Here is a 55,453-nt window from a genome sequence, read left to right as displayed (position 1 = left end):
CGATCTGAATTCTCGTGGGTGGTGGAACCGGCGTCCCCGGGGAAATCCCCGGTTCGTGAGTCGATTTTTTTGCGAAGGCTTTTCGCCGCGTTGTCCCGGATGTGAACAGTGCGGCGTCGACCAGGTAGTTCACCCCACCCGGCGGGAGGCAATCCTTCATCGGCGTCGCCTATCAAGTAAAAGGAACGGCCTCTTTGACGGGCCGGACGAGCGGGCTTAGCTTTTCTGCGGATCGGTATTCGCGGCGGTTTCCGCGGAGTCGGAAGCAGGGAAGGCGGGGCAGGCATGGGCGCTCTGGAGGACCCGACGGACGAGCACCTGGAGATCACCTCTCCCAAGACGTGGGCGACCGGTCTCCCCGCGGTCACGCACGCACTGCAGTACTCCCTGAGCCAGACCTCGCCCCGCCGGACCATGCTGACCCTGCTGAACATCAACCAGGCCAAGGGCATCGACTGCCCCGGCTGTGCCTGGCCGGAGGCGGCGCCGGGCAAGCGGCACATGAACGAGTACTGCGAGAACGGCGCCAAGCACATCACCGACGAGGCGACGTCGCACCGCGTACGGCGCGAGCTCTTCGAGCGGTACACCGTCGACGAACTGGGCCGCAAGTCCGACTACTGGCTCAACCAGCAGGGCAGACTGACCGAACCGATGGTCAAGCGGCCGGGCGCGGAGCACTACGAGCCCATATCCTGGGACGACGCCATCGCCCTGATGGCCGGGGAACTGCGGGCCCTGGACTCCCCGGACGAGGCCCTGTTCTACACCTCCGGACGGGTGGGCAACGAGGCCGCCTTCCTCCTCCAGCTCTTCGCCCGCGCCTACGGCACCAACAACCTGCCGGACTGCAGCAACATGTGCCACGAGTCCAGTGGCGCCGCCATGAACGAGACCCTCGGCGTCGGCAAGGGCACCGTCAGCCTGGACGACATCCACGAGGCCGACCTGATCTTCGTCGTCGGCCAGAACCCCGGCACCAACCACCCGCGCATGCTGTCCGCCCTGGAGGAGACCAAGCGGCGCGGCGGAAGCGTCGTCGCCGTCAACACCCTCCCCGAGGCCGGGCTGATGCGGTTCAAGCACCCGCAGAAGGCGCGCGGTGTCATCGGGCGCGGCACGGTCATCGCCGACCAGTTCCTGCACATCCGTGCGGGCGGCGACCTCGCCCTCTTCCAGGCGCTGAACCTGCTGCTCCTGGAGGCCGAGGACGCCGCTCCCGGTACGGTCCTGGACCACGACTTCATCCGTGAGCACAGCACGGGCTTCCAGGAGTTCGCGGAGCACGCGCGCAAGACGTCGTGGGACGACGTGCTGACGGCCACCGGCCTGACGCGCGAGGAGGTGGAGCAGGTCCACGAGCGCGTCCTGGCCGCCAAGAGCGTCATCGTCTGCTGGGCCATGGGCGTCACGCAGCAGAAGCACGGTGTGCCGACCATCCGGGAGATCGTCAACTTCCTGATGCTGCGCGGCAACCTGGGCCGGGCCGGCGCGGGGGCGTGCCCGGTGCGCGGCCACAGCAACGTCCAGGGCGACCGCACCATGGGCATCTGGGAGAAGATGCCGCAGAGCTTCCTCGACTCCCTGGGACGGGAGTTCGGCTTCACACCCCCCGCCAAGCACGGCCGCGACTCCGTCGACGCCATCCGCGCCATGCGCGACGGCGAGGCGAAGTTCTTCCTCGGGGTGGCGGGGAACTTCATCCGGGCGACCCCGGACAGCGACGTCACCGAGCGGGCGATGCGCCGGTGCCGGCTGACGGCGCACATCTCCACCAAGCTCAACCGCTCGCACACCGTGTGCGGTGACACCGCACTGATCCTGCCCACCCTGGGCCGCAGCGACCGGGACGTCCAGGCCGGCGGCGAGCAGTTCGTCACCGTCGAGGACTCCATGAGCATGGTGCACGCCTCCCGCGGCAAGCTGGCGCCCGCCTCCCCCGACCTGCTGAGCGAGGTGGCGATCATCAGCCGGCTGGCCCGGGCCACCCTCGGCGGGACCCCGGAGATCGGCTGGGAGGAGTTCGAGGCCGACTACGGCACCGTCCGGGACCGGATCTCCCGGGTCGTCCCGGGGTTCGAGGACTTCAACCGGCGGGTCGCCGAACCGGGCGGATTCCAGCTGCCGAACCCGGTGAACGCGATGACCTTCCGGACGCCGAGCGGCAAGGCCGTCTTCACCCGCAACGACTTCGAGATGCCGCGGGCACCGAAGGGCCACCTCATCCTGCAGTCCCTGCGGTCGCACGACCAGTGGAACACCGTCCCGTACGCCATGGACGACCGCTACCGCGGCATCCGCGGCGGCCGCCGGGTCGTCATGGTCAACCCCGAGGACATCGAGGACCTGGGGCTCACCGAGATGCAGATGGTGGACCTGGTGAGCGTCTGGACCGACGGCAGCGAGCGCCGGGCCGAGTCCTTCCGCCTGGTGCCCTACCCCACCTCCCGGGGGTCGGCCGCCGCCTACTACCCGGAGACCAACGTCCTGGTCCCGCTGGACAGCGTCGCCGACGTCAGCAACTGCCCGACGTCCAAGGCCGTCGTCGTACGACTGGAGGCGGCGGCATGGGCCGGGTGACCGCGCGGCGGCGGGTGCTGCGGATCAGGGACGGGGTGCCCGGGCACCGCGCGGACACGCTGGCCGCCGAGGAACCGATGGAGATCCGCGTCGGCGGCCGCGCGCTGACGATCACCATGCGCACCCCGGGCAGCGACTTCGACCTGGCCGTGGGCTTCCTCGTCAGCGAAGGAGTCGTCCACGGTGCGGACGACGTGCTGGGCATCCGCTACTGCGCCGGCGCCACGGCCGACGGCGGCAACACCTACAACGTCGTCGACGTCGCCCTGGCGCCCGGTGTGCGCCTCCCCGCCCTCTCGCTGGAGCGCAACTTCTACACCACCTCCTCCTGCGGTCTGTGCGGCAAGGCGAGCCTGGACGCGGTGCGGACCACACAGCACTGGAGCGTGGCCGACGACGGCGCGGAGATCGACTCCGAGGTGCTCTTCACCCTCCCCGACCGGCTGCGGGCGGCGCAGCGGGTCTTCGACAGCACGGGCGGGCTGCACGCGGCCGGGCTGTTCACGACGGACGGCGAGATGCTGTGCCTGCGTGAGGACGTGGGCCGCCACAACGCCGTCGACAAGGTGATCGGGCACGCGCTGCAGGAGGGGCTGCTGCCGCTGCGGGGCACCGTGCTCATGGTCAGCGGGCGGGCGTCCTTCGAACTCGTGCAGAAGGCGGCCATGGCGGGCATCCCGGTGCTGGCCGCGGTGTCCGCGCCGTCCTCCCTCGCAGTGGACCTGGCCGACGAGACGGGGATGACCCTGGTGGGCTTCCTGCGCGGCCGCTCGGCGAACGTGTACACCGGGGCCGAACGGGTGCGCGCGGCCCAGCCCGTCGCCTGACGCGGGGCGGCGGCGTACGCGGCCTCCCGGGGGAGGCCGTGTCGTTCCCACCGCGCCGGTCGGCACGGGCGGCCCGGCGGGGGCGCAGGGTCGGCGGCCCGCGGTACGGCGTGCGCGCCGGCGCTCCGACCGCGCCCACGACTCGCCCCGCACGGCACCCACCGGTTCACTGGGAACCGGCGCTCCGGGCACTTCGCTCAGGCGGGCGCCGTCGGCCCGCCGGGAGCGACTTGGTATACAGCTCGGAACCGGGAACGAGTCCGACGCGTTGCCCGGCCGGCCGAAACCCGAGAGGTGCTCATCCGTGCTCTTCCGGCAGCTCGAATACCTGGTGGCCCTGGCACGTGAGGGGCATTTCGCCCGTGCCGCGCAGAGCTGCGGGGTGTCCCAGCCCTCGTTGTCGGAGGGCATCCGCAAGCTGGAGGAGGAGATGCGCGTCGCGCTGATCCAGCGGGGCCGGCGGTTCGACGGCCTCACCGCCGAGGGCGAGCGCGTCGTGGTGTGGGCGCGGCAGATCCTGGCCGACCGGGAGGCCATGGAGGGCGAGGTCACCGCCATGCGCACCGGACTGAGCGGCCGCATCCGCATCGGCGTCGTGCCCAGCGCCGCCACAGCCGTGCCACGCCTGGTCGACCCCCTGTGCACGCGCCACCCGCTGCTCACCGCGCACATCGTGAACGACCTGACGTCGAGCGACATCCTCACGATGCTCAGGGACTTCACCCTCGACGCCGCCGTCACCTACCTGGACGACGAAGTGCGCGCCGCCTTTCGTACCGTGCCGCTGTACCGGGAGAAGTACGCGCTGCTCACCGACGCCTCGTGGGCCCCGGCCGGCGGTGCCACGGCGTCCTGGGCGGAGGCTGCGGCCCTGCCGCTGTGCCTGCTCACATCGACCATGCGGGGCCGGCGCACCATGGACGCCCTCTTCGCCGCTGCCGGGGCCGAACCGGTGGCGAGGGTGGAGACCGACTCGTTCGCCTCGCTGATCGCGCACGTCGTGGCCGGGCGGTGGGCCGGGATCGTGCCTCTGGCGTGGATCCATGCCCTGGGAGTGCCGCCCGGCGTGCGGGCCGTCCCGATGGTGGAGCCCGCCCGGGCCGCCGAGATAGGGCTGGTCGCGTTCCGCCGGGATCCCGAGTCCGTGATGGTGCAGGCACTGGTCGCCACCGCGCAGCACGCCGACCTCAAGCCGCTGGAGTCGCTTCCCCGCATGCAGTGGGACCGGTGATCGCGGCCGACGGGGCCCGGGCGTCCTGGCCCGGGCCCCGGGCGGCCGGGATCGGGCCGCGGGCCGTAGCGGTCGGGACGCGGGGCCCCGCCCGGTCGACCGGTACGACCCGCTGTGCGGGCTCGCGTACGCGCGACATCGCCGCGGAACCGCCGGGTCAGGACGTGTGCGCGGCAGCGCTCCCGGCGGTGCGGAGCCAGACGGTCGTGTCCGCGGGCACCGAGCGGCCGTCGAGCGGGGCGCTGGCCAGCAGCACCTCGTCGCCGTCCGCGAGGGGCAGCGGATCCGGGCCGAAGTTGGTCAGGCACCGCAGCCCGGGCGCGCGGTCGAAGGCGAACCAGGACCCGTCCGCGGGCCCTTCGGGGACCGGCACCGCGTCCGCCGGGACCGGCGCGGTGCGCCGCAGGCGCAGCGCGGAGCGGTACAGGGCGAGCATCGACGCGGGGTCGTCCTCCTGGGCGCGGACGGTGAGGCCGGCCCAGTCGCCGGGCTGCGGGAACCAGCAGGCGTCCGGGGCGGCGGTGCTGAACCCGTACGGTGCCGCCGTGCCCTCCCAGGGCAGCGGCACCCGGCAGCCGTCACGTCCGCGTTCGCGGTGGCCGGAACGTTCCCAGAGCGGGTCGCGCAGCCGGTCGTCCGGCACGTGGACCTGCGGCAGCCCCAGCTCCTCGCCCTGGTAGACGTAGGCGGCGCCGGGCAGCGCGAGCATGAGCAGCGCGGCGGCCCGGGCGCGGCGGCGGCCGCCGGGGCCGCCGCCGTAGCGCGTGACCGGGCGGACCGCGTCGTGGCTGGAGAGGACCCACGTGACGGGCGCTCCGACGGCGCGCATCGACGACACGGACCGCTCGATGACCGCGCGCATCTCCACCCCGTCCCAAGGGGACTCCAGGAAGGCGAAGTTGAAGGCCTGCTGCATCTCGCCGGGGCTGACGTACCGGGCCAGCCGGGCCGGTACGAAGACGGCGGCCTCGGCGACCATCACCCGCTGCTCCGGAGGGACCGCGCCGGGCGGGGCCGGGTGGGTGTCCAGGAGCCGGCGCCAGGCGCGGAACAGCGGGTGCAGTTCCTCCTGGTCGTGGTACGGCATCAGGTGGTTGCGCAGGATGTCCTGGTGCTGTCCTGGCCCGGCGTCGGGGAGGCCCGGGGCCTTGAAGAGGGTGTGGGCCACGTCGATGCGGAAACCGTCGACGCCGCGGTCGAGCCAGTGCCGCAGGATCCGCTCGAAGTCGGCGACGACCTCCGGGTGCCGCCAGTCGAGGTCGGGCTGCTCGGGCGCGTGCAGGTGCAGGTACCACTCGCCCGGGCCGCCCTCCGGCGCCGGGACCACGGTCCATGCCGAGCCCCCGAACGCGGACTCCCAGTCGTTCGGCGGGAGTTCACCGTCCGCGCCGCGTCCCGGGCGGAAGAGGTAGCGGTCCCTGGCCGCACTCCCGGGGCCGGCCGCCAGGGCCTCGCGGAACCAGGGGTGCGTGTCGGAGGTGTGGTTGGGGACGAGGTCGATCAGGACCCGCAGCCCCAGGCCGTGGGCGCGCCCGACCAGGGCGTCGAAGTCCGCGTCGGTGCCGAGGTCCGGGGCGACGGCGGTGTGGTCGGCGATGTCGTAGCCGCCGTCCGCCAGCGGTGACGGGTAGAACGGGGTGATCCACACCGCGTCCGCCCCGAGCCGGGCCACGTGGTCCAGGCGGCCGGCTGCGCCCGCGAGGTCGCCTACGCCGTCCCCGTCACCGTCGGCGAACGCGCGCGGGTGGATCTCGTAGCAGACGGCGTCCCGCCACCAGGGCGCGGCCGGATCGGGACCGGTGGTGCTGCTCACGATGCTCCTCATGCTCCTGTTCGGTCCGAAGGGACGGGGAGGGTGCGGCCGGTCTCCGCGGAGCGCGTGGCCGCCTCGGCCACCGCGACCGCGGTCCGTCCGGACCGCGCGTCGGCCACCGGGGTGCCGCCCTCCGTCGCGCAGCGCAGCAGGTCGGTGAAGGCGGCGCGCACGCTCTCCGCGTACACGTGCTGCTTGCGCGCCTCGCCGCCCAGGTCGACCACGCAGGTCACCCGGTGCGGGACGCTGCGCTCGACGCCGCGGCCGCGGGCGGGCGCCGACGGGCCCGCGTCGCGTTCCACGGTGACGGTGATCCGCTCCTCGCCGTGCGGCCGGAGCCCGGGCACGGCCAGCAGGCCGGCGGCGCGCGCGGGCAGGTCCTCCCAGCGGCGGGCGCCCTGCTCGTCCGTCCAGGCCGTGACCGTCGCATGGGCCGGGATCCAGCCGGTGACCCGGGCCTCGGCGAAGCCGTAGTCCAGGCGCATCAACTGCCGTTCGGCGCGGTGGGCGTGGGTGAAGGAGTGGGTGTGGGTGGCGACGGCGCCGCCGGGGTGGGTGGCGGTGGCCACGACGATGTCGACCGGGCCGCCGTCGCGGTGGACCGCTGTGCCGTGCACCTCGACGGGCTCGCTGCCCATGAGGGCGCGGGCGGCGTCGAAGAAGTGCACGCCGTGCTCGACGTGGATGCCACCGCTGTGCGCGGGGTCCCAGAACCAGTGGCCGGGGCCCAGGTCCTCGTCGGCGGCGTCGTTCTCGAAGGCGAAGCGCACCAGCGGGTCCAGCAGCCCTTCCGCACGGAGCCGCTGCAGCATCCGCAGGACGGGGTTGTAGCGCAGGACGTGGTCGACGACGAGGACCCCGGCCGAACGCCCGGCCTCCGCCTCCACCCGCAGGGCGTCCTCCAGCGTCACGGCCAGCGGCTTCTCGCAGAAGACGTGCCGGCCCGCGCGCAGCGCGCCGACGGCGAGTTCCGCGTGCGTGGCCGGGGGAGTGGCGATCGCCACGACGTCCACACCCGGGAAGCCGGCCAGCGCGTCGGCATCGTCGGCGACGGCGGCGCCGTGCCGCCGCGCGAGGGCGGCGGCACGGTCACCGTCGGGGTCGGCGCACGCCACGACGCGCACGCCGGGCAGGTCGGCCACGGCGTCCAGCAGGTAGGCGCCGAACGCGCCGCAGCCGGCCAGGCCCAGACCGAGCGTGGTCACTCGGCACGGTCCAGGCGGGCGACGCCGATGTGCGCGTCGGCCATGCCGTAGAAGACGTAGCGGACGCCGTCGATCTCCTCGATCGCGGTCGGGAAGACGACGTTGGGCACGGTGCCGGAACGCTCCTCCTCCGTCTCGGGCTCCATCAGCGGCTCGTCGGTGCGGGCCAGGATGCGGGCCGGGTCCTGCGGGTCGAGAATCATCGCGCCCGCCGCGTAGCTGACCTTCTGCTGCTGGGCGAAGGGGTCGTCGATGGTGCCGGACACGCCGTGGTGGATGAGCAGCCAGCCCTCCTCGACGCGGATCGGGGCCGGCCCGGCACCGATCTTGAGCTCTTCCCAGGGGTGCTCGGACAGCGCGACCAGCCGGTGGTCACGGGGGCGGGCCAGGGCGCTGAGGTCCTTCTCCACTTCGGCCACCGGGACGTAGGAGATCCAGATGCCGGGGCGCTCGTCGGTCACGCCGGCCGGCAGGTGGACGCCCTCCCCGGGACGGAACCAGCCCAGGTCCCACATCGGGCGGTGCAGCATGGCGAAGGCGGGCTCGCCGTCCGGACCCGGGACGGGCTCGGGGAAGTGCACCACGTCCTTGTTCGGGAAGAGGTTGAGGTCGGTGTCGAGGTCGGCCTGGTAGGCGAACTGGATCGGGCCCAGGCGCTCCCAGGTGACCAGGTCCTTCGAGACGGCCAGCGCCGGCTTGGGGCCGAGCGGGCCGTAGGCCACGTACGACATGACGTGCAGCCCGAGCGCCTCGATCCACGTGGTGCGCGGGTCCTCCACGCCGGCGTTGTTCTTGCCGCGCTCCCAGCCGGCGTCGGGGGCGAGGACGACGCCGCGGCGCTCGACGCCGGTGGGCACGCCGTCCTCGATCACGACCTCGGCGAGGCCCACGCGGGAGACGTTGCCCTCCGCGACGAGGCGGGGCAGCAGGTGCAGGGTGCCGTCCGGGGTGCGGCCGGACGCGGGGTTGAGCACGCCCTCGGCCTCGTCGGTCTCGCCGGCGAGCGGGGACATCACGACGCCGACACGGGTCAGGCGGTAGGGCACGTTGGTGGAGCCGGTCGTACGGGTGGAGCCGGTGGTGCGGTCGTTCACAGCGAGTTCAGCCCTTCGTGGCGGAATCGAGGTCGGTGGAGGTGAAGCGGCTCTGGAAGACGAGGTACAGGGCCACTGCGGGCGCGGCCAGCACGCAGGCGCCGGCGAGGATGGCGCCGAACGGGTTGGCGGCGGCGGAGGAGACGGTGCTGATGTAGTTGGCCAGCGAGACGGCCAGGGGCTGCATGTTCTGCTCCTTGGTGACCAGGAACGGCCACAGGAACTCGTTCCACGGCCCGGTGAAGCTCAGCAGCACGACGGAGGCGAGCGCCGGCTTGCACAGCGGGATCGCGATCCGGAACAGGATCTGCAGCTCGCCCGCGCCGTCGATGCGCGCGGCCTCGAACATCGCCTGCGGCAGTTGCAGGAAGAACTGCCGGAAGATGAAGACCGCGCTGGTGTTGATGGCGAACGGGAGGATGATCCCGATGTAGGAGTCGGCCAGCCCGTAGTCGCGGACGATCAGCACGTAGAGCGGGATCATCAGCAACTGGAACGGGACGACCTGCACCAGCAGCACCAGGGCGAAGGTCGATCCCTTGCCCCGGAAGTGGAGCCGGGCCAGCGCGTACCCGGCCAGCAGCCCGAAGACCGTGGTGCAGATGATGACGCCGCCGGTGAAGATCCCGGAGTTGATCAGGGAACGGCCGAGCGAGATGGCCGAGTTGATCTCCGCGTAGTTGTGCAGGGAGAGGTTCCCCGGTCGTGGGAAGGCGCCGGCGGGGCTGCTGTCGGGCTCGCGCTGCAGCGAGCCGATGAGCATGTAGTAGAAGGGGAAGAGGAAGGCGAAGGCCCCGGCGAGCAGTGCCAGCCGCGACAGGATCCGGCGGGCGCGGGAGTGCGTGTGCGGACTGTGCCCTGCCGGGCGGCGCCTGTACGCGGGAGCGTGGACGTCGGTCATGTCAGTCCCTCTCCAGCACTCGGCGGTAGACCAGGGAGATGCCGGTGATCAGCACGACGAGGATCACGCCGATCGCCGCCGCCTCGTCCGGGTGGCCCTGCTGCAGACCGCGCTGGTACATCAGCAGCACCGGTGAGGTGGTGGCCCCGTCCGGTCCGCCGCCGCTGGTCAGCAGATACGGCTCGGTGAACAGGTTCGCCCCGGTCACCGTCGCCAGGACCAGCACGAGCAGGGTGGCGGTGCGCACCGCCGGCACCGTGATCGACCAGAACATGCGCATCTTGCCCGCGCCGTCGAGCGCGGCGGACTCGTAGAGCTCGCCGGGCACGTTCTGCAGCGCCGAGAGGTAGAGCACGATGAAGAAGCCGAGCTGCTTCCAGGCGACGAACAGTGCGATGGTCGGCATCGCCAGGTGCGAGTTGACCAGCCACGACGGGTCCGGCGCCAGCGGCCCGAGCGCCTTGTTCACCAGGCCGTTGGAGTTGAACAGGAACAGCCACACGCCGACGACCGCGACGCTGGCGGTGATGTACGGGACGTAGTAGGCCGTGCGGAAGAACGTGCGCGCCCGGATCTTGGAGTTGAGGGCGGTGGCGAGCACGAGGGACGCCGCCACCGTCAGCGGCACGTTGATGACCAGGAAGACCGCGATGTTGAGGAAGGACCGCCACACGTCCGGATCGGTGAGGACGGAGGTGTAGTTGGCGAACCCCACGAAGGGGCGGTCCACCTGGGCGCCCGGCGCGGCGAAGAAGTAGTCGTGGAAGGAGATCCACACCGCGAAGCCGAGCGGGTACAGGAAGATCGCGGCCAGGTACAGCAGGTAGGGGGAGACGAAGGCGAGACCGATCGGCTGCTTGCCCGCGAACCTCGGCCCGCGCCGCCGGGCTCGCGGCTCCTGGCCGGACCGGGTGCGGGCCCCGCCCCGGGCCGGCCCGGGGCGGAGGACGTCATGCTGCGTGGAGGACATCGACCCGACTCACTGCTTCGCCAGGCCGTCGACCTTGCCCGCCGCCTCGCGGAAGGCGCTCTCCACGTCGCCCTTCCCGAAGATCACGGACTTGGTGTAGGCGTCGCGGAACGTCTGCCAGATCTCGACGGAGTTCGGCACGTTCGGTGCCTCGACGGTGCGGTCGGCCTGCTCGGCGAAGGTCTTGTACTCCGGGTGCGAGGCGAAGTAGTCGGGGTACGCGGCCGGCAGGTCCTGCCGCATCGGCATCTGGCCGGTGGCGTCCAGCAGCTTGCCGTCCTGCTCCTTGCTGGTGGCGAACTTCAGGACGTCCCAGGCCGTGCCCTTGTTCTTGCACGCGGTGAACATGCCGATGGACTTCTCGTCGCTGAAGGTGCCCTTGGCCTCGGCGCCGGTCGCGGTCGGCACCGGCACGGCGCCCCACTTGACCTTGTCGCCGTAGACGGAGACGGCCCACGGGCCGACGATCGCCATGGCGGCCTTGCCGTCGGCGAAGGAGTCACCGTTGTACTGCTCGTTGGGGGCCAGGTGATCCGCGTACATGGTCTTCCAGAACTCGGCGGCCTTGATGCCGTCGGGCGAGGCGAACCGGGCCTTGCCGTCCTCGACGAGCTGCTTGCCGGTCTGGGCGGCGAAGAGCGGGTAGAAGTCGAACCAGGACTGGTAGAACTCCGAGGTGGGCGCCGGCCAGATGGCGGCGTGCGCCCCGCCCTTGACCAGGGCGCGCGAGGTGGTGAGGAAGTCCTGGTAGCTGGCGAGCTTGGGGTGCTCGGCGTCGAGCCCGGCCTTCTTGAACAGGTCCTTGTTGTAGAAGATCATGACGGGGTTGCTCTTCCAGGGCATCTGGTAGTACTTGCCGTCGGGCGACGCGTACTGGGAGAGCCGTTCGCCGGTCCGCTCCTCGAGGTACTTCTTGCCACCGGGGAAGTCGTCCAGGGCCACCAGGCCGCCCTGCTTCTGGAAGCCGGGCACGGCCGCGGGGGCGGTGTTGAGGATCAGGCACGGGGCGTTGCCGGCCGTGATGGCCGCGCCGATGACCTCCTCGGAGCTCTTGCCCGCCGGTATCTCCTGCGCCTTCACCTTCTCGTCGGGGTGGGCGGCGTTCCAGGACGCGACCATGCTCTTGCCCCAGGCGACCTCCTGGGCGTTGTTGGAGTACCAGACCGTGATCGGCCCGTGGGCGTCGGCGCCGGAGGCGGAGTCCGAGCCGCCGCTGCCGCACGCCGCGAGCGGCACGGTCAGGGCGACGGCGGAGAGGACGGTCAGGAGGGTTTTCTTCATTGCGGTGGCTCCGTGTTCTCAAAGGGTGGGAAGCGGCCGTTCCGGGGCGTCGTCCTGCCTCGGTGACGGCCCTCCGGGGAGCGGAGAACGTCGTGGGCGCGGCGGGCGCGCGTTCAGCGGTTCGGGGTTCGGTGGCGTTCGGGGTTCGGTGGCGCGGGGTTCAGGGGCGTGCGGCCTCGGTGGGGGCCGGTCCCGTCGAGCCGCGCACCATGAGCGCGGCCGGGTCCAGTTCCACGTGGGGGGTGGTGCCCTGCTCGATCGTCTCGATCAGGGCGCGTGCGGCGGCCCGGCCCCAGCTGGCGGCGTCGGCGCGGCAGGTGGTGAGCGAGGGCCGGGTCCAGGAGGCGAGCGGTACGTCGTCGAACCCGACCACCGACAGGTCGTCGGGCAGCCGCAGGCCGGCCTCCTGCGCCACGGCCATGCCCGCGGTGGCAGACAGGTCGTTGGCGTACACGATGGCGGTGGGCCGTTCGCCCCGCGTGATCAGCGCCTGTGTCGCGAGCGCGCCGCCCTCGGCGGTGAAGCCGCCCGGCAGGACCGGGCCCTGGGGCAGGCCCGCCTCCGCGAGCGCGTCCCGCCAGGCGCCGAGCCGCCGCTGGGCGTGCAGGTACTCCTCGGGACCGGCGACGTAGGCGATGCGGCGGTGGCCCAGCTCGACGAGGTGGCGGACGGCGCCCGCGACCACCGGACGGTCGTCCAGGTTGACCGTGGAGATCCCCTCGACGCCGTCGTCGGCGCCGACGGCCACGGCCGGCAGGCCCAGCTCCCGCAGCAGCTCCGGGCGCGGGTCGCCCACCCGCAGGTCGGTGAGGAACACCCCGTCCACGCGCTGGTCGTCCACCAGGCGGCGGTAGGTGTCCATCTCGTTGCGGGGGCTCGTCACGTGCAGCATGAGACCGTCGCCGGACTCGGATATCACCGACTCGATGCCCGCCATGAAGGCCGGGAAGAAGGGGTCGGTGCCGATCAGGTCGGGCTCGCGGGTCAGGACGAGCCCGACGGCCCGGGCCCGCCCGGTCGACAGCGCGCGGGCGCTGCGGCTCGGGGTCCAACCCAGCTTCTCGGCTGCCGCGCGTACCCGTTCCTGGGTCGCGGCGGCCACGCCGGGCCTGTCGTTGAGGACGAAGGACACCGTCGCCCGGGACACACCCGCCAGCTGGGCGACATCGGCGATCGTGGGGCGTCGGGCCATGCGGACTCTCCGTGTACGGCGGCGGAAGGGCAGGCCGCATCCGCAGCCGCGGGTCCCGTCGACCGGCGTGCCCGTGGGACACGCCGTCCGGCGGCACCTTCGGCGCCGGAGGCAGCACGTTCTGGCACTCGCATACCGGGGCAACCAACGCGAAGGGATTGCTTCACCTGGCGTTTGAACCGGTTTAAACGAGCGATGTGAGGAACCATGAACCTCCGGGGGCGGAGTGTCAAGGGGCCGCTTTCGGTTGGGGAGTTATATGAGGCAAGTGAGGTGATAAGTCCGGAATGTCGCAGCGTCGTACCGTCACCACGGACCGCGAGAATCGTGACGCTGCGTCACGAGCCCTGTGAGGGTGCCGGCGCGGCGCGGCATGCTGCTACCGTCTGCCCAACCCCCGGGCCCGCGGCGGACGGAGCCGATGAAGGAAACGAATGTGTTCCCCGACACGGTCCTGCGCACCGAGCGGCTTCTCCTGCGCCCGTTCACCCCGGACGACGCCCATGACACCCAGGTCAGCTGTGAGGACCCCCACACCCAGCGGTGGCTGCCACTGCCGCGCCCGTACACGCTCGACCACGCGAGGGCCTGGTGCGCGGCGGTCTCCCACGGCCTGCGCGAGTCGGGCGACGGCATCCACTTCGCGGTCGCGGACCGGGCCGATGGGCGGCTGCTGGGCACTGTCGGCCTGAAGCGGACCGACTGGCGGGTACTGGCGAGCGAGGTCGGTTATTGGGTGTCGCCCTGGGCGCGGGGACGCGGCGTCGCCACGGAGGCCACCCGGGCCCTCGCGGCCTGGCTGCTGGCCGAACAGGGCTTCCAGCGCCTGGAGCTGCGCGCGGCGACAGGCAACACCGCATCGCAGCGCGTGGCCGTGAAGGCCGGGCTGCGCCGCGAAGGCGTCCTGCGCAACGCGGGTTTCGTGCACGCCGGCCGCGTCGACCTCGTCGTGTTCTCCCTGGTGCCCGGAGACCTGGCGGCCGGGCCGGTGACGGCGCTCGGCTGACGGCCCGGCTCCGGTGCGGCCCCTGACCATGGGCCCGCTCCGACAAGCCGGCTGCCGGGGCGTCGATCGGCCTGGGCCGGGCGGCCGCTCGAGCGCGCCGCAGGCCCCCGCCGCGTCGTTGCGGCAGGGGCCCGACTCATGGCGATGAGGGCTCCGACGGGGAGAGTCGCAGCCCTCCAACTACACCACCGCCCAGCCTCGCCGCGGTTGCGCGTGCCCGCACGTCACGGTGGGCCGGTCAGGTGACGCCCTCCGACGGCGACCGGCCCCAGGCCATGAGCATGCCGGGGGACAGGTCGGCGCAGTCCGTGGAGTCCAGGTAGCGGAGGGCTGCGTCGACGAGGGCGTCGTCGACGAGGCCGGTGGCGACCATGGCCGACCGCGCACGGTCCCACGTCTCCGCCCAGAACCGGCTGATCGCGCTGCCCGGCAGAAGCGGCGGCACGTGGATCTCCGCCGCCACCGAGCGCAGCCCGGCCGCCCTGAGCATCCCGGGGTAGCGGGGCACCCGGGAGACGTCGGTTCCGACGGTGTCGCGCAGCCCTCGCCACATCGCCCGCATGACCAGCGTGAACGGCGTGTCGGGGGCGTCGGCGCCGGTCAGGTCCACGGCGTCGCAGACGACCAGGACGCCGCCGGGGGCGAGCAGGCGGCCGAGCCGGGCGATCATCCGCTCCGGCGACGGCAGGTGCATCAGCACGAACCGCGCGTGGACGAGGTCGAACCGCCCCGGCGGGAAGTCGTCCTCGGTGACGTCCGCCTGCCGCACCGTCAGGCCCGGCACCGGACGCGCGGTCAGGAACCGTACGTCCCGGTCGACGGCGACCACCTCGGAGACCCGGGCCTCGCGGAGCAGCCCGCGCGCCACCGTCCCCGTGCCTGCGCCCACGTCCAGGCAGCGCCAGCCGGGGCCCGCCCCGAGCAGCCGCAGGCGGGCGAGGGTGGTGTCGTCGTACGCGGCGGCGCCGAGGTCGACGCGGTCGCCCTCACCGGCGTCCTCCGGGCGGAAGAAGCGCTCCCCGTAGCGGCCGGCGCTGGTCATGCCCTCATTGTGGCAACGGGTGGACGCGGCCACATGTCGGCGGCCGGTGCCCACCGCTACACCGCGGTGTAGCCGCCGTCGACGGTGAGCGTGGCGCCGTGGATCTGGGAGGCCTCGTCACTCGCCAGGAACACGACGGCCGAGGCCACCTCCGCCGGGTCGCCGGCGCGGCGCGAGGGCATGCGCGAGATGATCGGGGTCAGCTGTGCGGCCCTCGCCGCCACCTTGTCGGTCAGGGTGGGGCCGGGGGCCACCGTGTTTACCCGGACCCCGTGCGGCCCGTACTCCGCGGCCCACGACTTCGTGAGCGAGTGCACGGCCGCCTTGGTCATGCTGTAGAGCGCCGAATGCGCCATGCCCCGCATGCCGTTGATGGATCCCAGGTTGACCACGGCGCCGTGGCCGCGCTCGGCCATCGGCGGGGCCAGCAGGCCGGTGAGCAGGAACACCGACCGCACGCTCACCGCCAGCGCCTGGTCGACGGTCTCCTGCGGCACCTCGGCGGTGGGCGTCGGCGTGAGCAGGAGCGCCGCGTTGTTGACGAGGACGTCGATCCGTCCGCCGGCCGCCGCGAGCGCGTCGGTGGCGAGGCGCCCGACGGCGTCGGCGCCGCCGGACAGGTCGGCGCCGACGAACGCGGCCGAGCCGCCGTCCTTCTCGATGCGTGCCACCACGTCGGCGCCGCGGGCCGCGTCGCGTCCGCTGACGACGACGAACGCGCCCTCCGCCGCCAGGGCGGCCGCGATGGCGGCGCCGAGGCCCGCGGTGGAACCGGTGACGAGGGCCGTCCGCCCGGTGAGTCGCTGGGTCATGTTCCGCGCCTTTCTCAGTGAACCGGCTGGGAACGGCAAAGGTGCCACCCGGAAAATGGACCTGCAAGTCCAAAAAATGGCACCATGGGTGCATGGCACCACGACTCACGGCCAAGGGCGCCGCCACCCGGCAACGCATCGTCGAGGGGGCCGCGGAGGAGATCCGCGAGCGCGGCGCGGTCGAGACCACCCTGGACGACATCCGCGCCCGCACGGCCACCAGCAAGAGCCAGCTCTTCCACTACTTCCCCGGAGGCAAGGAGGAGCTGCTGCTCGCCGTCGCCCGGCACGAGGCCGGCCGGGTCCTGTCCGACCAGCAGCCGTACCTCGGCGCGCTCACCTCCCGGCAGGCCTGGTACGACTGGCGGGACGCGGTCGTCGACCGCTACCGGCGGCAGGGGCAGCAGTGCCCGCTCGGGACGCTCGTGTCGCAGCTGAGCCCCGCCACGCCCGGCGCGCAGGCCGTCACCAGGGAACTCCTCGCGTCGTGGCAGGCCCAGATCACCAGCGGCATCCGGGCCATGCAGGAGCAGCGGGAGATCCCGCCCGGGCTGGACGCCGACCGCGCCGCGGCCGCCCTGCTCGCGGGCATCCAGGGAGGTGTCTCGATCCTGATGTCGACGGGCTCGCTCACGCACCTGGAGGTCGCCCTCGACCTGGGCATCGAAGGGCTCCTCGCCGCGCCGGCGCCCGGACCCGCGAAGGCACCGGTGAAGGCACCCGCACCCGCGCCGTCCTCCCGCTGACCGCGCACGGTGCCGCTCAGAGCACCTCCAGCGGTACGGGCCCGCGCGGCGGCGGGAACGCCGCGTCCAGCGCCGCCAGCGCGTCCGCGGGGAGCCGGAGGTCCGCCGCGGCGCGGTTCTCGGTGACGTGCCCGGGCCGCCCCGAGCGGGGGATCGCAGCCACGCCCTGCTCCAGCACCCACGCCAGCGCCACCTGGGCGGGCGTGGCGCCGAGGCCGTCCGCCACGGCCCGCAGCGGTGCCGAACGCAGCAGCCGCCCCTGTTCGACGGGGGAGTAGGCCATCACGCCGGACCGGTTGCGCCGGCACCAGGGGAGCAGGTCCCACTCGATGCCGCGCCGGGTGAGGTTGTAGAGCACCTGGTCCACCGCCACCGCCGACCCGCCGGGGAGCGCGACCAGTTGGGCCATGTCGCCGGCGTCCAGATTGCTGACGCCCCAGGTGCGGATCTTGCCGCCGGCCATCAGCTCGGTGAACCCGGCCAGGGTCTCCTCCAGCGGGTGCCGCCCCCGCCAGTGCAGCAGGTACAGGTCCAGGATGTCGGTGCGGAGCCGTCGCAAGCTCGCCTCGCAGGCCGCGACGACACCACGGCGGTCGGCGTGCTCCGGCAGTACCTTGCTGACGAGGAACACCTCGGCACGGCGTCCCGCGATGGCCTCCCCGACCAGTTCCTCCGCCGCGCCGTCGCCGTACATCTCGGCGGTGTCGACGATCGACATGCCCAGGTCGAGGCCGAGCCGCAGGGCGGCGATCTCCTCGCGGCGGCGGCCCGGGTCCTCGCCGAGGTACCAGGTGCCCTGGCCCAGTGCGGGGACGTCCCTCGAGGACAGCCGGACCGTACGCATCGACGCTGTCGTCATCCCTGCCTCCCCGGCGCGACACACCTTCAGGCCACCACCCCGCACCGGGACGTGCAACCCGGTGGAGGGCGACGGCCGCTACTCGGGCACCGGAGCACGGACGTCGCGCGTGAACGACGGGTGGAGGAGGGCGGACCCCAGGAGTTCGGCGGCCCCGCGCACCGCCGCGGTGCGCGGCGCCGGTACGACCTTGACGGGGACGTCGAGCCGGCGCGCGAGACGGTGGACGACCTCGGGGCGCAGCGCGCCGCCGCCGGCCAGGAGGACGCCGTGCGCCAGGGCGGCCGGTGCGGCGGCCGTCCGGTCCTGCTCCAGCACGGTCGCCACCATGGCCACGAGCGAGTCGACGACGAGTGCTGCGGCCCCGGCCTCCGTGTCGAGGTCGGCGGTGCCGAGCGCGGCACGGTGCGCGTCGGTCACCGCGCCGTCGACGAGCAGGACCGTCTCCGTGACGTGGGCGCCGACGTCCACCACGAGCAGGGGGCGGACCGGGTCCTCGCGGGCCGCGAGCGCCACCGCCCGCGCCGTCGGCACGGTCAGCACGGCGCCCGGCCGCAGGACCTCCACCGCGGCACGGGCCGCCGTGCGGTAGGCGACGCCGTCCAGGACGGGTGCCGTCAGCACGACCAGCGGGCGGCCGAGGCGGGGCAGCCGGTCGCGGAGCAGCCGGTCGAGCATCCGGGCGGTGCCGGGGACGTCGATGGCGCGGTGGCGGCGGACGGGGTGCGCGGTGCCCGGTTCCGAGGCAGTGTCCGGGAACGCCACCGTGGCGACGTCGAGCACCATGCCCCTGCCGAGCGCCCAGACCCGTGTACGGGTGCTGCCGATGTCGACGGCGAGACCCGTCCGCCGGCGCGCAGGCCGCCACGGCGTGCTCATGCCCCGCTCCCCCTCGCCCGCCTGCAAAGGCCGCAATAGCGGGCCTGGGGGACGACCATCAGGTGGTTCAGCGGGATGAGCCGGTGGCACTGCGGGCAGATCCCGTAGTGCCCCTCCCGTATGCGTTCCAGAGCCGCCTCGACGTCGGCCAGCACCATCCGCGCCGAGGCGGCCAGCGCGTTGCGGACCTCCTCCCGGGCGGCCGCACATCCACCCGCAGCACCTGCGCCCGCCGCACTTGCGCCCGCCGCACCTGCGCCCGGCAGCCGGTGCGCGGGGGCCGGTTCGGCCGCGGCGACCTGCCGCAACTGCTCCTGACGGAAGAGGCGTTGCTCATGGAGGCTCGCGCGCAGCGCGGCGAGGTCCTCGGCGGACAGATACGCGGCGCGGTCGCCCGCAGTCCGGTGGTTCACCACGTCACCTCTCTCCGGTCTCTCCGGCTGGTCCACGGTTCACGCGGCGCGGCGCACGCAGGCCACGCAGCAGCGCGCGTACGGGAGGATCTCCAGACGCTCGGCCGGTATGGGCTTTGCGCAGTCGGGGCAGACCCCGTAACTGCCGTCCTGGAGGCGCGCGAACGCGGCCTCGATCTCCCCCAGCACCCGCTGGACGGCCTCCTTCTGCACGACCATCACGTGGTCGTCCGCCGCCCAGCCGGCCTCGGCGACGGCCCGGAGCTGGGTGAGCCGGGTGTTGCGCTCGTGCTCGAGACGCTGACGGGCCTCGTGCGCGGTCATGCGGCCGGACCGTGCCTCGGGCCGGGGTTCGGGCGGGGCGGTGTCGGGGGACACGGAGGGCTCCTTCCTGGGACGGGATGCGTTGGCGGCCGGCGCCGAGTGCGGCGCCGGCCGGGACCACGCGGGGGGTCGCTTCCCAGCCTGGACGAGCGGGCGGCGCCCGCCCATCGGCCGTGTCACCCATCTTGTGCGGGTACCGGACCCCATCCGCGGCCCCTTGCGGCCTCACGACCACCCCAGAGATGGGGGTCGCACCCCATCGACCGGGGCACCCGGGCGCGGGCAGGCTGGACGGAGGCCGTCACGACGACGGCCGCGCCCGCCTGCCGGAACCCGCGGAGGCGGGCGCCAGGTGCGCGCGCATGGAGCGACGAGGGAAGAGCGGGAGAAGGAGGCCGACGTCAGGTGTCCCTGTTCTGGCGGATCTTCGGGCTGAACGTCGTGGTGCTCGGTACGGCCACGGCCCTGTTGTTGTGGGCCCCGGTGACTGTCTCCGTACCGGTGGTGGCGGCCGAGGCGGTGATCCTGGTCGGCGGCCTCGCCGTGATGCTGGTCGCCAACGCCGTGCTGCTGCGGGTCGGCCTGGCCCCGCTGGGCCGGCTGACCGGTCTCATGACCACCGTCGACCTGCTGCGCCCCGGGCAGCGGCTGCCGGCGACCCGCGGCCACGGCGGCGTGCCCGAGCTGATCCGCACCTTCAACGCCATGCTGGACCGCCTGGAGGAGGAACGGGCCACCAGCAGCGCCCGCGTCCTGTTCGCGCAGGAGGCCGAGCGCCGGCGCGTCGCCCAGGAACTCCACGACGAGGTGGGACAGAGCATGACCGCCGTCCTGCTCGAACTGACCCGGGCCGCCGACCAGGCGCCCGAGCCGCTCCGCGGCGAACTGCGGCAGGCTCAGGAGATCACCCGGGAGAGCCTGGACGAGGTGCGCAGGCTCGCCCGCCGGCTGCGCCCCGCGGTGCTGGAGGACCTCGGCCTGGTCAGCGCGCTGACCTCGCTCACCGGGGACTTCGCCACGCACACCGGCCTGGGGGTGCGGCGTCGCTTCGACCCGGACCTGCCCCCGCTCGACCGCGAGACGGAACTCGTCCTGTACCGCGTCGCCCAGGAGAGCCTGACGAACGTCGCCCGCCACGCCGAGGCCGAACGCGTCGAGGTCAGCCTGCGCCACAGCGGCGACAGCGTCGTGCTCGGAGTCGGTGACGACGGACGAGGCACCGGCATCGTCCACGAGGGCGCCGGCATCCGCGGCATGCGCGAACGGGCCCTGCTCCTCGGGGCCGCGCTCGACATCACCTCCACCCCACGGGCCGGCACCCAGGTCCGGCTGACCGTGCCCGCCCCGAGGGACCGCTCATGACCCCGACCGGACCGACCCCGATCCGCATCCTCCTCGCGGACGACCACGCCCTGGTGCGCCGCGGGGTGCGGCTGATCCTCGACCGCGAACCGGACCTGGAGGTCGTCGCCGAGGCCGGCGACGGCGCGGAGGCCATCGCGCAGGCCCGTGCCCAGGACGTCGACCTGGCCGTCCTGGACGTCTCGATGCCCCGCCTGACGGGCCTGCAGGCGACCCGCGACCTGGCCGCGCTCAAACCCGGGCTGCGCATCCTGATGCTGACGATGCACGACAACGAGCAGTACTTCTTCCAGGCGCTCAAGGCGGGTGCCTGCGGCTACGTGCTGAAGTCGGTCGCCGACCGCGACCTGGTCGCCGCCTGCCGGGCCGCCATGCGTGACGAGCCGTTCCTCTACCCCGGCGCGGTCACCGCCCTGATCCGCAACTACCTCGACCGCGCTCGCCAGGGCGAGGTGACCCCGGACCGCGTGCTGACGGCGCGGGAGGAGGAGGTGCTGAAACTCGTCGCCGAGGGGCACTCCTCCAAGGAGATCGCCGAGACGCTGGTCATCAGCGTCAAGACCGTCCACCGGCACCGCGCGAACCTGCTGAGCAAGCTCGGTCTGCACGACCGGCTGCAGCTCACGCGCTATGCCATAAGGGCGGGCCTCATCGAGGCGTGAGCTCCCCGGCGGCCGGTCACTGCGCCGCCGTCCCGCCCGAACCCCATCCCCCCCGACGACGACCGAGGAGGTGCCCCATGGCACGGCGCCGCGCTCCCGCCGCTCGCCCGCGCCGGCCCCGCCGGTCGGCGACGGCAGCCGCCGGGACGCTGCTCGCCGCGCTCCTCGCCCTCTTCGTCCTCCTCGTCCCGGCCGTCGCCGCGACGGGAACCGGGCACGCCCCGCCGTCCAGCGCCGCCACCGGAGACCGGGATCCCGGGCCGCCGCACGCCGCCGGGCCGGGCGCCCCATGTGCCGGGCCCGCCCGCACGTGGCGCGACGCCCCGGGCGAGCGGCACGTGCCGCGGCCCGACGCCGCGGCCGCCTCCGACCGGACCCCGCTCACCCGGCCGTCGTACGCCACCGCGCGACCGGCCCCGGGCGGCGACGCCCGCACCACCGCGCACCCGGCGCCGAGCCGCGGACGTGCCCCGCCCTCCTCCACAGGCATCTGACACCCCATCACATCCTTCTCGCGCCGCCCGTGCGGCGCCGCCATGCCTGCTGGAGGCCCCCTTGACACGCGCCACGCGCGTGCGGGCGTTGCTCGCCCTCGTTGCCGTCGCCCTGTCCCTCTACGTCGCCGCCACCGTTCCGGTCCGCCTCGGGCTCGATCTGCGCGGCGGCACCCAGATCGTCCTGGAGACCCGCTCGACACCCTCAGTGCCCGCCGACGCCGAGGCCACCGCCCGCACGGTCGAGGTGCTGCGCGGCCGCGTCGACGCCCTCGGTGTCGCGGAACCCTCCATCGTGCGCTCCGGGGACCACCGGATCATCGTCGAACTGCCCGGCGTGCAGGATCCGGCGCAGGCCGCCGCCGTCCTCGGCCGCACCGCCCAGCTCACCTTCCACGCCGTGCTCGGCGCGGCCCGCGAAGGCGACGGCGCCACCACTTCGCTGCACAAGCGGCCCGCGGACCGCGTCCTCGCCGACGAGTCCGGGCAGTCGCTCCGGCTCCGCGCCGCCTCCCTGACCGGCGGGGACGTCAAGGGCGCGCAGGCCCGGTTCGACCAGGACACCGGTGCGGGATGGACCGTCGACCTCGACTTCAAGGGGGAGGGCCGGAACATGTGGGCGCGCCTGACCGGCGAGGCGGCCTGCCGTCCCCCGGGCGATCCGTCGCGTCGCGTCGCCATCGTCCTGGACGACAAGGTGATCTCCTCCCCGCAGGTCGACCCGTCGGTGGCCTGCGGCACCGGCATCACCGGCGGCTCGACCCGGATCACGGGCACGTTCGACGACGCCGGGGCACGCGAACTGGCCCTGCTGATCAGCGGAGGCGCCCTGCCCGTACCCGTGGAGACCGTCGAACAGCGCACGGTCGGTCCCACCCTGGGCGCGGCGGCCGTCACGGCCGCCGTCTGGGCCGCGGGCATCGGCACCGTGCTGACCTCGCTGTTCGTCATCGCCGTCTACCGCCTCGTCGGCGCCCTGGCCGTCGTCGGGCTCGCCTGCTACGGCTTGGTCTCCTACGCCGCGCTGGCCGCCCTCGGCGCGACCCTCACCCTGCCCGGACTCGCGGGCTTCGTCCTGGCGATCGGCATCGCCGTGGACGCCAATGTGCTCGTCTTCGAACGGGCCCGGGAGGAGTACGCGGCACGGCGCCGCGCCAGCCTGGGGTCCGCGCTGACCGGCGGGTTCCGGAACGCCTTCAGCGCCGTCGCGGACAGCAACGTCACCACCCTCATCGCCGCCGCGCTGCTGTTCCTCCTGGGCTCGGGGCCCGTACGCGGCTTCGGCGTCACCCTCGGCATCGGCGTCATGGCGTCCATGCTCAGCGCCCTGGTGATCACCCGGGCCCTCGCGGACCTGGCGGTCGCGCGGCCCTCCGTCCGGCGGCGACCGCACCTGTCCGGCATCGCGGGCATCGGCACCGTACGGGAGTGGATCACCCGCAGCGACCCCGACCTGATGCGCCGTCCGAGGCGCTGGCTCGCCGTGTCGGCGGCGGTCCTCGTCCTGGCGGGCTCCGGCGTCCTCGTGCGCGGTGCCGACATCGGGGTGGAGTTCACCGGCGGCCGGCTCATCGAGTACGCCACGGACCGGCCGGTGGGCGCCGACCGGGCACGCGAGGTCCTGGCCGCTGCCGGATTCCCCCGGGCTGTCGTGCAGACCTCGGGCGACGACCGCCTCACCGTGCGCACCGCGGACCTGACCGAGGCGGAGGAGGACCGCGTCACCGCGGCGATCAGCGGTCTCGGCGGGCGGGCGGACAAACTCCGCGACGAGTCCGTCGGGCCCGGCATCGGCGAGGAGCTGCGCCGGGGCGCCGTCATCGCCCTCGCCGTGGCGCTGGGCGCGCAACTCGTCTACCTCGCGGCGCGGTTCCGGTGGACCTTCGGCGCGGCGGCGGTGGTCGCCATGGCGCACGACGTCGTCGTCCTCGTGGGGGTGTTCGCCTGGCTCGGCAAGCCCGTCGACGGCGTCTTCGTCGCGGCCCTGCTCACCGTCATCGGGTACTCGGTCAACGACTCCGTCGTCGTCTTCGACCGGGTCAGGGAACTGACCCGGCGCGACCGGAAACGCGCCTTCGCCCGCGTCGCCAACACGGCCGTCCTGCAGACGGTGCCCCGCACCGTGAACACCGGGATGGGCGCGGCGTTCATCCTTGCCGCGCTCGCCGTGCTGGGGGAGGGATCGCTCGCCGACTTCGCGCTGGCCCTGCTCATCGGGCTGGCGGTGGGCACCTGGTCCTCCGTCTTCACCGCCGCCCCGCTCGCCGTGGAACTGCACCTCCGCGGGCGGGCGCGGGTGACGGTGCGCCCCGCGGCGGCCGGCTGAGGGGCACCCCGCGCGATGCTCCTCCCGGGTGGTCGTGGCCGCACGGCCACCCGGGCGGGGTAGGGAGCACAACGGGGCCAGTCCCTCGCCGCCGCAACCCACGGAGCCGTCGTGAAAATCGGGATCTCGACCTTCATCACCGACCAGGGCATCCGTCCCGCCCCGCTCGGAACCGCGCTGGAGGAACGGGGGTTCGACTCGCTCTTCATCGCCGAGCACAGCCACATCCCCGTACGGCGGGAGACCCCCTACCCCGGGGGCGGCGAGCTGCCGGAGATGTACTACCGCACCCTCGACCCCTTCGTGGCCCTGTCCGTGATCGCCGCCGTCACCCGGCGCCTGCTGCTGGGCACCGGGATCGCGCTCGTCCCGCAGCGGGACCCGATCCACACGGCCAAGGAGGTGGCCTCCCTCGACCTGGTCTCCGACGGCCGCGCGGTCTTCGGCGTCGGCGCCGGCTGGAACCGCGAGGAGATGCGGAACCACGGCGCCGACCCCGCCACCCGCGGCCTGCTCACCGACGAACGCCTGCGGGCGATCCGCGAGCTGTGGACCTCGGACGAGGCCGAGTTCCACGGCCGGTTCGTCGACTTCGACCCCGTCTTCGCCTGGCCCAAGCCGGTGCAGCGACCGCACCCGCCGATCTACGTCGGCGGCGGCGAGGGCGCGTTCCGCCGGGTCGCCGAATTCGGCGACGCCTGGATCGCCAACAGCAACGCGCCGGACGACCTCGGCCCGGGCATCGAGCGGCTCCGCGAGGTCGCCGGACGCGACGTGCCCGTGACGGTGTACGCCGTCCGCGGCGGCCCGGAGCAGCTCGAGGGCTACCAGCGGCTCGGCGTCGAGCGGGTCCTGCTCTACCTGCCGACGCTGCCCGAAGCGGAGACCCTGGAGCACCTGGACCGACTGGCCGCGCTCGCCGACCGGTTCCGCTGACCCGGGCGGCCACGACGAGGGGAGGGCCCGATGCCGGCCCTGACGGGCGGCGAGGCGCGTGAGCGCTTCGCCGCGGCACGCGTCGCCCGCCTGGCCACCGCCGACGCCGCCGGGACGCCGCACCTGGTGCCGGTGGTCTTCGCCGTGGACGGCGACACGGTCGCGCTGGCCGTCGACCACAAACCCAAACGGACCACGCGCCTCAAACGCCTGGCCAACATCGGGGTCAACCCCGCGGTCTGCCTGCTCACCGACCACTACGACGAGGACTGGGACCTCCTGTGGTGGGCCCGCGCCGACGGCACGGCCCGTGTCCTCCCGCCGGCCGGTGGACCGGGCGGAGGATCCCCCGCGGCCGCCCGCTGCGTCGCCCTGCTGACCGCCAAGTACGGCCAGTACACCGGCCGTCCGCCCGCGGGGCCGGTGGTCGAGGTCTCCGTACGGCGGTGGAGCGGCTGGCGGGCCGGCCGGTGAGCGGTCAGCCCGCCAGCCGGCGCGCCAGGTAGGCCGCGGTGCGGCTCCCGTCCGCCCCGGCCACCTGCGCGGGCCGCCCGGTGGCGACGACCCGCCCGCCCGCGTCCCCGCCGCCCGGTCCCAGGTCGATCACCCAGTCGGCACCCGCCACGACGCTCATCTCGTGCTCGACCACGAAGACCGAGTGGCCGGCGTCGACCAGTCCGTGCAACTGCCGCATCAGCAGCTCCACATCGGCCGGGTGCAGCCCCGTGGTGGGTTCGTCCAGCAGGTAGACGGTGTGGCCGCGGCGGCCGCGCTGCAGCTCCGACGCGAGCTTGATGCGCTGGGCCTCGCCGCCCGACAGTTCGGTGGCCGGCTGACCCAGCCGCAGGTAGCCCAGCCCCACTTCCTGCAGGGTGCGCAGGCTCCTGGCGACCGGCGGGACGTCCGTGAAGAAGCCGGCCGCAGCGTCCACGCTCATGCCCAGCACCTCCGCGACGTTCCGCCCCCGGTAGCGGACGGCCAGCGTCTCCTCGTTGTAGCGGTCCCCGTGGCAGGTCGGACAGGGGGCGTATGTGCCGGGCAGGAACAGCAGCTCGACGGCGACGAAGCCCTCGCCCTGGCAGGTCTCGCAGCGGCCGCCCGCGACGTTGAAGGAGAACCTTCCGGCCCGGTAGCCATGGCGCCGGGCATCGTCGGTGGCCGCGAGGAGCTTGCGCACCGCGTCGAACAGGCCGGTGTAGGTGGCGAGGTTGGAGCGCGGAGTGCGGCCGATGGGCTTCTGGTCCACCCGCACCAGACGGTCCACCGCCCGCAGCCCCTCCGCCACGACGCCGAACGACGGCCCGCCTACGGGACCGTCCCACGCGTCGCCGTCCTCGCCGTCCTCGGCGGCGTCCGCCGCAGGGTCCGCGCCGCCGGCCGGCCCCAGATGCTCCGTCAGCACCGCCGCGAGCACGCCCACCAGTGTGGACTTTCCCGAACCCGACACGCCCGTGATCGCCGTGAACACCCCGAGGGGCAGCTCGACGTCCACATTGCGCAGGTTGTGCCGGGTGACGCCGCGCAGGCCCAGCCACGACGACGGCTCCCGCCCGGCGCGCCCGGCGGCCGGATCGGGTCCCGAGGCGAACAGGAAGCGACGGGTGGCGGACTCGGCGACCGCCTCCAGGCCGTCCACCGGGCCGCTGTAGAGCACCAGGCCGCCGCGCTCGCCCGCGAGCGGCCCGACGTCCACGATCCAGTCCGCCCGGCGCACCACGTCCATGTCGTGCTCGACGACGAACACCGAGTTGCCCGCCTCCCGCAGCCGCACCAGAACGGTCAGCAGCGCCTCGCTGTCCGCCGGGTGCAGCCCGGCCGAGGGCTCGTCGAGCACGTACACGACGCCGAACAGACCGGAGCGCAACTGGGTCGCCAGGCGCAGGCGCTGCAGCTCGCCGGGGGAGAGCGTGGGCGTCGTGCGGTCCAGGCTGAGGTAGCCCAGGCCGAGTTCGGTGACGACCTCGATCCGGGCGACGAGGTCGGCGCAGAGGGTCGTGGCGATCTGCCGTTCCGGACCTTCGGGGAGGTCGTCCACCGCGCCGTCCGCGGCCGGGCGCAGCACGTCGGCGAGCCGCGCGAGCTGCATCGCGTTGAGCTCCGCGATGTTCCGCCCGGCGAAGGTGACGGCCAGGGACTCCGGGCGCAGCCGGCTGCCGCCGCAGGCGGGGCAGGGCGAGCTCTCCAGGAACCGCTCCGCGCGGGCCCGCAGCGCCGGGCTCTTGGAGTCCGCGAAGGTGTGCAGCACGTACCGCCGCGCGCTCTGGAACGTGCCCTGGTACGGACGCTGGATCCGGCCCGCCTCCCGCACCGGGTGTACGGTCACCACCGGCTGCTCGTCGGTGAACAGGATCCACTCCCGGTCCCGCGGGGGCAGGTCGCGCCAGGGCCGGTCCACGTCGTAGCCGAGCGTGCTCGTGACGTCGCGCAGGTTCTTGCCGTGCCAGGCTCCCGGCCAGGCGGCGATCGCCCCGTCCCGGATGCTCAGCGAGGGATCCGGGACCATCAGCTCCTCGGTGGCCCGGTGTACCCGGCCCAGCCCCTGGCAGACCGGGCAGGCACCGGCGGCCGTGTTCGGCGAGAAGGCGTCGGAGTCCACGGGCTCGGCCCCCTGCGGGTAGCGGCCCGCGCGGGAGAAGAGCATGCGCAGCGTGTTGGACAGCGTCGTCACCGTGCCCACGTACGAGCGGGAGGTCGGCGCGCCGCGGCGCTGTTCCAGGGCGACCGCCGGGGGCAGCCCCAGGACGTCGTCGACCGCCGGCGCGCCCACCTGGTGGATGAGCCGCCGGGCGTACGGGGCGACCGACTCGAAGTAGCGGCGCTGCGCCTCCGCGTAGATCGTGCCGAACGCGAGCGAGGACTTCCCCGAGCCGGAGACCCCCGTGAACACCGCCAGCGCATCCCGGGGGACGTCCACGTCGACGTTCCGCAGATTGTGCTCGCGGGCGCCGCGCACCCGGACGTACGGGTCGTGGGCCGAGCTGTTCATGCCCCTCCGGGGAACGGTGCGGCGGTACGGGACGGGCGTGCGGCGCGGCGCCCCCGGCACCAGTGTGCGTGCCGGTGCGGGTGCCCGCAGGTCCACGGCGGGGCCGCCGGTGCGGGCGTGGCAGGTGACGTCACGGCAGGTAGGACAGCAGCTTGCGGGCGGCGGGGGAGACGCGGTCCTCCTGGGGCAGGGCGGCCGACACCTCCCAGAGGTGCTCCTCGGCGCCCGCCAGTGCCACGGTGCGCAGCCCCGCGGCGTGCTCCTTGCGGGCGATGGGCCGCGGCACGACGGCGATCCCGAGCCCGTGGTGGACCAGGTCGATCAGGCTGTGCACGTCGTTGACCTCCAGGGCGACCCGGCGCTGCACGCGGTTCGCGGCGAAGGCCCGGTCGGTGAGCCCGCGCGCGCCCCAGTCGGGGTGGAAGTCCACGAACTCCTCGCCGCCGAGGTCCGCCCAGCCCGCCGTCTCCGCGCCGGCCAGCCGGTGCGCGGGGTGGCACAGCAGGACCATCGGCGCCCGGGTGATCGGCATCAGCCGCACCCCCTCGGGCGCCTCGCCGCTCAGCGCCGTGAACGCCACGTCCAGCCGGCCGCTGGTGATGTCCTGCACGAGGGCCGCCGACCCGGCCTGCCGCAGCCGGACCTCGACGCCCGGGTGCCGGGCCCTGAAGCGGGCCAGCAGCGCCGGCACGTCGACGCCCGCGAGGCACTGCTCGGTGCCGATGGTGAGCACACCGCGCATCAGGCCCTGCACGGCCGCCACCGCCTCCTTGGCGGCCCGTACGCTCGCCAGGGTCCGGCCGGCCTCGTCGAGCAGGGCCCGGCCCGCCGCGGTCAGCTCCACGCTGCGGGTGCTCCGCACGAAAAGCGGCGTCCCGAGCTCCTGCTCCAGGGCGCGCACCGAGGCGGACAGGCCCGACTGGGAGATCATGAGCCGCTCGGCGGCGCGGGTGAAGTGATGCTCCTCCGCGACCGCGACGAAGTACTCCAGGTGGCGTAGCTCCATGATTCAGAAGCCTAGCTCCTGAATGCGTTCGCTTTCTTCTATTGGACGTGTGGGTGCAGCTCCGGCGAGGCTTGCCCCGTGCCCGCACGGCCGCGGCCCGTATCCGGTCGTGCAGGCACGCCATCAGTGCGCAAATCAGTGCGCCGTCGGTGCGCAAGAGCCGAGACGCAAGCCGAGAAAGGCCACGTACCCATGCAGACTCGCCGCATCGGCGACACCGAGGTCAGCGCGATCGGTCTGGGCGGCATGCCCATGTCGATCGAGGGCCGCCCGGACGAGGCGCGGTCCATCGACACCATCCACGCGGCGCTCGACGCCGGTGTGACGCTGATCGACACGGCGGACGCCTACCACCTGGGCGCCGACGAGGTCGGCCACAACGAGACGCTGATCGCCAAGGCGCTCGCCTCGCACGGACGCGGTTCCGACGTCCTCGTCGCCACCAAGGGCGGTCACCTGCGCCCCGGCGACGGCCGCTGGACCCTCGACGGCTCGCCCGAGCACATCAAGCGGGCCTGCGAGGACTCGCTGCGCCGGCTGGGCGTGGAGGCCATCGGCCTGTACCAGTTCCACCGCCCCGACCCCAAGGTGCCGTACGCGGAGTCCGTCGGCGCGGTGCGCGACCTGCTCGACGAGGGCAAGATCCGCATGGCCGGCGTCTCCAACGCGGACCCGGACCAGATCCGGCAGGCCGACGAGATCCTGGGCGGCCGCCTGGTCTCCGTGCAGAACCAGTTCTCCCCGGCGTTCCGCTCCAGCGAGCCGGAGCTCGAGCTGTGCGACCGGCTCGGCATCGCCTTCCTGCCGTGGAGCCCGCTCGGCGGCATCTCCCAGGCCGGCGAACTCGGCTCGTCCTACGCGCCGTTCGCCCGGGTCGCCGAGGCCCACGGGGTCAGCCCGCAGCGCGTGTGCCTGGCGTGGATGCTCGCCAAGTCCCCGTACGTGATCCCGATCCCGGGCTCCAGCCGTCCGGAGACCATCCGCGACTCGGTGGCCGCGGTGGAACTCGTGCTCACCGCCGAGGAGATCGCGGAGCTGGACGCCGTCTGACGTGTTCGCGTCCGGGACGGGGCAGGGCGGTGCGCCGCCCCGTCCCGGCGCGCCCGTCAGGCGTTCGGGTCGAACGGGATGCCGGCCGGCTTGGCCTTCGCCAGGTGGGCGTTGAAGTTGCCGTCCTTCAGGCCGAAGACCGCGCTGCCGAAGTCGGCCTGGCTCAGCTTGTCGCGCAGGCCCGCGGGGTAGCCGTTCCAGCCGATCAGGTCGGGGAACTGCCAGCCGTGGTAGTGGTTTTCCGGCGGCTCGTCGTTGGTGTTGGCGGGACGGAAGCAGTGCGTGCTCGCGCCGTCCTTGTGGTAGACGACCTTGGGGTGGGTCCCGTCCCAGCGGATCTGGTCGCGGCCGTAGACGTTGAAGTTGCCGTGCGCCGAGGTGGACACGTACTGGGCCTCGTTGTCCTTGACCCAGACCACGACGTGCTCCCAGTCGTGGCGGTGGCCGCCGAGGCTGATCCCGGGTATGGCCTGGTCCTTCTCGAAGTAGAGGCCGTAGATGATGGCGCACCAGCCGTTGTTGCACTTGTAGCGGGCGTAGCCGTTGGTGTTGTCCAGGTCCGACTGGTCGCGGCAGCTGCCGTTGAGGGCGCCGGTGGGGTTCAGGCCCGGGTTGATGGTGCCGTCGGGGCCGATGGCGGGGGTGGGGTAGCAGCCGTCCGTGTCGTAGTCGAACGCCGGCTGGAACGTCTGCTCCAGGCCGTCCGCGTTGGCGGGCAGGGCGGTGGGCGGCGCGGCGAACGCCGTCCCCGGAAGGGCGATCACCAGCGCGACCGCGCCGCCGACGACAGCCGGGACCCTGCCGATACGCGAGCTTCTCTTCACTTGCTTCCTCCTGGTCGACCGCGGTGGGGGAATACACGGCCTGATTGACATGCCCGGATCAGCCTGTCCGAACCGCGTTGACACGTCGGGCCTCGCCGGGTGTCCCCTTGATGAAGCGTCAACCAATAGCGGGGGCAGGCACGGTGGGCCACGACGTCCCGGGACTGTCACCGCCGGGTACCGATCCGGTCCGCTCCCGGGACATCGGCGGGAGGATGCCGTTGGATGGCGGCGCCGGACGTCGTGGGGGCGTCCCGGAGGAGGGGGAACCATGAAGTACGCAGTCCCCGCAGCCCTGTTGCTGCTGCTCCTGACCGCGTGCGGCGGCAAGGGCGCCGAGGCCGGCGGCGGAACGTCGTCCGGTACACCGGGGCCCGACGCGAGCGCGAGCGCGTCGAGGACCGCCCCGGCGGGGGAGGCTTCGCAGGACGGCGACGGCAACCCCGTCGACGCCGCCGCGTTCTGCGCGTTCCTCACCGACGAGCAGTCCGAGGTGAAGGACGCCGGCTCCGGCGTCGGCGCACAGGCCGCGCTCACCATCGACCTGGCCACCTGGGTCGCCGACCACCCGGAGCAGCAGCCGCGCACCGCAGCGGACTTCGACGCCGCCGCGCAGGAGGGCTGCCCCGAGGTCCGCGAGTCGATCCTCGCCGCCACGGGTCACGACAGCCTCAAGGAGGCGGTCGGCTGACGGGCCGCCCCTGTGAGCGGGCCCGGGGAGGCCGGGCCCGGGGCCGACCGGAAAGGTCCCGCCCCCGTCCTGCCGGCGCACATGACACGCCGCACACGCGACCGCGGCCTCGACAAGGAGACCGCGGTGCGGGACGGCCGGTGCGCCGGCGCGGTCCTCGGCTCCGGCGCGGGTCCCGCGAGACCCCGGTGGTGACGTACCCCCCGGGAGTCCTGGGTGGGCGGGCGGGCGGCGAGGTGACGGAGCCGGTCGGCGTAGTCCGCCGCGCGGGGAGCGGGCGCCGCGCCGAAGCTGGTGAACAGCCGTCCGCCGGCACGACCCGAGGAGACCCCCATGACATCCACGAGCGCGGAGGCCGACGCCCACGACTCCGGCACCTTCGACCTCGGCGGTGACCTGCCCGTCCACCGGCTCGGCTACGGAACGATGCAGCTCACCGGCGAGGGGGTGTGGGGCGATCCCGCGGACCCCGACGAGGCCGTACGGGTCCTGCGGCGTGCGGTCGCGCTCGGCGTCACCTTCATGGACACCGCGGACTCCTACGGGCCCTTCACCGCCGAGCTGCTCATGCGCAAGGCCCTCCACCCCTATCCGCCGGACCTGGTGATCGCCACGAAGGCCGGCTTCGCACGCCCCGGACCCGGCGAGTGGGTCGCGGTCGGGCGGCCCGCGTACCTGAGGCAGCAGGTCGAGCTGAGCCTGCGCCACCTGGGCGTCGAGCGGATCGACCTGCTCCAGCTGCACCGCGTCGACCCCGAGGTGCCCATCGCGGACCAGGTCGGCGAACTCGCCGCCATGCAGCAGGAGGGCAAGATCCGCCACATCGGGCTCAGCGAGGTGACCACCGCCCAGATCGAGGAGGCATCGAGGACCGCCACCATCGTCTCCGTCCAGAACCGCTACAACCTCGCCGACCGCGCGTCCGAGGACGTCCTCGCCCACGCCGAGCGGCACGGCATGGGCTTCATCCCCTGGTTCCCGCTCGCCACGGGCGGACTGGCACGCGAAGGCAGCCCCCTGGACCGCATCGCCGAGGCACACGGCGCCCGCCCGTCCCAGCTCGCACTCGCCTGGCTGCTCAGGCGCTCCCCGGTCATGCTGCCCATCCCCGGCACGTCCAAGGTCGCCCACCTGGAGCACAACATCGCCGCCGCGGGCATCCGGCTCACCGACGCGCAGTACGACGAGCTGACGGCGGCGGCCTGACGCGGAGGCGTCGTCACCGAACTGCGGGCGGGGATACGCGGGTGCGAACCTCCCGTCGTCCACGGGAGACTGCGGGGATGACGCCCGACGCCGCCGCCCCGACCCCGCGCGAGCGGGCCCTTCGCCATGTGGCGGCACTGTCGTCGGGCCCTCCGGTGGATCCGGGGCTGCGGGTGACCCTGAACTTCCACCCGGACAGGGTGGCGCGCGGCGAGCCGGTGCTGGAGGCCCTGGCCGAAGCCGGGGTCTACCTCTCGCAGTTCGTCACCGGGACGGGCAACGGCGGCCTGACCGCCCGTCCGGGCGGCGACCGGTGGCGGTGGGAGAGCCGCATCTTCGGCGGCGCGTACGACGCCGCACCGGCCGCCGGACGGCCCGTCTACGGGGCGCTGAATTTCCGCCGCAAGACGGTCGGCGCCGCCCCGCGGTTCGGGTCCGCCCACTTCCGCCTGACCGCCCGGACCCTGGCGCGCACGACGTTCTGCTACCCCGACAGCCACTTCGAGCCCTCGGACTTCGGCGTCGGGGAGCACATGGGCCTGATCGCGCTCGCCCTGGCCGACTCCAAGGACGCACTCGACGACTACATTGAGGCGCAGGTCCACGGGCCGGTGCGCCTCGACCGCGACGTCGAGGCGCTGGTCCTGGACCCCTGCTACCGGGGCACGGCCGTGGAGGACGCCGCCCTGTGCCTGCCGTGCCCCGTGGAGTGGCACGGCGGCTTCCGGCTCACCGTCGAGGAGCTCCGGCTCCGGCCCGCGTACCGCGGTCAGGAGTACGTGGACCTGGGCGCCGTGATCGCGGTCGACGGCGTGCTCGACCCGCGGCTCGTCGGCCTGGCCGCCGCCACGGGGCGGTACGACCCGCAGGCCGTCAAGAAGGTGTGGCACTGCCTCGCCCGCTTCGGGACGGCCACCGCTGGAAGTTGAGGCCCTGTCGCACAACGCATCGGAGACCGGGGGACGATGACCGCAGCATGCTTCGGGGGCTGGACCTGGGATGCCGCGGCACGGGACGGCAGGATCGGCGTCACCGTCCGGCTGTCCGAGGAGGGCCCTGCGTGCCTGGCGGGGCACGCGGAGCGTGCGGTAGGAAGATCCGATGACACGCCATCCCGTCTGCGGTCCCGAAGGTCCCCTGCGCGCCACGGCCGCCGCCCGCGCCTCGCTGCCCGTACGTGCCGTGCTCTTCGACTTCTCCGGCACCCTGTTCCAGATCGCCTCGTACGCGGACCGGATCCGCGCCGTGCTCGGACGGCCCGTGGACGAACCGGAGATGGACCGGCTGCTGGACGGGCTGGCGGCGGGGCTCACGGACCCCGAGGTGGTGCGCGCGCAACCGGGCCGGGACGTCTCCTCGAAGGCGCACCGTCACGCCTTCACCACGTGGTACGCCTCCGTTCCCGAACTCGCGCCCCACGCCGACGCGCTCTACGACCAGTTGCGGTCCCCCGGCCACTGGGTGCCGTACGCCGACGCCGGGGCCACACTGCGGTCCCTGCGGGACGCGGGCATCGCCCTGGGCGTCGTCAGCGACGTGGGCTGGGACCTGCGGCCGACCTTCGCCCACCACGGGCTCGACCGGCACTTCTCCGCGTGGGTGCACTCCTACGCGTACGACACCGAGAAGCCCGACCCCGTTCTGTTCGGGCACGCCTGCGGAGCGCTCGGCGTCGACCCCGCCGAGACGCTGATGGTGGGTGACCACCCCGCCAAGGACGGCGGCGCGGCCGGCGCGGGACTGCGCTCGTACGTCCTGCCCGCGGGTGCCGCCCCCGGTGCGCACCGCGGCCTGGACGCGGTCCTCCGGCTGACCGGCGTACGGTCCTGAACGGACGGCGGGCGACGCGGGCCCGGGCGTCGGGCGGAGCTTGAGCGGCACGTGCTCCTGCCGCCGTCACGGGGAGGACTACTGCCCGCCGAGTCGGAGCAGAGCGGCCACGTAAAGGCTCGCGGACACCGTCAGAAGCAGGAACGCGAGAACCGTGTGGACGACGAGCCCTCGCTTCGCGGCAAGCCCCAGGTGTGCGCGGGCCGCACGGCTCACACGCGGCCCGGGCACACCTCGTGCGGCGCGCGCGTCCGCTTCCTCGATCGCTCGGCGCAGCTTCCTGCGGCTTCTCTCGCTCGTGATGCCCAGACGCACATGGTCGGCGTCGCGCACCAACAGGGTTCGGCACGCCCCGTTGTACGAGAAGGTCGTCAGCAGCCGGACAGAGGTGATCCGGTCGAGGTCGACGGACCGTTCGCCGGTCAAGGTGAGTGCGGTCAGGCGCAGCGACGACTGCCGACGCGTGTCCCGTTCCTCGCACAGGGCGGGCAGGAGTACGAAGCCGACGATGAGCGACAGCAGGCCGAGCGCGATCGGTGAGCCTTCGGGGACCAGCCCCACCCTGGCCGGCCCGTAGCCGACGAAGGGCAACAGAAGGACCGTCACCGCCAGGCCCGATCCCATGCGGGCACGTACCACGCTGCGGGTCTTGGCTGTTCGCACCGACGCCCCCCTTTCTGCGGCGGACATCAGCATGCCCGCCCGGCGACCCGTGCGCACTGCTGGTTCCCGGCAATCCCGCGCTCGGGATCCATCAGGTCCGGCGTCCGTCACCGACGGGACTGCGTGCTCGGCCGGCGTCGTGCGGCAGCGCAGGCGCGGCGCCACGCAGGGCGTTCGTGGAGGGCCACCTTGCGCACCCGCACCTCGTCCCGGTTCGGCGTTCGCGGCGGGGGCGATGCCCCTGCCCCGCCCGCCGGGGGGTCACACCCGGCTCCACCGGAGCTCCAGTTCTCGGCCCTGCGCGCGCCCGGCCGCGGCGGCGGGGCGGCGGGTGGCGGGGTCGAGGGGGTTCGTGCCGATCGCCGCCACCGACGCCTCGTCCGGCCCGACCACCGCGACCTCGGCGCCTGCGGCCCGCAGTTCCGCCAGCGCCTGTTCCAGGGGCCGCTCGCTGGGGAACAGCTCGGTGGTCCCCATCGGCACGATCGTCAGCACACGCGACGCGCCCGCCGCGTAGTCGGCGTTCGCGGCGGACCGCACTCCGCCGTCGACGAAACGCCGCCCGTCGATCGTCACGGGGGGCCAGATGCCCGGCACGGCGCAGCTCGCGGCGACGGCGTCCACCAGGTCCACCCCGGTCGAGCCGTCGAAGACCCGCGGCTCACCCGTCCGCGCGTCCACGGCGACGATCCGCACCGTCCGGGAGGCCGGCCAGTCGTGGGAGGGGAGACGGGACTCGATCACCCGCCGGCGTTCCGCCTCCGGCACCGTCTCGGCACCGACGGCGTACTCGCCGACCGCACGGCGCATGTCGGCGACGGAGGCCGCGCCTTGCAGGACTTCCGCGATGCCCGCGCCGAAGTTCGTCAGGTCCACGTCGGCCATGATCTCGGCCGACTGCAACTCGGGCTCGGTCTGCCGGGCGTAGAGCTCGTCCAGGGACAGCCCGCTGCCCAGTTGCGCCGCGACCGTCGCCCCTGCCGACGTCCCGACGAGCACCTCGGCACCCGTCACGTCCTGCCCCGCGTCCGCGAGCCCCGCCAGCAGCCCGGTGATCCAGGCGATCCCGGCGACGCCCCCGCCACCGAGCACCAGTGCGTCGCTCATCTTCCGTCCTCTCCCCAGGCGTTGCCTTCGTGAGCCCTCGCCTCATCCTCTCCCATGGCGCCGGGATCGTCCGGTGCGGCGAGGGGAACGAGCGTCGCCGGCCACCGTGCGTGACGGAGCGCTCACGCGTCGCCCGGGAGGGGTGGAGTTCCCTGATCGTGGTTCCCTTCGTGCGGATATAAGATGAATCGCCCGGGCAGTGGACAGTGGAGGCCTCCGCGGACCGAGCCGAGGACCGCAGGTGCCGGCTGCCGCCGCCCGACGTGACGCCGTGCGGAGCGATTCCCGCGTCCGCCAGAGGAACGTCCGGAGTGGTGAGCATGCCCGACACACTGATCAGTCCGCGGCTGTTGATCGGCCCCACGATCGGCCCGGCCTTCGGCGCCACGTCCGGCACCGCGGCGGAGCCCGCACCCGCCCTCCGCCCGCACCGTGCCCGCACGGAGCCCACTCCGACGCCGGCCTGCGAGGAGAGCACCACCGCGGGCATCTCCTACGCCGAGCCACCGGAGGTCCCGAAGGCCTGGGAGGTCGTGGCCCTGGTGGCGATCTTCGCCGTCACGCTCCTGATCGCAGTGGGGACGTTCGGGCGGATCCTGACGCTCTGACCTCACCCGCGTGCCTCCGCCGGCCCGGCCGTTGCGGCGAAAGGCCCGGTGTCCGCGTTCGCGGCGTCCGCCGTTTCCGCCGCCGTGTCCGCGGCCTGCGGGCCCGCGCCCCGCGCGCCCACGAGCGCGAGCCCTGCCTCCAGTTCGTCCAGGGCCCGCCGGGCGGTGGCGATGCGTTCCCGCAGGTGGTCGGGCGTTTCGCCGCCGGCCGCCCGCTGCGGCGCCTCGCGCTCGTGCTCCAGTTGCCTGGCCTCCTCCAGCGAGCTGATGACCACGCCGATCAGCAGGTTGACCAGCACGAACGAGCCGAGCAGCACATAGGAGGCGTAGTAGAGCAGGCTCCAGCGCGAGATCTGGAGACCGCCGTGGACGGCGTCGCCGATGCCGTCCAGGGTGATCAGCAGGAACAGCGACAGGGCGGCCCGCCCGATGGACCCGTAGTGCTCCGGGTCGTCGTCGGCGAAGAAGACCCAGCCGGTCATGGCGTAGACGTACAGCAGCATGGTGCCGACCAGCAGGAAACTGAGCGTGCCGGGCAGGCTCTTGCCGACGGCCACGATGATGATGCGCAACTGCGGCAGGAAGCGGGCCGCGCGCACGACCCGGGCCAGTCGCAGCAACCGCAGCGCCGTGGCGTTCTCGCGTGCGAAGGGCAGGTACGCCAGCGTCACCACGGCGAGGTCGAAGACGTTCCACGGGTCGCGGAGGAAGTCCTTGGGGCGGTCGGCGTGGGCGCAGGCCCGTAAGACGACCTCGGCGGTGAAGACCGCCAGGAAGCAGTGCTCCACCAGCTTCAGGGGCGCGTGCCAGCGCGCGGCGATCCCGTCGTACGTCTCGACGCCGAGGACGGCCGCGTTGGCGAGGACGAGGGCGAAGACGGCAACGCCGAACCACTCGGAGTCGACGACGTGACGGCAGCGTACGGCGAGCGCGGCACGGCCCGGGGGAGTGGCGATGTGTTCGGCCATGTGCGTGTACCCGGTCCTCCGCTGCCGCCTGCCTGCTGATCCGACTGAAGTGGATCTTATGTCGGGCGGGCCGTCCGGAGGGTCCGCGAGAGCGCATAACTGCCGTGCGGGCGCCGACTGTTCAGCCCCGGGGAGGGGTGCCGTCATGTCACCGGAACGCTCGGCTCGGCGGCGGCCGGGGGCCCGGGTGCCAGCGGGGCACCGGCCGCCGGGTCGTCGCCCGGACGGCCCCGCCGCGCTTCGGCATCGCGCCCTGGCAGCCGACCGCACCGCTGCCGGCGGGCGGGCGGGTCCTCGTTACTGGAGGCCGGGCTGCGCGCGGGCGGGTCGAAGGACGGGGCGCTCAGGCGGCCGGGGGCCGGCACCGCCGCAGATCCGCCGGCATCGGTGCGTCGACACCCGGCACCGGCGGCGCCGCCGGGCGCTGGCACGCGAGGCACAGCCGATGCCCCCGCGCCGTGATCCGGGTGCCCCACCCGAGGCAGACCGGACAATCGCGCGCCGCGGCCGGGTCGGGGTGCGGGACGGCGGGAGCAGAGCGTGCTCCGTGGGACATCCGGGGCTCCTCGGGGTGCATGGAGAGCGGAGGCGGCGTGGAGCCTTATGGGCTCTTTATCCAGGTATACGTGAAATGTTCTATTCGGGACAAGCGTCCTGCGTCATGGATCGCACACCGTCGGTGACGCAGTCCCGGGCGGTTGCGCCGCCCGCAGAGGGAATGACCGCCCGCGCCCGGCGGTTGCACGTCACGCGGGTGTCCGGTGGCGGGAGTACGCCGCCTGGCGCCGTGGGGGGCCGCGAGCGGTCCCGATCCCACGCGTGTGCCGGCGAGCGGCGACCGGCACCCGCCCGACCACCGCGCCGGTCCGGCCGCCCCCGGGCCGGCGCGGCCCGTCCCCGGGGGATTGTCGGTGCCGGGTGACACCGTGGAGTGCATGGACGAGCTGATACGACCCAGGGTCTACGGTGCGGACGTCGACGACCCCGATCCGGGCCCCAGGCCCGGGCATCTCTACCGGGAACTGGTCGGCGGCCCGCTGGACGGGCTGCTGCTCGACGTGACCGGCTGGACCGAGCCGCAGCACGTGGCGGGCGTCGAGCTGCGCACCGACATCGGCCGTTTCGGCCCGGGCGGCCGCGCCCGCTACGCGCCCCGGGTGGGGGACACCGTGCACTGGGACTGGCGCGGTGACAGCCGCTGACCGCGGGCCCGCTCCCCGGCGCTCCGGACACCCCGTCACACATGTGTCCACCGCGCTTTGTTGCGCAGGAACCCGGGTGGGTCAGTCCGGCTCGCCGGATCACGCCACGGGGTGTCTGATGAACACAGCGGCCCGGGGGCCCCGGAGTGGCCCCCGGCGTCCCCGGGCCGCTCCTCTCGCCGTGCCCGGCCACGTCCGGCGCCGGCGGGACGGAGACGATCGTCCCGCGCCCGTCGCGGAGTTCACCGGCGCGTGCCCGGCGAGGGCGGCGGTGCGGGATCCCGTGGCTACGGCTTCCGGGCCAGCCCGGCGGCGATGAGGCGCTCCCAGACGGTGAGTTCGCGCTCCGTGTCACCGATCCGGGAGACGCCGTCGCCCGGATCCGGGCGCCACAGCGACGCGGCGACGATGCCCGGCTCCAGCATCTCCAGGCCGTCCAGCAGGTCCTCGATCTCCTTGTCGGTGCGCCACCGGCCGCGGCCGAAGGTCTGCTGCAGGATGCGCTCCGACTCGGCCGTCTCCGGGTTGTTGCCGGACCGGAAGTGGCTGACGAAGAAGTAGCTGCCGGAGGGCACCTGCTCGCGCCAGTAGCTGACGATGCCGGCCGGGTCCTCGTCGTCGTTGACGTGGTGGAGGATGGCGCTGAGGATGACGGCGACGGGTTTGTCGAAGTCGATCACCTCGAGGGTGTCCGGGTGGTTCCGGATGACCTCGGGTTCGCGTATGTCGGCCTGGATGACCCGTGTGTCGTCGTTCTGCTCCAGCAGCGCCCGGCCGTGGGCGAGGACGATCGGGTCGCTGTCGACGTACACCACCGTGGACCCGGGCGCGTGCCGCTGGGCGACCTGGTGGACGTTGTCCGCGGTCGGCAGACCGCTGCCCAGGTCGACGAACTGCCGTACACCGGTCGTGGTGGCGATCTCCCGGATCGCACGGATCAGCGCCGCGCGGTTGGCGAAGGCGATCGCCACCGAGCCGGGCAGGTCCTTCCTGAACACGTCGCCGATCTCCCGGTCGACGGCGTAGTTGTCCTTGCCGCCGAGCAGGTAGTCGTAGACGCGCGCGATGCTTGGCCTGGTCTGGTCGACCCAGGAGACGTCGTCCGTCATGACATCCATCCTTCTCCGCGATGACGCCGGGCAACCGTCATCCTAGGGAAGATCGCGCCCAGTTCACCCCCGGGTGGCGGTGCTCATCCCAACCGGTCGATGAGCCTGGTCAGGATCCGGCCGGTGTTGCGGGGCGGCTGCGACTCGGCCGCGAGCCGGTCCATGACGGTCAGGTAGTGCTCCACGTCGTCCTGCTTGTCCAGGTAGAGCGCGCTCGTCAGCTGCTCCAGGTAGACGATGTCGGGCAGGTCGGGCTCGGAGAAGCGCAGGATGGTGACGGGGCCGCCCGCGGCGGCGAGACCGCCGATGTCGAACGGGGCGATCTGCAGCGTGACGTTGGGGAGCGCCGCGACCTTCATCAGGTGCTCCAGCTGACCCCGCATCACCTCCGCACCACCGAGGGGCCGGTGCAGGCACGCCTCGTCGAGGACGACCCAGAGCTGCGGCGCGTCCGTCTTGGCGAGCAGTTCCTGACGGGTCATCCGCAGGTCGACGCGGCGGCCGATCTCCCGCTCGGTCGCGCGGGGGTGGCCGAGCCGGGTGACAGCCCGGGCGTACGCCTCGGTCTGCAGCAGGCCGGGGACGAACTGCACCTCGTAGGTGCGGATGGTGTGCGCCGCCTCCTCCAGACCGATGTGCGTCTCGAACCAGCTCGGCAGGACGTCGGCGTACTGGTGCCACCAGCCGGGGTTGTTGGCCCGGCGGGCCAGCGCGAGCAGGTCGGCGCGTTCCTGCGGGTCGGTCACGCCGTACAGGGTGAGCAGGTCGGCGACGTCGCGCTCCTTGAAGCCCACCCGCCCGAGCTCCAGGCGGCTGATCTTCGCGTGCGACGCGCGGATCGCCTCACCGGCCGCCTCCCGGCTGATCCGCCGGGACTCGCGCAGCCGGCGCAGCTGCGTGCCCAGGACGATGCGCAGCACGGTCGGCCCACCGCGCTGCGCTGCGAGCGGCGAACCGGTGGCGGGCTCGTGGCCCGGCCGGGCGGCAGTCATGTCGGATCCCCCTGAACGACTGGTTGCGGACTCAGTGTTCCATCGTGGCGCCCCTCAGTACAGGCACATCCGCCCCGCGGCGGCGCGCGCCCCGCCCGCCCCGTCCGTGCCCTGCGCAGCCGCCGGGACTAAAGAGACGGCCGGGGCGGTTGTCGTCGTCATGCATGGTGAGTACAAGGTGCCCGGTGGGAAGCTCGTGGTCGTGGACCTCGACGACCGCGACGGGGTGCTCCGCAACGTCCGCGTCGCCGGCGACTTCTTCCTGGAGCCGGACGAGGCGATCTCCGCCATCGACCGGGCGCTCGAGGGCGCTCCCGCCGATACCGACGCCGCCGGCCTCGCGACCCGGATCGAGGCGGCCCTGCCCGAGGGGACGGTCATGTACGGCCTGACCGCGGAGGGGATCGCCGTCGCCGTACGGCGTGCCCTCGCCCAGGCCACGGACTGGACCGACTACGACTGGCAGCTGATCCACGAGGCGCCGCAGTCCCCGGCCCTGCACATGGCCCTCGACGAGGTCCTGACCGCGGAGGTCGCGGCCGGCCGGCGCCCGCCGACCCTGCGCGTGTGGGAGTGGGGCGCCCCGGCGGTCGTCATCGGCAGTTTCCAGTCCCTCGCCAACGAGGTCGACGCGGACAACGCGGCGCGCCACGGTCTGACCGTCGTACGGCGGATCTCGGGCGGCGGCGCGATGTTCGTGGAGCCCGGGAACACCATCACCTACTCCCTCTCGGTCCCCGCCTCCCTGGTGTCGGGGCTGTCGTTCGCCGACTCCTACGCCTACCTCGACGACTGGGTCCTCGACGCCCTCGGCGACATGGGCATCAAGGCCTGGTACCAGCCGCTGAACGACATCGCCACCGAGGCCGGCAAGATCGCCGGCGCCGCGCAGAAACGCGTGGTCGCCCCGGACGGCGGGGCGGGGGCGGTGCTGCACCACGTGACGATGTCCTACGACATCGACGCCGGCAAGATGCTCGAGGTGCTGCGCATCGGGCGCGAGAAGATGTCCGACAAGGGCACCCGCAGCGCGCAGAAGCGCGTCGACCCGCTGCGCCGCCAGACCGGGCTGCCGCGCGAGGCCGTCATCGACCGCATGATCGAGTCCTTCCGCGCCCGCTACGGCCTCACCGACGGGAGCGTCACCGCCGAGGAGCTGGCCCGCGCCGAGGAACTCGCCGCCGTGAAGTTCGGCTCCCCGGAGTGGACCGCGCGCGTTCCGTGACACCGCGGGCGCCTCGGCGTCGAACCGCAGGGGGGCGGGCGGCGGTCCGCCCGCCCCTCGTCCGCTCCCGGCGCGGATCACACATCCACCCACTTGTTTGACGAGTCAATCATGTGCATATGCTTGATGAGTCAAACATTGGGAGGTGCGCCATGGAGGCGGACGAGTCCTTCCCCGTCGTCATCGGCGTCGACAGTTTCGGGGACATCACCACGGACCCGGTGGGACGTCCCCACGGTCAGCCCGAGAACCTCCGCACGCTGGTCGAGGAGGGCGTGCAGGCGGAACGGGCAGGGCTGGACTTCTTCGGGCTCGGGGAGCACCACATCGAGGAGATGCCGCTCTCGGCCCCCGACCTGGTGCTGACCGCCGTCGCGGCACGGACCTCGCGGATCCGGCTGGGCTCGGCCGTCACCGTACTTGGCTCCGACGACCCCGTGCGCGTGTTCCAGCGGTACGCCACGCTCGACGCGCTCTCCCGGGGACGCGCGGAGGTGATTCTCGGCCGCGGGTCGAGCAAGGAGTCCTTCCCCCTGTTCGGCTTCGACCTCGCCGACTACGAGCGGCTCTTCGAGGAACGGCTGGAGCTCTTCGCCGCGCTGCGCACCGAGCGTCCGGTCACCTGGACGGGCACGACGCGGGCCGCGCTGCCCGGACTCCAGGTCTTCCCGCGCACCGCCTCCGGGGCCCTCCCGACGTGGGTCGGTGTCGGCGGCAGTCCCGCGTCGGTCGTCCGGGCGGCCAGGTACGGGTTCAACCTCATGCTCGGCGCCATCGGCGGCAACCCGGCCCGCCTCGCCCGGCTCACCGAGCTCTTCCGCCGGTCCACGGCGGCCGCCGGGTACGGCCCGCGGCCGATCGGCCTGCACTCGCCGGGACACGTCGCCGCGACCGACGAGCAGGCGAGCGAGGAGTACTGGCCGTACTACGAGAGCTTCATGCTCGAGGCCCGCCGCGAGCGCGGCTTCCCGCCGATCACCCGCGAGTACTACGAGCACGAAAGGGCCTACGGCTCGCTCTACGTCGGCTCGCCCGCGACCGTCGCCCGCAGGATCGTCAGGACCATGCGCGTCCTCGGCGCCACCCGGTTCGACCTGAAGTACGGGATGGGCCCGATGCCGCAGGCGCACCTGATGGAGAACATCCGGCTCTTCGGCACCGAAGTCGCCCCGCGCGTACGGGCGGAGCTCGCCTCCGGTCCCTCGCGCCACCGGAGTGCGCCCGCCGGCGCGGACGCCTGAACCACCCCACCATCCGTTCCCGCACCAGAAAGACGGACCACCATGCAATTCGGCATCTTCGGAGTCGGCGACGTCACACGGGACCCGGTCAGCGGACGCACCCCGAGCGAGGCGGAGCGCATCGACGCGATCGTCCGCATCGCGCGGCGCGCCGACGAGGTGGGTCTGGACGTCGTCGCCATCGGCGAACACCACAATCCGCCGTTCATCCCCTCCTCACCGACCACGATCCTCGCCCACATCGCGGCGCTCACCGAGCGGATCACGCTGAGCACCTCCGTCACGCTGATCACCACCAACGACCCGGTGCGCATCGCGGAGGAGTACGCGATGCTGCAGCACCTCGCCAAGGGCCGGGTCGACCTCGTCCTCGGCCGCGGCAACACCGCCCCGGTCTACCCCTGGTTCGGGCAGGACATCCACAAGGGCGTCGAGCTGGCCCTGGAGAACTACAACCTGCTGCACCGCCTGTGGCGGGAGGACGTGGTGGACTGGGAGGGCAACTTCCGTTCCACCCTGCAGGGCTTCACCTCCACCCCGCGCCCCCTCGACGACGTGCCGCCCTTCGTGTGGCACGGTTCCATCCGCACCCCCGAGATCGCCGAGCAGGCCGCGTACTACGGCAACGGCTTCTTCGCCAACAACGTCCTCGCGCCGTACGGGCACTTCGAAAGGCTCGTCGCCTTCTACCGCGGGCGGTTCGCGCACCACGGCCACGGCTCCCCGGAGCAGGCGATCGTCGGCCTCGGCGGCCAGGTCCACATCGCCAGGCGCTCGCAGGACGCGGTCGCGGCGTTCCGCCCGTACTTCGAGGGCTTCCCGCTGTTCCGCGGGAGCTCGCTGGACGAGTACCGCAAGCTCACCCCGCTGTCGGTGGGCAGCCCGCAGGAGGTCATCGACAAGACGATGGACTTCCGGGAGCGCTTCGGCGACTACCAGCGCCAGTTGTGGAACGTGGACGGCATGGGGCAGCCCCTCGAGGTCGTGCTGGAGCAGGTGGAACTGCTGGCCACCGAGGTGGTGCCGGTGCTCCGCAGGGAGATGGCCGCGCTGCGCGCCCCGGGCGTGCCGGACGCGCCCACGCACGCGAGCCTGGTGCGGGCGAAGTACGGTGACGCGCAGCCGCGGCAGCCGCGGCCCAACCCCAACCGCGGGGACAACGTCACCGGCGTCTCGCCGTACCAGGACAGCGATCGCACGGTCGCCGCGCAACGGCCCCCGGTCGGCTGAGCCATGAGCACAGCCACCCCGGCCGGCGGCACGACCGCCGCCCGCCCGCTCACCCTCGTCGTGGTCGACGCGGGCGTGAGCGATCCCTCGTCGTCGAGGCTGCTGGCCGATCGCATCGCCCACCGGTCCGTCGCCGCGCTGCGCGAGCAGGGGCGCGCGGCCACCACCCGCTCGATCGAACTCGGCCCGCTGGCCGTGGACATCGCCCGGGCGATCGTCTCCGGGCACCCCGGTGAGAGCCTGCAGGCGGCGATCGGCGAACTGGCCGCGGCGGACGGCGTGATCACCTCCACCCCGGTCTACACCGCGGGCGTGAGCGGTCTGTTCAAGTCGTTCTTCGACGTCCTGGACGGCGACCTCGTCGTCGCCAAGCCCGTGCTGCTCGCGGCTACGGCGGGCAGCCCGCGTCACGCGCTCGTCGTCGAGGACCAGGTCCGCCCGATGTTCGCCTACCTGCGCGCCCTCTCCGTCCCGACCTCGGTCTTCGCCGCCCCCGAGGACTGGGGAGCGTCGGCGCTGGGGGACCGCATCGGCCGGGCGGCCGTCGAGCTCGCGGCGCTGATGGCCAGTGGTGTCGGTGACGCGATCGCCGACCGGGCCTGGTCCGGCTACCGGCACCGGTTCGGCGGCAGCGCCACGCGAGCCGAGCACACCGCCGCCGACGTGGACTTCGACACCCCGCTCATGCGCCTGGCGGCAGGGGGAGCCCCGTTGCGGAACGACGCCTCCGCCGGCTCCTGAGCGCGCGTCCGCCGGACCCGCCGCCGCCCGCGACCCGTGGTCGGCGGCGAGGTGCCGTCGGTGGTCTCACGTGTGCCGTCGGCGTGCCACCGCCGTCCGGGGGCGGGAGCCGGGGCGTGTCCGGGCGCCCGTCCCGAGACGTCCTGCGGCGTACCAGCCGGCGTGGGCCAGGGCGGCGCCCGCGAGGGCGTCCAGTACGTAGTGGTTGGCGGTCAGGACGACGGTGGCGTCCATGGACACGGTGAGCGCGACGGCGAGCACACGGACCCAGACCTGCCGGGTGGCGGCGAGGACCGCCAGCGTCATGAGGAGGTTCCAGCCGACGTGCAGACTCGGCATCGCCGCGTACTGGTTGGTGAAGGCGGGCGGCTGCAGCAGCCGGTAGGCGTGGGACTGCTGCGTGACGGTGTCCGTCATGCCCGGGGCCGCCAGCCGCGGCGGGGCCACGGGGAACGCGGCGAAGACGGCGAGCCCTGCCGCGCCCGAGAGGAGCATCGCGCGGGCCGCCCTCGTGTACACCTCCGGGTGCCGGGAGAGCAGCCACAGGAGGGTGAGCGTGATGACGGGCCAGTGGCCGAAGATGTAGATCCAGTTGAGGACCCGTGTGACGGCGTGGTCGTCCACGACCAGGTCCTGCAACGGGGATTCCCAGTTCAGGTGCAGGAGCCGCTCGGCGGCGCGGACCCGGGCGGCGTTGTGCAGGGCCGCGTCCGGGGAGCTGTCGGTCAGGCCCCGGACGCCGAAGTAGCCGATGACGGCAGCCACGACGACGGCACCGCGCGGGACGAGCCGGGCCACGGTGGCGGCCGACGGCCCGGAGTGGGCCGCCCGGCAGGAGACGGCGTCGTGGGCCAGGTGGCGGGCGCGGTGCGCGTAGGGCGTGATGACGCTCATTGCGGGGCCCGGAGGCCCTGCCGGTCACTCTGGGTGCCCGGATGTGACTCCGTGCGGACGCCGTGTCCCGCGAGCGGGGCCCGCCACAGCGGGACGACGATCCGGGTGCCGTCGGTGTTTCTGCCACTGCCGTCCGAAGAGGGGAGCGGGCCGTTCATTTCTGCCTCCGGTTCAGTTGTGATCGAACGCCTGGCAACAACTGGGAGTCTCGTTCCCGGTATTCCTTCGGCCCGCGGTGGGGAAGATCACAGAAAGCCGCGGGGGTGCCCGCGTGGTGCCGTGGCGCGGGAGATCGCGGGTGGCCGGGTGTGCCTTCCGTGCGGGTACGGCGATGTGACGGTGTGTCCGCCGATATGAATCATCGCTGGTCCGGTGAGGGATGCCCGACGCAGGGTTGACAGGGTGCGGTCGTCCGTATCTACTTGATGGAGCAAGCATATGATTGATGCCGACCGCTTTCCCGCGCCTTCATGGGATTTCCGGGACGGAATGCCGGGCGTATTCGCGGCAGATATTTCCGCGGGCTGAATTCACGGCCGCCGGAGCGGAATTGACCGGTTCACACGTCTGTGGCGGCAAGGCCGGGGCAGGACGTCCGGCCGCGGTCGGGTCGCGCCGATTCACGGGTCTCGTGCGGTACTTCCGCGGTTGGTGGACAGGCTCCGTCACCCTGCGCAAGGGGCTGGTCGTGGTCACCATCAGTGATGCCTTCCATCGGCTTCCTTGCGCATGAACGCCCAGTGGGCCCGTCTCCGCTCGCACCTGGACGGCATGTACCTGAGCTTCGGGACGGACACCGACCCGGGCCGCCTGACGGACGCCTTCCCCGAGCCGGCCCTCGCGCGACTGCGCCGGCTCAAGGCGGAGTGGGACCCGGAGAACGTCTTCGACCGCAACTTCCCCATCCCGCCCGCGACCTCCCTCGAGGACGGCACGGCCGCGGGCCGGTAGGCGCGCGACCGGCCCGCGGGGGCCGGCGTGACGGCATCCGGAGCAGGTTCTCCGCTTGGTAGGCTGGGTACATGGCAGCGACCGAGAGCCCCCGATCCGCCGAACGGGGACTTCGTGCGGATGCCCTGCGCAACAGGCAGCGGATCGTTGCGGCCGCGCGCCAGATCTTCGAGGAGCGGGGCCTCGACGCGCCGTTGGACGAGGTCGCCGAGCGCGCGGGCGTCGGCGCGGGCACGCTCTACCGGCGCTTCCCCACGCGCGAGGAACTGGTCGAGGCCGCCTTCGCGGAGGAGTTGACGCAGGTGGGGGCCATCGCTGAGGAGGCGCTGCTCTGCGAGGACCCGTGGACCGGGTTCAGCACCTTCGTCGAGCGGCTGTGCGCCGCCATGGCGGCCGACCGCGGCATCAGTGACCTGCTGGTTCTCAGACTCCCCAACTCACAGGTGGCCGCGGGCTCCTGCGAGCGCCAGAACCGTGCCGTGGCCGAACTCGTGCGCCGGGCGCAGGAGGCCGGAGTGCTGCGCGCGGATGTCGTTCCGGAGGACGTTCTCCTGTTCCTGATGGCCAACGCGGGCGTCATCGAGGTGACCCGGGGCGCCGCCCCGCACGCGTGGCGGCGCCTGGTGGCTTTCCTGCTGGAGGCCTGCAGGCCGGCCCACACCGGACCCCTGCCGGCCGCGCCGACCCCGCTGCAGACCGAGCGTGCGCTGCTGGGGAACGCGGAGGCCAAGGGCCTGCGGGCGCCGGGCCGCGAGGGCCACGGCCTCAACTGACCGTGCCGCCGGTCCCGTGCGCGCTGTTAGGTGCGTCACGGCGGAAATAAGTGGAGAGCCAAGTCCGGTTGCCTGATCGGAAGACGATGTCGACGCGCCGCAGTGGCGACGCGGACCCGGCTGATCAGGAGGCCGCCGTGAACCCACCCCCATCCGCGAGAGATGGCTGGACGGCACTGGGGCAGGATGCGGCACACGCGCTCGACCGGCTCCACGCGGTGGCCCCCTGGCCCCTGATGGCGGTGGCGCTGCTCTGGCTGGCCAACCGGCACCCCGCGGTGTACGTCCGCGTCGCCGTGGCGCTGCTGCTGTCCAGCGGGGCCGGGCTGGCGCTCTCCGCGTCGATGGGCCGGGTGCCGGTGCGCGGGACGTCACCCGCCCGCGACTACCTGGCGGACTACTTCGCGCTGCCCGGTGCGGGCGCGGGCTGGTACCTGCTGACGGCGCTCGCGGTCGTCGCCGCCGTCCCGGCCGCCTGGGCGCGGACCGCCGTCGCGGCGGTCGCCCTCTCCTCGGTCGCCGCCGCGGTGGCGACCGCCGACGACCCGGTGGCCGGCGCCCTCCTGGCCGCGGGCGTGCCGGTGCTCGCCTGGTTCACCGCACGCCTCGTACCGGTCCGGCGGCAGGCGCGCCGTGCACCCGAGGCCGCGCCGCTGCGGCAGGCGGGCTGACGGCCATGCACCTGGACGGCCTGATCGAGGCGGCCGGTTGGTGGACGTACGTCGTCGTGTTCGCCGTGACGGCGGGGGAGACCAGCGCGTTCGTCGGCCTGCTGCTCCCCGGCGAGACGGTCATCCTCCTGGCGTCGGCCATCGCCGGCCGGGGTGATCTGCACCCTGTGATCCTGGCCGCCGCGGTCGTCACCGGCGGCATGGTCGGTGACAGCCTCGGCTACGCACTCGGCCGGCACTGCGAGCGCCACCCGGGCACCTGGCTGCACCGGATACGGCCCGACAGCCGGATCGGACGCGCCCAGCACTTCCTGGTGCGCCACGGCGGCGCGGCGGTGTTCACCGGGCGGTTCGTCGGTTTCGTCCGCACCTTCCTGCCCTTCGTCGCGGGGGCGTCCGGCATGCCGTACCGCCGCTTCTTCCTCTACAGCAGCGCCGCGTCGCTGGTCTGGGGCGTCGGCAACGTGCTGCTCGGCTACTTCGCCGGTGCGGCCGCCACCGAACTGCTCCACCGGGCCGGTCTCGTGGCGATCCCCGTGCTCGTCGCCGTGGTTGCGGCCGTGCTGGTCGCCACCCGCCTCCTCGCGCGGCGCCGCCGCCACGGCACCGTGCGGGCCGCCTCGCGCATCGTGGCGACGGGCGGCGCCGCCAAGCGCCCGCCGGAGCAGGACCCGACCGCCGGCTACACCTCCGCACGGGAGTCCTGAGCCCACCCCGGTGGGTGATCGGCCGCTCCGGGAACGGTCCTCGTCACCAAGTGGCCTTGAACACGCACCGCGCCCTGTTTGCCGCATAGAGGACTGTTTGTCCCACGTCTCCCGGTCGTCCGACCCAGAGGGCGGGAGTCGTCCCGGGTAGGGTTTCAGCGATCGTCCCGAGAACCGTCCTGGGAGCCGTCCCCTCAGCCTCTAGGAGCCGCGCCGCATGACCGCCAGCCCGCTTCCCGACCTGGTTGGCCGGCATCGCGAGTGTGAGGAGCTCGACGACCTGCTGGCCGGCCTGCGCAAAGGTGAGTCCCGGGTCCGGGTGATCCGTGGCGAGGCGGGCATCGGGAAGTCGGTGCTCCTGGAGTACGTGTCCGCCCGGGCGTCAGAGGTGACCGTGACCCGGGCGCGGGGCATCGAGGCCGACATGGAACTGCCCTACGCGAGCCTGCACCAGCTGTGTGCGCCGTTCCTGGCCGAGGTCGACGCGTTGCCGGGCCCGCAGCGTGATGCGCTCCGCGTGGCGTTCGGAATGGCGGCCGGAGATCCCCCCGACCGCTTCCTGGTCGGTCTCGCGGTGCTGACGCTGCTCACCCGGGCCTCGGAGACCCGGCCGGTGCTCGTCGTGGTCGACGACGCCCAGTGGCTGGACCAGGTGTCGTTGCAGACACTGGAGTTCGTGGCCCGGCGACTGCTCGCCGAGGCCGTCTCGATGACGTTCGCAGTACGCGACCCCGAGGGGCAGGCCGCGCTCGGCGGCCTGCCGGAGATGCGGCTCGGCGGTCTCGACGCCGCCGCGGCCGGAGAGCTCCTCGAGGCCGCCGTCGGCGGCCGGCTGGAGAAGCGGGTGCGGGACAGGTTCGTGGCCGAGATGCACGGCAACCCGCTCGCGCTGCTCGAGTTCTCCCGCGGCCGCAGCGCCGCCGAGCTGGCCTACGGCTTCGACTCCGGCTCCCCGGGTGTCCAGGGCACCGTGTCGAGCCGCGTCGAGCGGGACTTCGCCGACCGGCTCGGTTCGCTGCCGGCTTCGACCCGGACGCTGCTGCTGATCGCCGCGGCGGAACCCGTCGGTGACGCGCGCCTGCTGGTCCGCGCGGCCGCCGCCATGAGGATCACTCCCGATGCCGCTCCGGCCAAGGCGGCCGGCCTGATCGAGTTCGGTGAGTCCCTCCGGTTCCGCCACCCGCTGGTCCGTTCCGCGGTCTACCACCAAGCCGACGCCGAGGAACGCCGAGCGGTGCACCGCGCGCTGGCGGAGGCCACGGATCCGGTCCTGGATCCCGACCGGCGCGCCTGGCACGCGGCGCAGGCCGTCGACGGGGCGGACGAGGAGGTCGCCGCGGGGCTGGAGCAGGCCGCCGACCGGGCGCGGCAGCGCGGCGGCATGGCCGCCGAGGCGGTTCTGCTGGAGCGCGCGGCCGAGGTGACGCCGGACCCCTGGTCGCGTGGGCGCCGAGCGCTCGCGGCCGCCGAGGCGCACTTCTCGGCCGCCTCGCCCGACCGTGCCACGGAGCAGGCGACGCTGGCCGAGCTGAGTCCCCTCAGCCCCCTGGACCGGGCCCGCCTGGCGCGCCTGCGTGCCAGGATCCTCTTCGCCCGCAGCCGCAGCGACGAGGCGGCGCCCCTTCTCCTCGACGCCGCCGCACAGTTCACCACCGCCGGGTCGCCACTGGCACGGGAGACCTACCTCGAGGCGATCAGCGCGACCATCTTCGCCGGCAGGGTCCACGGTCCGACAGGTGCCCGCGCCGCGGCGATCGCTGCCCGCGGGTCCGGGGCGCCCCCATCGGGCGCCGAGGCCGCCGACCTGCTCCTGGACGGTGTGGCCACGCTCCTCGCGGACGGTTGGGAGACCGGCGTGCCGGCGCTGTGTCGCGCGCTGGAGCCTTTTGCGCACGAGGACCTCGGGACCCGGGAGGCGGTCATGCGCTGGCTCCTCCTGGTCCCGGTCGCCCTGGAGGCGTTCATCCACCACGCCTGGGACCTGCACGCGTGGGACACCCTGGCGACCCGTGCGGTGCGCCTGGCCCGCGACATCGGAGCGCTCGGCGTGCTGCCACCGGCACTGATCTACGCCGGCGGGGTGCACATCCACTACGGAGACTTCGCCCAGGCGGCCCGGATGATCGACGAGGCCGACGCGATCGCCGCCGCGACCGGCCACGCCCCGCACAAGTACGCGGCGCTCGTCCTGGCCGCCTGGCGGGGCGACGAGGACGTGGCCGCCGGCATCATCGAGGACGCCAGGGCCAGAGCGGCGCAAGGTGGCGAGGTGTCCCTCCTGGGCGCCATGGGCTACATCCAAGGCGTGCTGTTCAACGGCCTGGCACGCTACGACCGGGCCCTGGTGGCCGCGCGTTCCGGCATCGAGCACGACGGGTTCAACTTCACCGGTCTGTCGCTGGTCGAACACGTCGAGGCAGCGACCCGGTGCGGCGAACTCGACCAGGCGCGCGCCTCGCTCGCCCGGCTGCTCGAACTGACCCGCGCCGCCGATTCCGGATGGGCCCGCGGCGCCGGCGCCCGCAGCCAGGCTCTCCTCACCGACGACAGTGACGAGGCCGACGGCCTGTACCGGACCGCGATCGAGGAGTTCGGCCGCGATCGGGTGGCCGTGGAGGTGGCGCGCACCCATCTGCTGTACGGCGAGTGGCTGCGCCGGACCCACCGCCGTTCGGCCGCCCGCGAACACCTTCGCACGGCCCACGGGATGTTCGACGGAATGCGGGCGAACGCGTTCGCCGAACGGGCCCGCCGCGAGCTGCTCGCCAGCGGCGAGCGCGTCCGGGCACGGGAGACCGGACGAGCGAGCGCGCTGACCCCGCAGGAGTCGCAGATCGCGACCCTCGCCGCAGGCGGCATGACGAACCCGAAGATCGGTGCGGAGCTGTTCATCAGCCCGCACACCGTGGAGTGGCACCTGCGGAAGGTGTACACGAAGCTCGGGATCAGTTCCCGTCGCGCCCTGCGGGGCGCCCTCGCGTCCGCCCCAGCCGCGGACACCGGGGGCGCGGGCGGGACGCACTCCGACTGAGAGCCGGTGGGGTGTGGCGGCCCCGCCGTCACGGCCGGGCCGGCGCCCCGGCGGCACCGCGTGACGAGCCGGCTCGGCCTCGTGCTGCAGCACTCTCACCCCTCCGCGCACCGCTGGGGGACCCCGGCCAGGAACTCGCGCGCCCGCACGACCAGGCGGCGCACATCGGTCTGGGACAGGCCGATGATCTCCGCGATCCGTCCGTACGGGCAGTCGAACGCATCCCGGAGCACGTAGGCCGCCCGCTCCGCCGGAGTGAGTCCGCCCATCAGCGTCAGCTCCGCGACATCCAGCGCCTCCCCGTTCGCGGCGCCCACCGCGGGGTCGCTCGTGGTGGCGACCGGCTCCGGCAGCCAGAAGCCCACGTAGTCCTCCCGTCGGGCCCTCGCGGAGTGCAGCTCGACGATCGCGAGCCTGGTCACCGTCGTGATCAGGGTCGCCCGTGGGTCCCGCACCCCGGACCGGTCGTGGGCCCGCCAGTAGGTCCGAACGGCCCGGAGGATGTCCTCGGCCTCACGAACGCTGCCGAGCATGCGGTAGGCGATCCCGAATAGGAGCCCACGGGCGTCCGCGAACACGGCCTCCGCTTCCCGGAGGTCCTCCGGGGCGAGGTCCGGGGCGCTCTCGGTCGGCGCCGTCTTCTCCAGGCTGGGCGCGGACATCGGGGCTCCTCTTCGTGGGCGGCGCCCATCGCGGGCGATGCTCCCACTCTCGGTCCGCGGCACCCCTCACCGCGCCCCGGAAGTCCGTGGTCGAGTCCGTAGTCCACCCCGGGGCGTCGCGCACCGGGGGGTGTCGCGCGGGAGCACGATCCTTCTAGGATCACCGCGTGCTCGGGACGGAGATCGTGACGGCAAGTGAGCGCCCCGACCTCCGGGGGGAGGCGAGGGCCGCGCTCTGGGGCGGGTGGCCGGAGTTCGTTCTGCACGCCCCGTCCTCGGCGCAGTACCGCCGCCGGGCGGTGGAGTACTTCCCGCGGTTCGACGTGCTGCTGCTCGACGGCGGCGAGGTGGTCGCCGGCGGGGCGGGGGTCCCGTTGCGCTGGGACGGGGACGTCGGCACGCTGCCCGACGGCTACGACGGCGCCATGGCCGAGGCGGTGATCGGGCACGAGGCCTCCGTGCCACCGGACACCCTCTGCGTCATGGTCGCGGCCGTGCGCCCGGACCGCCTCGGCGGCGGACTGGCCGGCAGGGTGCTCACCGCGCTGCGCGACCGCGCCGTGGACACCGGCCTGCGGCGGGTGATCGTGCCGGTGCGGCCCACCCTCAAGGCGCGGTACCCGCTGGCGGCGATGGAGGACTTCGCCGGCTGGGCGCGCGCCGACGGACTGCACCTGGACCCCTGGATCCGCACCCACCAACGGCTCGGGGCGACCGTCCTCGCGCCCGCGCCGCGCTCCATGGTGATCCCCGGCACCGTGGCCGAGTGGGAGACGTGGGCGGACATGGCCTTCCCGCGGACCGGCAGTTACGTCGTACCGGGAGCGCTCGACCTCGTGGAGATCGACCGCGAGCGGGACCGGGGCGTCTACGCCGAGTCCAACCTGTGGATGCGGCACCTGTGACCGCCGCGGCCGCCCCGGGGCGGCCGGCTCAGGCCGCGCCGACGAGGTCGTCGCGGCCGAACAGCGGGGCGTATTCGCACGGCAGCTGGTGCAGGACGCGCGTGGTCAGGTCACGGCCGGCCAGCCGGGCGACCACGGCGAGCACGGTGCAGCTGTCCCAGCGTGCGGTGGCGGAGGTGCCGCCGGTGCGGGCGGCCAGGTCATCGACGAAGGCGCCGCAGGTGATGGGACGGATCTCGGGGATCTCGGCGGTGAAGACCAGCGCCGCCTCGACGGGCAGGCACGCGGCCAGCGCGACGCGTTCGTCGCCGATGAGCCTGCGCCCCAGGGCGGCGAGCACCGCCCGTACGGCTTCCTCGGCGCGTTCCCGGGTGGGGTAGACGCCGTCGTACCGCACCCGCTCCAGCATGTGGTCGAACGTCATGGACGCCGTGGGCCGGCCCGGTTGGGGCTGGGGGGACATCGGAGGACCTCCGCGGTGGGTGTGCGCGCCGGCCGGTGGGTCCGGCCGTTCGCGCCCCGTCTACCCCGGAAGCCGCGGTGTATGACTGCCGGCCCGCCATCGGGAGGGTCCGACCGGAAGGTCATGGAACGGATCGAGCACTCCTACTGCCGGATATCTTGACCCGTGCACTACAAAATCGTACATTCCGCCTGCCCGGCCGTTCCGGACGGGTTTCCGGTCGTCGACCTTGGGGGGTTCCGCATGCACTGGTACCTGGACGTGCTCAAGCAGTACGCCGTCTTCGGCGGACGCGCGCGCCGCACCGAATACTGGATGTTCGCGCTGGTCAACCTGGTGGTCAGCATCGTGCTCCTCTTCGTGGGGCGCGCCATCGGCTTCGACTACCTCCAGTCGGTCTACGCGCTCGCGGTGCTCCTGCCCACGCTCGGCGTCTCCGTCCGCCGCCTGCACGACACCGGGCGCTCCGGCTGGTGGCTGCTGATCGGCCTCGTGCCGGTCATCGGCGCGATCGTCCTGCTGGTCTTCTTCTGCATCGAGGGCCAGCCCTCGGAGAACCAGTACGGCGCGAACCCGAAGTTCGCCGGCGCGCCCGCCTGACCTCCGCGCACGGCGCGCGGCCCGCTCCCGGCCGGTCCGGCCGGGAGCGGTTCCGCGCCGCCCGGGCCGTGCGGTGTTTGATTCGCCGGTCGGGGGGTGTGGGGGGATGCTGGTGTATATGAGTACGCGCGTTCCTGCGGATTCTGTTGTCCCGGCCGATTT

The 55,453-nt window shown here is 73.4% G+C and carries 53 protein-coding genes (1 of these 53 cut by a window edge); 29 read left to right on the top strand and 24 right to left on the bottom strand.

From position 1 onward, the window contains the following. From ACFW3D_RS30640 to ACFW3D_RS30625, 4 genes are all read left to right on the top strand, one after another. Window positions 1–8: the final stretch of a SpoIIE family protein phosphatase gene (locus ACFW3D_RS30640; protein ID WP_500509530.1), read on the top strand. It extends 2,410 nt beyond the left edge of the window; only the last 8 of its 2,418 coding nucleotides appear in the window; its start codon lies off the left edge, out of view; it ends in the stop codon at window positions 6–8. 277 nt (window positions 9–285) lie between these two features. Next, entirely contained in the window at window positions 286–2,580 is a 2,295-nt protein-coding gene (locus tag ACFW3D_RS30635) for an FdhF/YdeP family oxidoreductase (RefSeq protein ID WP_500509528.1), read from the top strand. Further along, complete coding sequence (fdhD, locus tag ACFW3D_RS30630; RefSeq protein WP_500509525.1) at window positions 2,568–3,407, top strand: formate dehydrogenase accessory sulfurtransferase FdhD; 840 nt, start codon at window positions 2,568–2,570, stop codon at window positions 3,405–3,407. The genes ACFW3D_RS30635 and fdhD overlap by 13 nt, the downstream gene beginning before the upstream one ends. A gap of 304 nt (window positions 3,408–3,711) precedes the next feature. Next, window positions 3,712–4,638 (top strand): LysR family transcriptional regulator, encoded by a 927-nt coding sequence (locus ACFW3D_RS30625; protein WP_500509522.1) that lies wholly within the window; start codon window positions 3,712–3,714, stop codon window positions 4,636–4,638. Between the two features lie 157 nt (window positions 4,639–4,795). Here the strand turns inward: ACFW3D_RS30625 and ACFW3D_RS30620 are convergent, their stop codons facing one another. The 7 genes from ACFW3D_RS30620 to ACFW3D_RS30590 form a co-directional block, all read right to left on the bottom strand. Next, complete coding sequence (locus ACFW3D_RS30620) at window positions 4,796–6,463, bottom strand: glycoside hydrolase family 13 protein (RefSeq protein ID WP_500509519.1); 1,668 nt, start codon at window positions 6,461–6,463, stop codon at window positions 4,796–4,798. Then, window positions 6,460–7,656, bottom strand: coding sequence for a Gfo/Idh/MocA family protein (locus ACFW3D_RS30615; RefSeq protein WP_500509517.1), 1,197 nt, complete (start codon window positions 7,654–7,656; stop codon window positions 6,460–6,462). Before ACFW3D_RS30615 ends, ACFW3D_RS30620 begins: the two co-directional genes overlap by 4 nt. Then, complete coding sequence (locus ACFW3D_RS30610; protein ID WP_500509552.1) at window positions 7,653–8,669, bottom strand: glycoside hydrolase family 130 protein; 1,017 nt, start codon at window positions 8,667–8,669, stop codon at window positions 7,653–7,655. Before ACFW3D_RS30610 ends, ACFW3D_RS30615 begins: the two co-directional genes overlap by 4 nt. 88 nt (window positions 8,670–8,757) lie before the next feature. Continuing rightward, complete coding sequence (locus ACFW3D_RS30605) at window positions 8,758–9,651, bottom strand: carbohydrate ABC transporter permease (RefSeq protein ID WP_500509514.1); 894 nt, start codon at window positions 9,649–9,651, stop codon at window positions 8,758–8,760. Between the two features lies 1 nt (window position 9,652). Beyond that, a complete protein-coding gene (locus ACFW3D_RS30600) occupies window positions 9,653–10,621 on the bottom strand; it encodes a carbohydrate ABC transporter permease (protein ID WP_500509511.1) in 969 nt (322 codons plus the stop codon). Between the two features lie 9 nt (window positions 10,622–10,630). Further along, complete coding sequence (locus ACFW3D_RS30595; protein ID WP_500509509.1) at window positions 10,631–11,902, bottom strand: extracellular solute-binding protein; 1,272 nt, start codon at window positions 11,900–11,902, stop codon at window positions 10,631–10,633. 160 nt (window positions 11,903–12,062) lie between these two features. After that, window positions 12,063–13,094 (bottom strand): LacI family DNA-binding transcriptional regulator, encoded by a 1,032-nt coding sequence (locus tag ACFW3D_RS30590; protein ID WP_500509507.1) that lies wholly within the window; start codon window positions 13,092–13,094, stop codon window positions 12,063–12,065. Between the two features lie 436 nt (window positions 13,095–13,530). Between ACFW3D_RS30590 and ACFW3D_RS30585 the strand changes: the two genes are divergently transcribed. Further along, window positions 13,531–14,100, top strand: coding sequence for a GNAT family N-acetyltransferase (locus tag ACFW3D_RS30585; RefSeq protein WP_500509505.1), 570 nt, complete (start codon window positions 13,531–13,533; stop codon window positions 14,098–14,100). A gap of 238 nt (window positions 14,101–14,338) precedes the next feature. Here ACFW3D_RS30585 and ACFW3D_RS30580 read toward each other — a convergent pair whose 3' ends face one another. Continuing rightward, a complete protein-coding gene (locus tag ACFW3D_RS30580; RefSeq protein ID WP_500509502.1) occupies window positions 14,339–15,142 on the bottom strand; it encodes a class I SAM-dependent methyltransferase in 804 nt (267 codons plus the stop codon). Between the two features lie 56 nt (window positions 15,143–15,198). Continuing rightward, entirely contained in the window at window positions 15,199–15,954 is a 756-nt protein-coding gene (locus tag ACFW3D_RS30575) for an SDR family NAD(P)-dependent oxidoreductase (protein ID WP_500509500.1), read from the bottom strand. Window positions 15,955–16,046: 92 nt separating this feature from the next. Between ACFW3D_RS30575 and ACFW3D_RS30570 the strand changes: the two genes are divergently transcribed. Continuing rightward, a complete protein-coding gene (locus ACFW3D_RS30570; protein ID WP_500509498.1) occupies window positions 16,047–16,700 on the top strand; it encodes a TetR/AcrR family transcriptional regulator in 654 nt (217 codons plus the stop codon). Window positions 16,701–16,716: 16 nt separating this feature from the next. On the opposite strand, the gene ACFW3D_RS30565 is transcribed toward ACFW3D_RS30570, so the two are convergent. The 4 genes from ACFW3D_RS30565 to ACFW3D_RS30550 all read right to left on the bottom strand — a co-directional run bounded on the left by ACFW3D_RS30565 (window position 16,717) and on the right by ACFW3D_RS30550 (window position 19,229). Beyond that, a complete protein-coding gene (locus ACFW3D_RS30565) occupies window positions 16,717–17,559 on the bottom strand; it encodes an aldo/keto reductase (protein WP_500509496.1) in 843 nt (280 codons plus the stop codon). 78 nt (window positions 17,560–17,637) lie between these two features. Beyond that, on the bottom strand, window positions 17,638–18,438 hold the full coding sequence (locus tag ACFW3D_RS30560; protein ID WP_500509493.1) for a rod shape-determining protein: 801 nt from the start codon (window positions 18,436–18,438) through the stop codon (window positions 17,638–17,640). Next, a complete protein-coding gene (locus ACFW3D_RS30555; protein WP_500509490.1) occupies window positions 18,435–18,854 on the bottom strand; it encodes a TraR/DksA family transcriptional regulator in 420 nt (139 codons plus the stop codon). Before ACFW3D_RS30555 ends, ACFW3D_RS30560 begins: the two co-directional genes overlap by 4 nt. 36 nt (window positions 18,855–18,890) lie before the next feature. Then, window positions 18,891–19,229 (bottom strand): TraR/DksA C4-type zinc finger protein, encoded by a 339-nt coding sequence (locus ACFW3D_RS30550; protein WP_500509488.1) that lies wholly within the window; start codon window positions 19,227–19,229, stop codon window positions 18,891–18,893. A 351-nt stretch (window positions 19,230–19,580) separates the two neighbouring features. Between ACFW3D_RS30550 and ACFW3D_RS30545 the strand changes: the two genes are divergently transcribed. The 5 genes from ACFW3D_RS30545 to ACFW3D_RS30525 all read left to right on the top strand — a co-directional run bounded on the left by ACFW3D_RS30545 (window position 19,581) and on the right by ACFW3D_RS30525 (window position 25,429). Beyond that, window positions 19,581–20,537, top strand: coding sequence for a sensor histidine kinase (locus ACFW3D_RS30545; protein ID WP_500509486.1), 957 nt, complete (start codon window positions 19,581–19,583; stop codon window positions 20,535–20,537). Next, window positions 20,534–21,199, top strand: a complete 666-nt coding sequence (locus ACFW3D_RS30540; RefSeq protein ID WP_500509484.1) for a response regulator — start codon at window positions 20,534–20,536, stop codon at window positions 21,197–21,199. The genes ACFW3D_RS30545 and ACFW3D_RS30540 overlap by 4 nt, the downstream gene beginning before the upstream one ends. A 555-nt stretch (window positions 21,200–21,754) precedes the next feature. Further along, on the top strand, window positions 21,755–24,019 hold the full coding sequence (secD, locus tag ACFW3D_RS30535) for a protein translocase subunit SecD (protein WP_500509482.1): 2,265 nt from the start codon (window positions 21,755–21,757) through the stop codon (window positions 24,017–24,019). Between the two features lie 111 nt (window positions 24,020–24,130). Then, window positions 24,131–24,955: an LLM class F420-dependent oxidoreductase gene (locus ACFW3D_RS30530; protein ID WP_500509479.1), complete on the top strand. Its 825-nt coding sequence runs from the start codon at window positions 24,131–24,133 to the stop codon at window positions 24,953–24,955. 30 nt (window positions 24,956–24,985) lie between these two features. Beyond that, window positions 24,986–25,429, top strand: coding sequence for a TIGR03668 family PPOX class F420-dependent oxidoreductase (locus ACFW3D_RS30525; RefSeq protein ID WP_500509477.1), 444 nt, complete (start codon window positions 24,986–24,988; stop codon window positions 25,427–25,429). A 4-nt stretch (window positions 25,430–25,433) separates the two neighbouring features. On the opposite strand, the gene ACFW3D_RS30520 is transcribed toward ACFW3D_RS30525, so the two are convergent. Then, complete coding sequence (locus ACFW3D_RS30520) at window positions 25,434–27,941, bottom strand: excinuclease ABC subunit UvrA (RefSeq protein WP_500509475.1); 2,508 nt, start codon at window positions 27,939–27,941, stop codon at window positions 25,434–25,436. 130 nt (window positions 27,942–28,071) lie between these two features. Continuing rightward, the gene (locus ACFW3D_RS30515; protein WP_500509473.1) at window positions 28,072–28,947 is read right to left on the bottom strand and encodes a LysR family transcriptional regulator; all 876 of its coding nucleotides are present in this window, start codon (window positions 28,945–28,947) and stop codon (window positions 28,072–28,074) included. Between the two features lie 192 nt (window positions 28,948–29,139). Between ACFW3D_RS30515 and ACFW3D_RS30510 the strand changes: the two genes are divergently transcribed. After that, complete coding sequence (locus ACFW3D_RS30510) at window positions 29,140–29,997, top strand: aldo/keto reductase (protein ID WP_500509471.1); 858 nt, start codon at window positions 29,140–29,142, stop codon at window positions 29,995–29,997. A gap of 56 nt (window positions 29,998–30,053) precedes the next feature. Here ACFW3D_RS30510 and ACFW3D_RS30505 read toward each other — a convergent pair whose 3' ends face one another. Next, window positions 30,054–30,821, bottom strand: coding sequence for an NPP1 family protein (locus ACFW3D_RS30505; RefSeq protein WP_500509469.1), 768 nt, complete (start codon window positions 30,819–30,821; stop codon window positions 30,054–30,056). A gap of 271 nt (window positions 30,822–31,092) precedes the next feature. Here ACFW3D_RS30505 and ACFW3D_RS30500 point away from each other — a divergent pair, with 271 nt between their 5' ends. The 4 genes from ACFW3D_RS30500 to ACFW3D_RS30485 all read left to right on the top strand — a co-directional run bounded on the left by ACFW3D_RS30500 (window position 31,093) and on the right by ACFW3D_RS30485 (window position 34,548). Further along, window positions 31,093–31,512, top strand: a complete 420-nt coding sequence (locus ACFW3D_RS30500) for a hypothetical protein (RefSeq protein ID WP_500509467.1) — start codon at window positions 31,093–31,095, stop codon at window positions 31,510–31,512. A 333-nt stretch (window positions 31,513–31,845) separates the two neighbouring features. Then, a complete protein-coding gene (locus tag ACFW3D_RS30495; protein ID WP_500509465.1) occupies window positions 31,846–32,718 on the top strand; it encodes an aldo/keto reductase in 873 nt (290 codons plus the stop codon). Between the two features lie 77 nt (window positions 32,719–32,795). Then, entirely contained in the window at window positions 32,796–33,647 is an 852-nt protein-coding gene (locus ACFW3D_RS30490; protein ID WP_500509462.1) for a DUF3626 domain-containing protein, read from the top strand. 172 nt (window positions 33,648–33,819) lie between these two features. Beyond that, entirely contained in the window at window positions 33,820–34,548 is a 729-nt protein-coding gene (locus ACFW3D_RS30485) for an HAD family hydrolase (RefSeq protein ID WP_500509459.1), read from the top strand. A gap of 78 nt (window positions 34,549–34,626) precedes the next feature. Here ACFW3D_RS30485 and ACFW3D_RS30480 read toward each other — a convergent pair whose 3' ends face one another. After that, window positions 34,627–35,211: a hypothetical protein gene (locus tag ACFW3D_RS30480; RefSeq protein ID WP_500509457.1), complete on the bottom strand. Its 585-nt coding sequence runs from the start codon at window positions 35,209–35,211 to the stop codon at window positions 34,627–34,629. 261 nt (window positions 35,212–35,472) lie between these two features. Then, window positions 35,473–36,318, bottom strand: coding sequence for a patatin-like phospholipase family protein (locus ACFW3D_RS30475; protein ID WP_500509455.1), 846 nt, complete (start codon window positions 36,316–36,318; stop codon window positions 35,473–35,475). A gap of 320 nt (window positions 36,319–36,638) precedes the next feature. Between ACFW3D_RS30475 and ACFW3D_RS30470 the strand changes: the two genes are divergently transcribed. After that, window positions 36,639–36,926 (top strand): DUF6480 family protein, encoded by a 288-nt coding sequence (locus ACFW3D_RS30470; RefSeq protein WP_500509453.1) that lies wholly within the window; start codon window positions 36,639–36,641, stop codon window positions 36,924–36,926. A 2-nt stretch (window positions 36,927–36,928) separates the two neighbouring features. Here the strand turns inward: ACFW3D_RS30470 and ACFW3D_RS30465 are convergent, their stop codons facing one another. Further along, window positions 36,929–37,894, bottom strand: a complete 966-nt coding sequence (locus tag ACFW3D_RS30465) for an ion transporter (protein ID WP_500509451.1) — start codon at window positions 37,892–37,894, stop codon at window positions 36,929–36,931. 935 nt (window positions 37,895–38,829) lie between these two features. On the opposite strand from ACFW3D_RS30465, the gene ACFW3D_RS30460 reads away from it, so the two are divergent. Continuing rightward, on the top strand, window positions 38,830–39,096 hold the full coding sequence (locus ACFW3D_RS30460) for a hypothetical protein (protein ID WP_500509449.1): 267 nt from the start codon (window positions 38,830–38,832) through the stop codon (window positions 39,094–39,096). Between the two features lie 287 nt (window positions 39,097–39,383). On the opposite strand, the gene ACFW3D_RS30455 is transcribed toward ACFW3D_RS30460, so the two are convergent. Together ACFW3D_RS30455 and ACFW3D_RS30450 are read right to left on the bottom strand one after the other, a co-directional pair. Continuing rightward, window positions 39,384–40,214 carry an SAM-dependent methyltransferase gene (locus ACFW3D_RS30455; RefSeq protein ID WP_500509447.1) on the bottom strand — a complete coding sequence of 277 codons (831 nt, stop codon included), beginning with the start codon at window positions 40,212–40,214 and terminating at the stop codon, window positions 39,384–39,386. 74 nt (window positions 40,215–40,288) lie between these two features. After that, the gene (locus ACFW3D_RS30450; RefSeq protein ID WP_500509445.1) at window positions 40,289–41,197 is read right to left on the bottom strand and encodes a Sco1979 family transcriptional regulator; all 909 of its coding nucleotides are present in this window, start codon (window positions 41,195–41,197) and stop codon (window positions 40,289–40,291) included. 160 nt (window positions 41,198–41,357) lie between these two features. On the opposite strand from ACFW3D_RS30450, the gene lplAB reads away from it, so the two are divergent. The 4 genes from lplAB (at window position 41,358) to ACFW3D_RS30430 (ending at window position 45,634) form a co-directional block, all read left to right on the top strand. Further along, entirely contained in the window at window positions 41,358–42,422 is a 1,065-nt protein-coding gene (gene lplAB / locus ACFW3D_RS30445) for a lipoate-protein ligase LplAB (protein WP_500509442.1), read from the top strand. 152 nt (window positions 42,423–42,574) lie between these two features. Then, a complete protein-coding gene (locus tag ACFW3D_RS30440; protein ID WP_500509440.1) occupies window positions 42,575–43,663 on the top strand; it encodes an LLM class flavin-dependent oxidoreductase in 1,089 nt (362 codons plus the stop codon). Window positions 43,664–43,705: 42 nt separating this feature from the next. Continuing rightward, window positions 43,706–44,893: a CE1758 family FMN-dependent luciferase-like monooxygenase gene (locus ACFW3D_RS30435; protein WP_500509438.1), complete on the top strand. Its 1,188-nt coding sequence runs from the start codon at window positions 43,706–43,708 to the stop codon at window positions 44,891–44,893. Window positions 44,894–44,896: 3 nt separating this feature from the next. Continuing rightward, the gene (locus tag ACFW3D_RS30430; RefSeq protein ID WP_500509436.1) at window positions 44,897–45,634 is read left to right on the top strand and encodes a CE1759 family FMN reductase; all 738 of its coding nucleotides are present in this window, start codon (window positions 44,897–44,899) and stop codon (window positions 45,632–45,634) included. Window positions 45,635–45,700: 66 nt separating this feature from the next. On the opposite strand, the gene ACFW3D_RS30425 is transcribed toward ACFW3D_RS30430, so the two are convergent. Then, window positions 45,701–46,528: a phosphatase PAP2 family protein gene (locus tag ACFW3D_RS30425; protein WP_500509434.1), complete on the bottom strand. Its 828-nt coding sequence runs from the start codon at window positions 46,526–46,528 to the stop codon at window positions 45,701–45,703. A 729-nt stretch (window positions 46,529–47,257) separates the two neighbouring features. Between ACFW3D_RS30425 and ACFW3D_RS30420 the strand changes: the two genes are divergently transcribed. The 5 genes from ACFW3D_RS30420 (at window position 47,258) to ACFW3D_RS30400 (ending at window position 52,661) form a co-directional block, all read left to right on the top strand. Beyond that, window positions 47,258–47,479, top strand: a complete 222-nt coding sequence (locus ACFW3D_RS30420) for a BBE domain-containing protein (protein WP_500509550.1) — start codon at window positions 47,258–47,260, stop codon at window positions 47,477–47,479. Between the two features lie 71 nt (window positions 47,480–47,550). Beyond that, on the top strand, window positions 47,551–48,252 hold the full coding sequence (locus tag ACFW3D_RS30415) for a TetR/AcrR family transcriptional regulator (RefSeq protein WP_500509432.1): 702 nt from the start codon (window positions 47,551–47,553) through the stop codon (window positions 48,250–48,252). 137 nt (window positions 48,253–48,389) lie between these two features. Continuing rightward, complete coding sequence (locus ACFW3D_RS30410; protein WP_500509430.1) at window positions 48,390–48,923, top strand: hypothetical protein; 534 nt, start codon at window positions 48,390–48,392, stop codon at window positions 48,921–48,923. 5 nt (window positions 48,924–48,928) lie between these two features. Further along, window positions 48,929–49,630 carry a DedA family protein gene (locus ACFW3D_RS30405; RefSeq protein WP_500509428.1) on the top strand — a complete coding sequence of 234 codons (702 nt, stop codon included), beginning with the start codon at window positions 48,929–48,931 and terminating at the stop codon, window positions 49,628–49,630. Between the two features lie 217 nt (window positions 49,631–49,847). Next, on the top strand, window positions 49,848–52,661 hold the full coding sequence (locus ACFW3D_RS30400) for an AAA family ATPase (protein ID WP_500509426.1): 2,814 nt from the start codon (window positions 49,848–49,850) through the stop codon (window positions 52,659–52,661). Between the two features lie 95 nt (window positions 52,662–52,756). Here the strand turns inward: ACFW3D_RS30400 and ACFW3D_RS30395 are convergent, their stop codons facing one another. Then, entirely contained in the window at window positions 52,757–53,323 is a 567-nt protein-coding gene (locus ACFW3D_RS30395) for a sigma factor-like helix-turn-helix DNA-binding protein (RefSeq protein ID WP_500509423.1), read from the bottom strand. Window positions 53,324–53,490: 167 nt separating this feature from the next. Here ACFW3D_RS30395 and ACFW3D_RS30390 point away from each other — a divergent pair, with 167 nt between their 5' ends. Next, window positions 53,491–54,228 carry a hypothetical protein gene (locus ACFW3D_RS30390; protein WP_500509421.1) on the top strand — a complete coding sequence of 246 codons (738 nt, stop codon included), beginning with the start codon at window positions 53,491–53,493 and terminating at the stop codon, window positions 54,226–54,228. 28 nt (window positions 54,229–54,256) lie between these two features. On the opposite strand, the gene ACFW3D_RS30385 is transcribed toward ACFW3D_RS30390, so the two are convergent. Next, complete coding sequence (locus ACFW3D_RS30385; protein WP_500509419.1) at window positions 54,257–54,691, bottom strand: DUF2267 domain-containing protein; 435 nt, start codon at window positions 54,689–54,691, stop codon at window positions 54,257–54,259. Between the two features lie 243 nt (window positions 54,692–54,934). Here ACFW3D_RS30385 and ACFW3D_RS30380 point away from each other — a divergent pair, with 243 nt between their 5' ends. Then, entirely contained in the window at window positions 54,935–55,291 is a 357-nt protein-coding gene (locus tag ACFW3D_RS30380; RefSeq protein WP_500509416.1) for a DUF805 domain-containing protein, read from the top strand. Window positions 55,292–55,453: the final 162 nt, after the last annotated feature.

The organism is Streptomyces sp. NPDC058864, from assembly GCF_042742985.1.
Lineage (GTDB): Bacteria > Actinomycetota > Actinomycetes > Streptomycetales > Streptomycetaceae > Actinacidiphila.
The sequence above is the reverse complement of the archived record's forward strand: the minus strand, read 5'-3'. Positions and strand labels throughout refer to the sequence as shown.

Excerpts from the sequence above, each read along its gene's own strand:
- ACFW3D_RS30565 (WP_500509496.1), bottom strand. The coding sequence starts at position 17,559 with ATGACGACAGCGTCGATGCGTACGGTCCGGCTGTCCTCGAGGGACGTC.
- ACFW3D_RS30430 (WP_500509436.1), top strand. The coding sequence starts at position 44,897 with ATGAGCACAGCCACCCCGGCCGGCGGCACGACCGCCGCCCGCCCGCTC.
- ACFW3D_RS30465 (WP_500509451.1), bottom strand. The coding sequence starts at position 37,894 with ATGGCCGAACACATCGCCACTCCCCCGGGCCGTGCCGCGCTCGCCGTA.
- ACFW3D_RS30595 (WP_500509509.1), bottom strand. The coding sequence starts at position 11,902 with ATGAAGAAAACCCTCCTGACCGTCCTCTCCGCCGTCGCCCTGACCGTG.
- ACFW3D_RS30395 (WP_500509423.1), bottom strand. The coding sequence starts at position 53,323 with ATGTCCGCGCCCAGCCTGGAGAAGACGGCGCCGACCGAGAGCGCCCCG.
- ACFW3D_RS30525 (WP_500509477.1), top strand. The coding sequence starts at position 24,986 with ATGCCGGCCCTGACGGGCGGCGAGGCGCGTGAGCGCTTCGCCGCGGCA.
- ACFW3D_RS30415 (WP_500509432.1), top strand. The coding sequence starts at position 47,551 with ATGGCAGCGACCGAGAGCCCCCGATCCGCCGAACGGGGACTTCGTGCG.
- ACFW3D_RS30420 (WP_500509550.1), top strand. The coding sequence starts at position 47,258 with ATGAACGCCCAGTGGGCCCGTCTCCGCTCGCACCTGGACGGCATGTAC.
- ACFW3D_RS30460 (WP_500509449.1), top strand. The coding sequence starts at position 38,830 with ATGGACGAGCTGATACGACCCAGGGTCTACGGTGCGGACGTCGACGAC.
- ACFW3D_RS30495 (WP_500509465.1), top strand. The coding sequence starts at position 31,846 with ATGACATCCACGAGCGCGGAGGCCGACGCCCACGACTCCGGCACCTTC.
- ACFW3D_RS30475 (WP_500509455.1), bottom strand. The coding sequence starts at position 36,318 with ATGAGCGACGCACTGGTGCTCGGTGGCGGGGGCGTCGCCGGGATCGCC.
- ACFW3D_RS30510 (WP_500509471.1), top strand. The coding sequence starts at position 29,140 with ATGCAGACTCGCCGCATCGGCGACACCGAGGTCAGCGCGATCGGTCTG.
- ACFW3D_RS30560 (WP_500509493.1), bottom strand. The coding sequence starts at position 18,438 with ATGAGCACGCCGTGGCGGCCTGCGCGCCGGCGGACGGGTCTCGCCGTC.
- ACFW3D_RS30520 (WP_500509475.1), bottom strand. The coding sequence starts at position 27,941 with ATGAACAGCTCGGCCCACGACCCGTACGTCCGGGTGCGCGGCGCCCGC.
- ACFW3D_RS30405 (WP_500509428.1), top strand. The coding sequence starts at position 48,929 with ATGCACCTGGACGGCCTGATCGAGGCGGCCGGTTGGTGGACGTACGTC.
- ACFW3D_RS30425 (WP_500509434.1), bottom strand. The coding sequence starts at position 46,528 with ATGAGCGTCATCACGCCCTACGCGCACCGCGCCCGCCACCTGGCCCAC.
- ACFW3D_RS30580 (WP_500509502.1), bottom strand. The coding sequence starts at position 15,142 with ATGACCAGCGCCGGCCGCTACGGGGAGCGCTTCTTCCGCCCGGAGGAC.
- ACFW3D_RS30450 (WP_500509445.1), bottom strand. The coding sequence starts at position 41,197 with ATGACTGCCGCCCGGCCGGGCCACGAGCCCGCCACCGGTTCGCCGCTC.
- ACFW3D_RS30455 (WP_500509447.1), bottom strand. The coding sequence starts at position 40,214 with ATGGATGTCATGACGGACGACGTCTCCTGGGTCGACCAGACCAGGCCA.
- ACFW3D_RS30380 (WP_500509416.1), top strand. The coding sequence starts at position 54,935 with ATGCACTGGTACCTGGACGTGCTCAAGCAGTACGCCGTCTTCGGCGGA.
- ACFW3D_RS30485 (WP_500509459.1), top strand. The coding sequence starts at position 33,820 with ATGACACGCCATCCCGTCTGCGGTCCCGAAGGTCCCCTGCGCGCCACG.
- ACFW3D_RS30385 (WP_500509419.1), bottom strand. The coding sequence starts at position 54,691 with ATGTCCCCCCAGCCCCAACCGGGCCGGCCCACGGCGTCCATGACGTTC.
- ACFW3D_RS30470 (WP_500509453.1), top strand. The coding sequence starts at position 36,639 with ATGCCCGACACACTGATCAGTCCGCGGCTGTTGATCGGCCCCACGATC.
- ACFW3D_RS30635 (WP_500509528.1), top strand. The coding sequence starts at position 286 with ATGGGCGCTCTGGAGGACCCGACGGACGAGCACCTGGAGATCACCTCT.
- ACFW3D_RS30440 (WP_500509440.1), top strand. The coding sequence starts at position 42,575 with ATGGAGGCGGACGAGTCCTTCCCCGTCGTCATCGGCGTCGACAGTTTC.
- ACFW3D_RS30590 (WP_500509507.1), bottom strand. The coding sequence starts at position 13,094 with ATGGCCCGACGCCCCACGATCGCCGATGTCGCCCAGCTGGCGGGTGTG.
- fdhD (WP_500509525.1), top strand. The coding sequence starts at position 2,568 with ATGGGCCGGGTGACCGCGCGGCGGCGGGTGCTGCGGATCAGGGACGGG.
- ACFW3D_RS30605 (WP_500509514.1), bottom strand. The coding sequence starts at position 9,651 with ATGACCGACGTCCACGCTCCCGCGTACAGGCGCCGCCCGGCAGGGCAC.
- ACFW3D_RS30540 (WP_500509484.1), top strand. The coding sequence starts at position 20,534 with ATGACCCCGACCGGACCGACCCCGATCCGCATCCTCCTCGCGGACGAC.
- ACFW3D_RS30490 (WP_500509462.1), top strand. The coding sequence starts at position 32,796 with ATGACGCCCGACGCCGCCGCCCCGACCCCGCGCGAGCGGGCCCTTCGC.
- ACFW3D_RS30435 (WP_500509438.1), top strand. The coding sequence starts at position 43,706 with ATGCAATTCGGCATCTTCGGAGTCGGCGACGTCACACGGGACCCGGTC.
- ACFW3D_RS30610 (WP_500509552.1), bottom strand. The coding sequence starts at position 8,669 with ATGTCCCCGCTCGCCGGCGAGACCGACGAGGCCGAGGGCGTGCTCAAC.
- ACFW3D_RS30570 (WP_500509498.1), top strand. The coding sequence starts at position 16,047 with ATGGCACCACGACTCACGGCCAAGGGCGCCGCCACCCGGCAACGCATC.
- ACFW3D_RS30620 (WP_500509519.1), bottom strand. The coding sequence starts at position 6,463 with ATGAGGAGCATCGTGAGCAGCACCACCGGTCCCGATCCGGCCGCGCCC.
- ACFW3D_RS30500 (WP_500509467.1), top strand. The coding sequence starts at position 31,093 with ATGAAGTACGCAGTCCCCGCAGCCCTGTTGCTGCTGCTCCTGACCGCG.
- ACFW3D_RS30575 (WP_500509500.1), bottom strand. The coding sequence starts at position 15,954 with ATGACCCAGCGACTCACCGGGCGGACGGCCCTCGTCACCGGTTCCACC.
- lplAB (WP_500509442.1), top strand. The coding sequence starts at position 41,358 with ATGCATGGTGAGTACAAGGTGCCCGGTGGGAAGCTCGTGGTCGTGGAC.
- ACFW3D_RS30400 (WP_500509426.1), top strand. The coding sequence starts at position 49,848 with ATGACCGCCAGCCCGCTTCCCGACCTGGTTGGCCGGCATCGCGAGTGT.
- ACFW3D_RS30600 (WP_500509511.1), bottom strand. The coding sequence starts at position 10,621 with ATGTCCTCCACGCAGCATGACGTCCTCCGCCCCGGGCCGGCCCGGGGC.
- ACFW3D_RS30515 (WP_500509473.1), bottom strand. The coding sequence starts at position 28,947 with ATGGAGCTACGCCACCTGGAGTACTTCGTCGCGGTCGCGGAGGAGCAT.